The 54861-nt window shown below is 72.9% G+C and carries 58 protein-coding genes (2 of these 58 running past the window's edge); 39 read left to right on the top strand and 19 right to left on the bottom strand.

Going from position 1 to position 54861, the window contains the following annotated elements; translation table 11 throughout:
• Positions 1-583 carry the 3' end of a glutamate-cysteine ligase family protein gene (locus tag DEJ43_RS04685; protein WP_015032165.1) on the top strand. Its footprint begins 917 nt before the window's first position, so 583 of the gene's 1500 nt are visible here — the last part of the coding sequence; its start codon lies beyond the left edge, outside the window; it ends in the stop codon at positions 581-583.
• Positions 584-703: 120 nt separating this feature from the next.
• Positions 704-1486, top strand: a complete 783-nt coding sequence (locus tag DEJ43_RS04680) for a CPBP family intramembrane glutamic endopeptidase (RefSeq protein WP_015032164.1) — start codon at positions 704-706, stop codon at positions 1484-1486.
• 66 nt (positions 1487-1552) lie between these two features.
• Here the strand turns inward: DEJ43_RS04680 and DEJ43_RS04675 are convergent, their stop codons facing one another.
• Positions 1553-2362, bottom strand: coding sequence for a PhzF family phenazine biosynthesis protein (locus DEJ43_RS04675; RefSeq protein WP_015032163.1), 810 nt, complete (start codon positions 2360-2362; stop codon positions 1553-1555).
• 275 nt (positions 2363-2637) lie between these two features.
• Here DEJ43_RS04675 and DEJ43_RS04670 point away from each other — a divergent pair, with 275 nt between their 5' ends.
• Together DEJ43_RS04670 and DEJ43_RS04665 are read left to right on the top strand one after the other, a co-directional pair.
• Positions 2638-3384: a sulfite exporter TauE/SafE family protein gene (locus tag DEJ43_RS04670; protein ID WP_051026016.1), complete on the top strand. Its 747-nt coding sequence runs from the start codon at positions 2638-2640 to the stop codon at positions 3382-3384.
• Positions 3385-3579: 195 nt separating this feature from the next.
• Positions 3580-4206, top strand: a complete 627-nt coding sequence (locus tag DEJ43_RS04665; RefSeq protein WP_015032161.1) for a PadR family transcriptional regulator — start codon at positions 3580-3582, stop codon at positions 4204-4206.
• An 87-nt stretch (positions 4207-4293) separates the two neighbouring features.
• Here the strand turns inward: DEJ43_RS04665 and DEJ43_RS04660 are convergent, their stop codons facing one another.
• Both DEJ43_RS04660 and DEJ43_RS04655 read right to left on the bottom strand, forming a co-directional pair.
• A complete protein-coding gene (locus DEJ43_RS04660; protein WP_015032160.1) occupies positions 4294-4722 on the bottom strand; it encodes a type II toxin-antitoxin system Rv0910 family toxin in 429 nt (142 codons plus the stop codon).
• 127 nt (positions 4723-4849) lie between these two features.
• Positions 4850-5074, bottom strand: coding sequence for a hypothetical protein (locus DEJ43_RS04655; protein WP_041662102.1), 225 nt, complete (start codon positions 5072-5074; stop codon positions 4850-4852).
• Positions 5075-5270: 196 nt separating this feature from the next.
• Here DEJ43_RS04655 and DEJ43_RS04650 point away from each other — a divergent pair, with 196 nt between their 5' ends.
• The 3 genes from DEJ43_RS04650 to DEJ43_RS04640 all read left to right on the top strand — a co-directional run bounded on the left by DEJ43_RS04650 (position 5271) and on the right by DEJ43_RS04640 (position 8138).
• Positions 5271-5894: a Clp protease N-terminal domain-containing protein gene (locus tag DEJ43_RS04650; RefSeq protein ID WP_015032158.1), complete on the top strand. Its 624-nt coding sequence runs from the start codon at positions 5271-5273 to the stop codon at positions 5892-5894.
• A gap of 41 nt (positions 5895-5935) precedes the next feature.
• Positions 5936-6970 carry an EamA family transporter gene (locus DEJ43_RS04645; RefSeq protein ID WP_015032157.1) on the top strand — a complete coding sequence of 345 codons (1035 nt, stop codon included), beginning with the start codon at positions 5936-5938 and terminating at the stop codon, positions 6968-6970.
• Between the two features lie 178 nt (positions 6971-7148).
• Positions 7149-8138, top strand: coding sequence for a DMT family transporter (locus DEJ43_RS04640; protein ID WP_015032156.1), 990 nt, complete (start codon positions 7149-7151; stop codon positions 8136-8138).
• Between the two features lie 301 nt (positions 8139-8439).
• Here the strand turns inward: DEJ43_RS04640 and DEJ43_RS04635 are convergent, their stop codons facing one another.
• Both DEJ43_RS04635 and DEJ43_RS04630 read right to left on the bottom strand, forming a co-directional pair.
• Positions 8440-9087, bottom strand: coding sequence for an FMN-binding negative transcriptional regulator (locus tag DEJ43_RS04635; protein ID WP_015032155.1), 648 nt, complete (start codon positions 9085-9087; stop codon positions 8440-8442).
• Between the two features lie 43 nt (positions 9088-9130).
• Positions 9131-9802 (bottom strand): pyridoxamine 5'-phosphate oxidase family protein, encoded by a 672-nt coding sequence (locus DEJ43_RS04630; RefSeq protein WP_015032154.1) that lies wholly within the window; start codon positions 9800-9802, stop codon positions 9131-9133.
• Positions 9803-9837: 35 nt separating this feature from the next.
• Between DEJ43_RS04630 and DEJ43_RS04625 the strand changes: the two genes are divergently transcribed.
• Positions 9838-11172, top strand: a complete 1335-nt coding sequence (locus DEJ43_RS04625) for an aminotransferase class I/II-fold pyridoxal phosphate-dependent enzyme (protein WP_071891147.1) — start codon at positions 9838-9840, stop codon at positions 11170-11172.
• Between the two features lie 121 nt (positions 11173-11293).
• Here the strand turns inward: DEJ43_RS04625 and DEJ43_RS04620 are convergent, their stop codons facing one another.
• Positions 11294-12376, bottom strand: a complete 1083-nt coding sequence (locus DEJ43_RS04620; protein ID WP_411572202.1) for a DMT family transporter — start codon at positions 12374-12376, stop codon at positions 11294-11296.
• Positions 12377-12450: 74 nt separating this feature from the next.
• Between DEJ43_RS04620 and DEJ43_RS04615 the strand changes: the two genes are divergently transcribed.
• Complete coding sequence (locus DEJ43_RS04615; protein WP_015032151.1) at positions 12451-13353, top strand: LysR family transcriptional regulator; 903 nt, start codon at positions 12451-12453, stop codon at positions 13351-13353.
• Between the two features lie 89 nt (positions 13354-13442).
• On the opposite strand, the gene DEJ43_RS04610 is transcribed toward DEJ43_RS04615, so the two are convergent.
• Entirely contained in the window at positions 13443-13910 is a 468-nt protein-coding gene (locus DEJ43_RS04610; protein WP_015032150.1) for a pyridoxamine 5'-phosphate oxidase family protein, read from the bottom strand.
• A gap of 78 nt (positions 13911-13988) precedes the next feature.
• Between DEJ43_RS04610 and DEJ43_RS04605 the strand changes: the two genes are divergently transcribed.
• Positions 13989-14669 carry a cysteine hydrolase family protein gene (locus tag DEJ43_RS04605; RefSeq protein WP_015032149.1) on the top strand — a complete coding sequence of 227 codons (681 nt, stop codon included), beginning with the start codon at positions 13989-13991 and terminating at the stop codon, positions 14667-14669.
• Here DEJ43_RS04605 and DEJ43_RS04600 read toward each other — a convergent pair.
• A complete protein-coding gene (locus DEJ43_RS04600; RefSeq protein WP_015032148.1) occupies positions 14656-15114 on the bottom strand; it encodes a Rieske (2Fe-2S) protein in 459 nt (152 codons plus the stop codon). The genes DEJ43_RS04605 and DEJ43_RS04600 overlap by 14 nt on opposite strands.
• Positions 15115-15310: 196 nt before the next feature.
• On the opposite strand from DEJ43_RS04600, the gene DEJ43_RS04595 reads away from it, so the two are divergent.
• On the top strand, positions 15311-16414 hold the full coding sequence (locus tag DEJ43_RS04595; protein ID WP_233447923.1) for an AraC family transcriptional regulator: 1104 nt from the start codon (positions 15311-15313) through the stop codon (positions 16412-16414).
• A gap of 103 nt (positions 16415-16517) precedes the next feature.
• Positions 16518-17126: a signal peptidase I gene (gene lepB / locus DEJ43_RS04590; protein WP_015032146.1), complete on the top strand. Its 609-nt coding sequence runs from the start codon at positions 16518-16520 to the stop codon at positions 17124-17126.
• 16 nt (positions 17127-17142) lie between these two features.
• On the opposite strand, the gene DEJ43_RS04585 is transcribed toward lepB, so the two are convergent.
• On the bottom strand, positions 17143-17805 hold the full coding sequence (locus tag DEJ43_RS04585; protein ID WP_015032145.1) for a TetR/AcrR family transcriptional regulator: 663 nt from the start codon (positions 17803-17805) through the stop codon (positions 17143-17145).
• Between the two features lie 126 nt (positions 17806-17931).
• On the opposite strand from DEJ43_RS04585, the gene DEJ43_RS04580 reads away from it, so the two are divergent.
• The 7 genes from DEJ43_RS04580 (at position 17932) to DEJ43_RS04550 (ending at position 22746) form a co-directional block, all read left to right on the top strand.
• Positions 17932-18672, top strand: a complete 741-nt coding sequence (locus DEJ43_RS04580; RefSeq protein ID WP_015032144.1) for a DUF6230 family protein — start codon at positions 17932-17934, stop codon at positions 18670-18672.
• A 113-nt stretch (positions 18673-18785) separates the two neighbouring features.
• The gene (locus DEJ43_RS04575) at positions 18786-19307 is read left to right on the top strand and encodes a DUF6114 domain-containing protein (protein WP_015032143.1); all 522 of its coding nucleotides are present in this window, start codon (positions 18786-18788) and stop codon (positions 19305-19307) included.
• Positions 19304-20089 (top strand): DUF6230 family protein, encoded by a 786-nt coding sequence (locus tag DEJ43_RS04570; RefSeq protein WP_015032142.1) that lies wholly within the window; start codon positions 19304-19306, stop codon positions 20087-20089. Before DEJ43_RS04575 ends, DEJ43_RS04570 begins: the two co-directional genes overlap by 4 nt.
• Positions 20083-20472 carry a DUF6114 domain-containing protein gene (locus tag DEJ43_RS04565; protein WP_015032141.1) on the top strand — a complete coding sequence of 130 codons (390 nt, stop codon included), beginning with the start codon at positions 20083-20085 and terminating at the stop codon, positions 20470-20472. The genes DEJ43_RS04570 and DEJ43_RS04565 overlap by 7 nt, the downstream gene beginning before the upstream one ends.
• On the top strand, positions 20469-21074 hold the full coding sequence (locus DEJ43_RS04560; RefSeq protein ID WP_015032140.1) for a hypothetical protein: 606 nt from the start codon (positions 20469-20471) through the stop codon (positions 21072-21074). The genes DEJ43_RS04565 and DEJ43_RS04560 overlap by 4 nt, the downstream gene beginning before the upstream one ends.
• Positions 21071-21814, top strand: coding sequence for a DUF6230 family protein (locus DEJ43_RS04555; protein ID WP_015032139.1), 744 nt, complete (start codon positions 21071-21073; stop codon positions 21812-21814). Before DEJ43_RS04560 ends, DEJ43_RS04555 begins: the two co-directional genes overlap by 4 nt.
• A 284-nt stretch (positions 21815-22098) precedes the next feature.
• On the top strand, positions 22099-22746 hold the full coding sequence (locus tag DEJ43_RS04550; RefSeq protein ID WP_107499052.1) for an alpha/beta fold hydrolase: 648 nt from the start codon (positions 22099-22101) through the stop codon (positions 22744-22746).
• Positions 22747-22766: 20 nt separating this feature from the next.
• Here DEJ43_RS04550 and DEJ43_RS04545 read toward each other — a convergent pair whose 3' ends face one another.
• The 7 genes from DEJ43_RS04545 to DEJ43_RS04515 form a co-directional block, all read right to left on the bottom strand.
• Positions 22767-23447: an adenosylcobinamide amidohydrolase gene (locus DEJ43_RS04545; protein ID WP_015032137.1), complete on the bottom strand. Its 681-nt coding sequence runs from the start codon at positions 23445-23447 to the stop codon at positions 22767-22769.
• A gap of 28 nt (positions 23448-23475) precedes the next feature.
• The gene (locus DEJ43_RS04540; protein WP_015032136.1) at positions 23476-23934 is read right to left on the bottom strand and encodes a group II truncated hemoglobin; all 459 of its coding nucleotides are present in this window, start codon (positions 23932-23934) and stop codon (positions 23476-23478) included.
• A gap of 102 nt (positions 23935-24036) precedes the next feature.
• Entirely contained in the window at positions 24037-25017 is a 981-nt protein-coding gene (locus DEJ43_RS04535) for an aldo/keto reductase (RefSeq protein WP_015032135.1), read from the bottom strand.
• Between the two features lie 229 nt (positions 25018-25246).
• Positions 25247-26962: a chloramphenicol-biosynthetic FADH2-dependent halogenase CmlS gene (gene cmlS, locus DEJ43_RS04530; RefSeq protein ID WP_015032134.1), complete on the bottom strand. Its 1716-nt coding sequence runs from the start codon at positions 26960-26962 to the stop codon at positions 25247-25249.
• A gap of 103 nt (positions 26963-27065) precedes the next feature.
• Positions 27066-28511 (bottom strand): ANL family adenylate-forming protein, encoded by a 1446-nt coding sequence (locus tag DEJ43_RS04525; protein WP_015032133.1) that lies wholly within the window; start codon positions 28509-28511, stop codon positions 27066-27068.
• A 1-nt stretch (position 28512) separates the two neighbouring features.
• Complete coding sequence (locus tag DEJ43_RS04520; RefSeq protein WP_015032132.1) at positions 28513-29211, bottom strand: SDR family NAD(P)-dependent oxidoreductase; 699 nt, start codon at positions 29209-29211, stop codon at positions 28513-28515.
• A gap of 17 nt (positions 29212-29228) precedes the next feature.
• On the bottom strand, positions 29229-29534 hold the full coding sequence (locus DEJ43_RS04515) for a hypothetical protein (protein WP_106433679.1): 306 nt from the start codon (positions 29532-29534) through the stop codon (positions 29229-29231).
• A gap of 294 nt (positions 29535-29828) precedes the next feature.
• On the opposite strand from DEJ43_RS04515, the gene DEJ43_RS04510 reads away from it, so the two are divergent.
• The 8 genes from DEJ43_RS04510 (at position 29829) to DEJ43_RS04475 (ending at position 41274) form a co-directional block, all read left to right on the top strand.
• Positions 29829-30848: an AurF N-oxygenase family protein gene (locus tag DEJ43_RS04510; RefSeq protein WP_015032130.1), complete on the top strand. Its 1020-nt coding sequence runs from the start codon at positions 29829-29831 to the stop codon at positions 30846-30848.
• Positions 30845-32023 (top strand): hypothetical protein, encoded by a 1179-nt coding sequence (locus tag DEJ43_RS04505; RefSeq protein ID WP_015032129.1) that lies wholly within the window; start codon positions 30845-30847, stop codon positions 32021-32023. Before DEJ43_RS04510 ends, DEJ43_RS04505 begins: the two co-directional genes overlap by 4 nt.
• Positions 32010-34898, top strand: coding sequence for an amino acid adenylation domain-containing protein (locus DEJ43_RS04500; protein ID WP_106433678.1), 2889 nt, complete (start codon positions 32010-32012; stop codon positions 34896-34898). The genes DEJ43_RS04505 and DEJ43_RS04500 overlap by 14 nt, the downstream gene beginning before the upstream one ends.
• 23 nt (positions 34899-34921) lie before the next feature.
• A complete protein-coding gene (locus DEJ43_RS04495; RefSeq protein ID WP_015032127.1) occupies positions 34922-36520 on the top strand; it encodes an MBL fold metallo-hydrolase in 1599 nt (532 codons plus the stop codon).
• 143 nt (positions 36521-36663) lie between these two features.
• On the top strand, positions 36664-38724 hold the full coding sequence (pabB, locus tag DEJ43_RS04490; RefSeq protein WP_015032126.1) for an aminodeoxychorismate synthase component I: 2061 nt from the start codon (positions 36664-36666) through the stop codon (positions 38722-38724).
• The gene (gene cmlC, locus DEJ43_RS04485) at positions 38721-39707 is read left to right on the top strand and encodes a 4-amino-4-deoxyprephenate dehydrogenase CmlC (RefSeq protein WP_015032125.1); all 987 of its coding nucleotides are present in this window, start codon (positions 38721-38723) and stop codon (positions 39705-39707) included. The genes pabB and cmlC overlap by 4 nt, the downstream gene beginning before the upstream one ends.
• Complete coding sequence (gene cmlD / locus DEJ43_RS04480) at positions 39704-40015, top strand: 4-amino-4-deoxychorismate mutase CmlD (RefSeq protein ID WP_015032124.1); 312 nt, start codon at positions 39704-39706, stop codon at positions 40013-40015. Before cmlC ends, cmlD begins: the two co-directional genes overlap by 4 nt.
• 80 nt (positions 40016-40095) lie before the next feature.
• Positions 40096-41274 carry a 3-deoxy-7-phosphoheptulonate synthase gene (locus DEJ43_RS04475; RefSeq protein ID WP_041663644.1) on the top strand — a complete coding sequence of 393 codons (1179 nt, stop codon included), beginning with the start codon at positions 40096-40098 and terminating at the stop codon, positions 41272-41274.
• Positions 41275-41377: 103 nt separating this feature from the next.
• On the opposite strand, the gene DEJ43_RS04470 is transcribed toward DEJ43_RS04475, so the two are convergent.
• Positions 41378-42589, bottom strand: coding sequence for a Cmx/CmrA family chloramphenicol efflux MFS transporter (locus DEJ43_RS04470; protein WP_015032122.1), 1212 nt, complete (start codon positions 42587-42589; stop codon positions 41378-41380).
• 312 nt (positions 42590-42901) lie between these two features.
• Between DEJ43_RS04470 and DEJ43_RS04465 the strand changes: the two genes are divergently transcribed.
• Positions 42902-44320 carry a cation:proton antiporter gene (locus DEJ43_RS04465; RefSeq protein ID WP_015032121.1) on the top strand — a complete coding sequence of 473 codons (1419 nt, stop codon included), beginning with the start codon at positions 42902-42904 and terminating at the stop codon, positions 44318-44320.
• Positions 44317-45036 (top strand): 4'-phosphopantetheinyl transferase family protein, encoded by a 720-nt coding sequence (locus DEJ43_RS04460; RefSeq protein WP_015032120.1) that lies wholly within the window; start codon positions 44317-44319, stop codon positions 45034-45036. The genes DEJ43_RS04465 and DEJ43_RS04460 overlap by 4 nt, the downstream gene beginning before the upstream one ends.
• A gap of 4 nt (positions 45037-45040) precedes the next feature.
• Here DEJ43_RS04460 and DEJ43_RS04455 read toward each other — a convergent pair whose 3' ends face one another.
• Both DEJ43_RS04455 and DEJ43_RS37305 read right to left on the bottom strand, forming a co-directional pair.
• On the bottom strand, positions 45041-46075 hold the full coding sequence (locus DEJ43_RS04455; protein ID WP_015032119.1) for a ParB/RepB/Spo0J family partition protein: 1035 nt from the start codon (positions 46073-46075) through the stop codon (positions 45041-45043).
• 230 nt (positions 46076-46305) lie between these two features.
• A complete protein-coding gene (locus DEJ43_RS37305) occupies positions 46306-46461 on the bottom strand; it encodes a hypothetical protein (RefSeq protein WP_158506248.1) in 156 nt (51 codons plus the stop codon).
• Positions 46462-46677: 216 nt separating this feature from the next.
• Here DEJ43_RS37305 and DEJ43_RS04450 point away from each other — a divergent pair, with 216 nt between their 5' ends.
• The 10 genes from DEJ43_RS04450 to DEJ43_RS04405 all read left to right on the top strand — a co-directional run.
• Positions 46678-47214, top strand: a complete 537-nt coding sequence (locus tag DEJ43_RS04450; protein WP_015032117.1) for a hypothetical protein — start codon at positions 46678-46680, stop codon at positions 47212-47214.
• A complete protein-coding gene (locus DEJ43_RS04445) occupies positions 47215-47736 on the top strand; it encodes a zinc metalloprotease (RefSeq protein ID WP_015032116.1) in 522 nt (173 codons plus the stop codon).
• Complete coding sequence (locus DEJ43_RS04440; RefSeq protein ID WP_015032115.1) at positions 47730-48956, top strand: MAB_1171c family putative transporter; 1227 nt, start codon at positions 47730-47732, stop codon at positions 48954-48956. Before DEJ43_RS04445 ends, DEJ43_RS04440 begins: the two co-directional genes overlap by 7 nt.
• 83 nt (positions 48957-49039) lie before the next feature.
• Positions 49040-49885: a HipA family kinase gene (locus DEJ43_RS04435; RefSeq protein ID WP_041662096.1), complete on the top strand. Its 846-nt coding sequence runs from the start codon at positions 49040-49042 to the stop codon at positions 49883-49885.
• Positions 49882-50265: a DUF3037 domain-containing protein gene (locus DEJ43_RS04430; RefSeq protein WP_015032113.1), complete on the top strand. Its 384-nt coding sequence runs from the start codon at positions 49882-49884 to the stop codon at positions 50263-50265. Before DEJ43_RS04435 ends, DEJ43_RS04430 begins: the two co-directional genes overlap by 4 nt.
• Positions 50266-50470: 205 nt before the next feature.
• The gene (gene fabG, locus DEJ43_RS04425; RefSeq protein ID WP_015032112.1) at positions 50471-51232 is read left to right on the top strand and encodes a 3-oxoacyl-ACP reductase FabG; all 762 of its coding nucleotides are present in this window, start codon (positions 50471-50473) and stop codon (positions 51230-51232) included.
• A gap of 29 nt (positions 51233-51261) precedes the next feature.
• Positions 51262-52029: an SDR family oxidoreductase gene (locus DEJ43_RS04420; protein ID WP_015032111.1), complete on the top strand. Its 768-nt coding sequence runs from the start codon at positions 51262-51264 to the stop codon at positions 52027-52029.
• A gap of 148 nt (positions 52030-52177) precedes the next feature.
• Positions 52178-53755, top strand: a complete 1578-nt coding sequence (locus DEJ43_RS04415; RefSeq protein WP_015032110.1) for an ABC transporter substrate-binding protein — start codon at positions 52178-52180, stop codon at positions 53753-53755.
• A gap of 116 nt (positions 53756-53871) precedes the next feature.
• Positions 53872-54555, top strand: coding sequence for a uracil-DNA glycosylase (gene ung, locus DEJ43_RS04410; RefSeq protein WP_015032109.1), 684 nt, complete (start codon positions 53872-53874; stop codon positions 54553-54555).
• A gap of 69 nt (positions 54556-54624) precedes the next feature.
• Positions 54625-54861: the beginning of a tetratricopeptide repeat protein gene (locus DEJ43_RS04405; RefSeq protein ID WP_015032108.1), read on the top strand. The gene runs 237 nt beyond the window's last position; only the first 237 of its 474 coding nucleotides appear in the window; the start codon lies at positions 54625-54627; its stop codon lies beyond the right edge, outside the window.

Genomic DNA, 54861 nt, shown 5'->3' with positions numbered 1-54861 from the left:
ACTCGTCCTGCACAACGGCACGGTCTACCGCTGGAACCGTCCCGTGTACGGCTGGGTGGACGGCGTCCCGCACCTGCGCGTCGAGAACCGGGTGCTGCCGGCCGGGCCGACCGTCACCGACGTGATCGCCAACGCGGCCTTCTACTACGGGCTCGTCCGCTCGCTCGCCGACGACCCGCGACCGGTCTGGAAGCGGATGTCCTTCGAGGACGCCGAGGCCAACTTCGACACCGCCTGCCGCCACGGAATCGAGGCCGAGCTGCGCTGGCCCCGGGCCGGCCGGGCGGGCGGGGTCGCGACCCTCCCCGCCGTACGGCTCGTCCTCGACGAACTGCTGCCGCTGGCCGCGGCCGGGCTCGACGCCTGGCACATCGAGCCGGCCGACCGGGACTTCTACCTCGGAGTGATCGAACAGCGCTGTCTGAAGCGGGTGAACGGGGCCTCCTGGCAGGCCGACACCTTCCACCGGGCCCTGGCGTCGGGCCTGGACCGCGAGGCGGCGCTCGCGGCGACGACCCGCCGCTACCGAACCCTCATGCACGCCGGGGAGCCGGTGCACACCTGGCCGGTCGGGATCGACTGAGCACACCGCCCGGGGCGCGGGCGGCCCGGCGGCCGATCATGACAAAGTGGTCGGGGCGCCGCCGGAGCGGAGCCCGTCCGCGACCGGGAAGTGGAGACAGGTGTGGTGTCGGTGGAACGAGTGAGTGACGCTTCCCTGCCTCCCGACGGGCTGCCGCGCCGGGTCCTGCGCTCCGAGACGCTCATCGTCCTCGCGCTCTCGCTCGGGGCGAGCGCGGTGTCGTCCCTCATCAGCTTCATCGGCTCGCTCACCAAGTCCGGGGCGCTCAAGGAGCAGGCGGCGACGCTCAACGGCTCCTACGCCCCCGGGCGGCCGTGGCTCGACCTGTCCTGGCAGCTCTTCGGCATCGCCACCGCCCTCGTGCCCGTCCTCCTCGTGGCGCATCTGCTGATGCGGGAGGGCTCCGGGCTGCGGGCCATCGGCTTCGACCGGACGCGGCCCTGGCCCGACCTCGGGCGCGGGACGCTCGTCGCGGCCGGCATCGGGAGCGCGGGCCTCGCCTTCTACCTGGTGGCGCGGGCGACGGGGTTCAACCTCACCGTGGTGCCCGAGTCGCTGCCCGACGTCTGGTGGAAGTACCCCGTCCTCATCCTCTCGGCGATCCAGAACTCCGTCCTGGAGGAGGTCATCGTCGTCGGCTATCTGCTGCGTCGGCTTGGGCAGTTGGGGTGGACGCCGATGGCCGCGCTGGTCGCGAGCTCGGTGCTGCGCGGCTCGTACCACCTCTACCAGGGGATCGGCGGGTTCGTCGGCAACGTGGTCATGGGCGTGGTCTTCGTCCTGCTGTACCGGCGCTGGGGGCGGGTGGGGCCGCTGGTCGTGGCGCACGCGCTGCTCGACATCGTGGCCTTCGTCGGGTACGGGCTGCTGGCCGGGAAGGTGGACTGGCTGCCCACCGTGTGACGCGGAGGTGCCGAAGGGGCGTACGGAGAATCCGTACGCCCCTTCGCGCGCTCCGGGACCGGGCGGTCAGGCGTGCAGTTCGCCCTCGACGACCGTGACCGCGTGGCCGTTCAGGAGGGTCCGGTCGCCGCGCAGCCGGGTGCGGACGACGCCGGTGCGGGCGCCGCCCTGGAAGCCGACGAGGTCGTCCCGGCCGAACCGCGGCGACCAGTAGGGGGCCAGCGCGGTGTGGGCGCTGCCGGTCACCGGGTCCTCGTCGATGCCGACGGCGGGGAAGAAGCCCCGGGAGACGAAGTCGTAGCCGCTGTCGGGGCGCTCGGCGGCGGCGGTGGCGATGACGCCGCGCGAGGAGAGCACCTTCAGGGCGGCGAAGTCGGGCGCGAGCCCGCGCACCGCGGTCTCGTCCCGCAGCTCGACCACCAGGTCGCCGATGTGGTCGGCCGTGTCGTGAACGGCGACGGCCTCGGCGCCGAGCGCCTTCTCCAGGCCGGCGGGGACGGGGACCGGGGTGAGGGAGGAGGTCGGGAAGTCCATCGTGATCGTGCCGTCGGCCTCGGCGGTGGCGCCGAGGATCCCGCAGCGGGCCGCGAAGCGGATGCTGCCGGTCGCCGCGCCGGTGGAGTGCAGGACGTGCGCGGTGGCCAGGGTCGCGTGGCCGCACATGTCGACCTCGGTCGTGGGGGTGAACCAGCGCAGCGCCCAGTCCGCCTCGCCGCCGGCGGGCAGCGGGTGGGCGAAGGCCGTCTCGGAGAGGTTGACCTCCGCGGCGACCTTCTGGAGCCAGGTGTCGTCCGGGAAGGAGTCGAGGAGCAGGACTCCGGCCGGGTTGCCGGAGAAGGGCTGGTCGGTGAAGGCGTCGACGATTCGGATCCGCATGCCGCCGACCGTACCGGGGGCGGAACGCGGCGGACCAAGGCCAATCGCGGAGAACTGGACCGGGGGCCGCTCGCGGCGGGGGCACCTCGGGTGCGCGGTGCGCCGGGGAGGGCGGAGTCGGGGGCTTGTACCACCGAAGTCCGAGCGCGTGCCATCGGTCCCAGGTCGGGGCGCGAACGGACGGTCTACGCTGTCGCGCGGGACGACGGGGCCGATCACGGCGGTGGGAGCATCGGGTGGGGTGGGAGCTGGGGGCGGCCGGCCTCGCGGTCGGGATGCTGATCGCCACGCTGACCGCGCCGGTCGGAGTGTCCGGGGCGGTGTTCCTGCTCCCCGTGCAGCTCAGCGTCTTCGCCGTGCCCAACCCGGCCGTCACCCCCACCAACCTGCTCTACAACGTGGTGGCGGGACCCGGCGCCCTGCTGCGCTACCGGCGCGACGGCGCTCTCACCGGCCCGCTCGTGCGCCGCCTCGTGCTGGGCACGCTGCCCGGCGTCGTCCTCGGCGCGGTCATCCGCGTGTTCGCCCTGCCCGGCCCGCAGGTCTTCCGCCTCCTGGTCGCCGCGCTGATGCTGCCCCTCGGCATCTGGCTCATCACCCGGACCCTGCGCCCGGTGGCTCCGGAGAACCGACGCCCCGAGCCCCGCCCCCGGACCGTGACAGGCCTGGCGCTCGTGGTCGGCGTCGTCGGCGGCATCTACGGCATCGGCGGCGGCTCGATCCTCGGCCCGATCCTGGTCGGACGCGGCGTCCCCGTCGCCAAGGTCGCCCCGGCCGCGCTCGCCTCCACCTTCGCCACGTCCCTGGTCGGCGCCGCCACCTACGCCCTGCTGGCCCTGGCCCACCCCGGCAGCATCGCCCCGGACTGGCTGCTCGGCCTGGCCTGCGGCCTCGGCGGCCTCGTCGGCGGCTACCTCGGCGCCCGCCTCCAGCCGCGCCTCCCCGAGGCGTTCCTCCGTCTCCTCCTCGGCACTCTCGCCACCGCCCTCGGCGCTCTCTACGCGATCAACGCACTGCGCTGACCGCACGGTCGCCCTCCGCTGTCACGAATCGAGCGGTCGTCGCACATCGACGGCCTGCGCTCGACCTTCAATGGCACAGGACAGCCGGCGGTGCAGTGGCGGTGCAGTCGGCCCCTTGCTCGGTGAACAGTTCCGATATATCGTTGAGGCATCGCGACAGTTCAGCGAATGAATCCCGATGGAAGGAGCGTTGCGATGCGTTCACATGGACACGAGTACGGAAACGGACACGGAGCCGGTCGTGGAGGCTGCGGCCCCGGGCCTCGCGGTGACTTCGAGGGACGGCGCGCGGCTTTCGGGCCCTTCGGTCCCGGCTTCGGCGGTGGCCCCTTCAGGGGCGGGCCCTTCGGCGGCGGCCCCGGTCGCGGAGGCGGCCGGGGCCGGGCGCGGCGCGGTGACGTGCGGGCCTCGATCCTGGCGCTCCTCAAGGACCGCCCGATGCACGGCTACGAGATGATCCGCGAGATCGGCGAGCGGAGCGACGGGGCCTGGAAGCCCAGCCCCGGCTCGGTGTACCCCACCCTCCAGATGCTGGAGGACGAGGGGCTGATCACCAGCGAGAGCGAGGGCGGCAAGAAGCTGTTCACGCTCACCGACACCGGGCGGGCCGAGGCCGAGAGCGGCCCCGACGCTCCCTGGGAGGAGGCCGGGCGCGGGGTCGACTGGGAGGCCCTGAACGAGATCCGGCAGGCCGGCTTCGGCCTGATGGAGGCGTTCGGGCAGGTCTGGAAGACCGGCAGCGCCGAGCAGCGGCAGAAGGCGGTCGGCGTGATCAACGAAGCCCGCAAGAAGCTGTACCTGATCCTGGCCGACGAGGACTGATCCACGATGCCCGGACCGGCCGAGGTTCTGCGAAAGGGCCCCGCGGCACGCGCCGCGGGGCCCTTTCCGTGCGCCGGAGCCGGGTCGTCAGGCCACCAGACCCGAGAGCTTGCGCAGGGACTCGTTCAGCGCCGCCGTCGCCGAGTCCTTCAGCTTGCCCGCCATCAGCGAGACCGCCGCGCCCGTGAACTCCCCGTCGATCCGCACCGTCGTGGCGTCCCCGTCCGGGGCCAGGGAGTAGCGGGTCGTGACGAGCACGCCCATCGGACCCTTGCCCTTGATCGCGAGGGCGCGCTCGGACTCCAGCTCCTCGACCGTCCAGAGGACCTCGGCGGGGAAGCCCATCAGCTTCATGTTCTCGGTGAAGGTCGCGCCGGTCTCCAGGGACTCCGGACCGCCGTTCGGGAAGTTGGTGTGGGTGGCGTTCCACTCGCCGTACGAGGGGAAGTCCATGAGCTGGGCCCAGACCTTTCCGGCCGGTGCCTCGATCCGTGCCTCCGCGCTGACTTCGGCCATGAGACCACCCCTTCACGCGTGCCAACTGGGTCCGGTGTCGTTCCGGTGCCGAGTCCGATGTCGAATCCGGTGTCGAATCCGGTGTCGAATCCGGTGTCGCGGAACGTAGCCGGGCGGCCGTGAACATTCAATACTGATGAACCGTCAGTTCTGCGGCCGCCGGCCCCGCCCCGTCGCCGATCCACCAGATCTCGGCCGCGTCGAAGCTGTCGGAGGCGCGCGGCCCCCCGTCCTCCTCGTGGCAGTGGAAGGCCGCCCAGAACAGATCGGCCGGCAACGCCTCCCGGGGCGCGTACACCCGGTAGACGTACTGCCGCCCGTCGATCGCGAGCAGGGCCACCATCCAGAACACGACCGGACGACGCCCGGGAGAGGGCCTGTGGTTGCATCGGGGGCGCAAAGCAAGGCGGCGCGCGCCCCGGGTGGGCAACGCGCGCGATCTCATCCATAAGGAGGAGGAACCGCGCGCGCGTGCCCAACTCCGGTGGGATGCGGACATGCTTCTCCCCGGCGATGTCCTGGCCGCCCCGGCCTGATGAGGTGGGAGGGTGCACCATCCCGTCCCGTACTCCCCGCAGCCACTCGGGCAGCCCGCCACCCCGCGCGCCGAGCTCGCACCCTTCCTCACGCCGAACCTCATGACCGTCGTGACGGGCGCGCGCCGCAGAGCCCTCCGGGACGGGGACCGGCAGATCGACACCGCACACCTCCTGCACGCGCTCGTCGAGTCCGACCCCGAGGCCGGCGCTGCCTTCGACGGCGGCCCCCAGCTCGCCCGCGTCCTCGGCTACCTCGTCCAGCGGTCCATCGGCTACGGGCTCCGCTGGCAGCGCTCCGAGGAGGACTCGGGCGCCGGGCGTCTGCTCCCCGCCCCGCGCGGGGCCACGTCCCAGGACGGCCGGAGCTCCGGCTGGTCGCCCGCCGCGGCCGCCGCCCTGGAGGCGGCGTTCCGCCGGGCCGCGGAGCGGGGCGAGCCCCAGGCGCGCGGCCTCGACCTGCTGGCCGTCCTCGCCGCCGACCCCGAGAGCCGGGCCGTCGAGGTGCTGCGCCGCGCCGGGGTCGATCCGGTCGCGCTGAACTCCCGTATCGCCGCACGGATCTCCGCCGCCACCGCGGGCCGGGAGGAACGACACGTTCCGTGGGGCGAGGGCGAGCCGTCTCAACAGGTGTAACGGGGGTTACGCCCCTGACCGCGTCCTGTCATCATGGCCCGATGCACGCGTCTCAGGGGAGAAGCGCCGGCCTGGGACTCGCCCTGGCCTCGGCCTTCGCATTCGGTGGTTCAGGAGTGGCGGCGAAGCCGCTCATCGAGGCGGGCCTCGACCCGCTCCACGTCGTGTGGCTCCGGGTCGCCGGCGCCGCACTCGTCATGCTCCCGGTGGCCTGGCGCCACCGGGACCTCCTGCGCCGCAAACCGGCCCTCCTCGTGGGCTTCGGCCTGCTCGCCGTCGCCGGTGTCCAGGCCTTCTACTTCGCCTCGATCTCCCGCATCCCCGTCGGCGTGGCCCTCCTCATCGAGTACCTCGCCCCGGCGCTGGTCCTCGGCTGGGTCCGCTTCGTCCAGCGCCGGCCCGTCACCCGCGCCGCCGCCCTCGGCGTCGTCCTGGCCGTCGGCGGACTCGCCTGCGTCGTCCAGGTCTGGGCCGGCCTCACCTTCGACCTCGTCGGCCTGCTCCTGGCCCTCGCCGCCGCCTGCTGCCAGGTCGGCTACTTCGTCCTGTCCGACCAGGGAGCCGACGAGGCCGAACAGGCCGATCCGCTCGGCGTCATCGCGTACGGACTCCTCATCGGCGCGCTCGTCCTCACCGTCGTCGCCCGCCCCTGGGGCATGGACTGGGCGCTCCTCGGCGGCAGCGCCGACATGAACGGCAACGGCGTGCCCGCGTGGCTGCTGCTCGGCTGGATCGTGCTGATCGCCACCGTCCTCGCGTACGTCACCGGCGTCGTCTCGGTGCGGCGGCTCTCGCCGCAGGTGGCCGGCGTCGTGGCCTGCCTGGAGGCGGTCATCGCGACGGTGCTCGCCTGGGTGCTGCTCGGGCAGCACCTCGACGCGCCGCAGATCATCGGCGGCGCGGTGGTCCTGATCGGGGCCTTCATCGCGCAGTCGTCGACGCCGAAGGCCGCCCAGCCGGAGCCGGTGGCGGGCTCGGCGGCGGACGTGGCGGCGGCCGTGGCCGTGGGTGGGGCCGCGGCCGGGGGCGGGGCGGGCCGGGAATCGGAGTTGTCCGGCGGTCGGGGCGCCCCCTAAGGTGCCGATCATGCATTCGACCGTGCTTCCGCCTCCCGCCGCCTAGCGCGCGCGGAGCGACCCTCCTCGACGAAGACCGGGCTCGGCCGGGCGGTTCCCCGCCCCCGAGCGGTTCGTCGCTGCCCGCGCGCGGAGCTGAGCGACCACCCTTCCCTCCTGTCTTCCACGGAGAAGTCACGTGTCGAACTCTTCGGAACCCGCCCTGTCCGTCGGGCGGAGCCTGCTCTATCTGATCGTCGCCGGGATCGCCTGGGGCACGGCCGGCGCCGCCGCCTCACTGATCTTCCGGATCAGCGACATGGGCCCGCTGGCCCTGTCCTTCTGGCGCTGCGTCGGCGGCCTCGTGCTGCTGCTCGGAGCCCTCGCCCTGCGGCGCCGTCGCCGGGACCGCTCGGCGGGGGAGTCCGGCGGCCGGCGTGCGGTCGGGGAGTCGCGTGGCCGGCGGACGGCCCGCATCCTCGGGACGGGCATCGGCCTCACCGTCTTCCAGAGCGCCTACTTCGCCGCCGTCGAGGCCACCGGCCTCGCCGTCGGCACCGTCGTCACCCTGGGCGCGGGACCCGTCCTCATCGCGGTCGGCGCCCGGCTGACGATGGGCGAGCGGCTCGGCCGGGGCGGCGTCGCCGCCGTCGCCGGGGCGCTCGCCGGGCTCTGCGTCCTCGTCCTCGGCGGCGGGACCGCGGAGGTCAGGCCGCTGGGCGTCGTCCTCGCGGTCGTCTCGGCCGCCGGGTACGCGGCGATCACCCTGCTCACCCGGTGGCTGGGACGCTCCGGCGGGACCACGGACGCCCTGGCCACCACCACCTGGGCGTTCGCGATCGGGGCGGTCGGACTGCTGCCCGCGGCGCTCGCGGAGGGGCTCGTCCCGCACACCGACGCGCCGGGCGCCGTGCTGCTCCTGCTCGGGTACGTGGCGGCCGTCCCGACCGCGCTCGCGTACGCGCTGTACTTCGCGGGGGCGGCCGTCGTCCGGGCCGCCACGGTCTCCGTGATCATGCTCCTGGAGCCGGTGAGCGCGGCCGCGATCGCCGTGTCGGTCCTCGGGGAGCGGATCACCGCCGCCGTCGTGCTCGGCACGCTGCTGCTGCTCGCCGCCGTCACGGGCCTCGCCTTCGCCGAGGCGCGGACGGCCGCGGCGCAGCGGCGGCGGGTGGCCGTCGCGGTGTAGGGGCGCGGTTCCTTCGGGCCCGTCTTTCCGGACGCGGGTCCGCCTGCTCGGGTACGGGCCCCCTGCTCGGGTACGGGTCCGCCTGCTCGGATACGAGTTCCGCCCGCCCGCGATGGGACCGCCTGCTCGGATACGGGCCTGGCTTCCCGGGTACGGGCCTGGCTTCCCGGACATGGGCCTGGCTTCCCAGGTACGGGTCTGGTTTCCCGGCGGCCGGGAGGCGGGCCCGGTCGCTCCCGGCCGCCGGTCCGACCGGGGCCGGGCCGCCGCTGTCGGTCCGGCGCGGTGCGGCCGGCCGCCGTCAGTCCGTCGCGCGGCGGCGGCGCAGCTGGTGGGCTCCGGCCGCGCGGTCGCGGGGGCCGTCGCGCTCCGCGAGCCGGCCCATGACGCGGTCCTGGACCTCGGGGGGTTTGTTGCCCGCGTACTTGAACTTGGCCCGCACCTCGGTCACCTCGAGGCGCAGCACCCGGATTCCGCTGAGCAGGCGGCCGAACGGCGCCTCGCCGGGAACGGCCGGCGCCGTGCCGCCGTCCGGCTGGAAGTGGGCGACCTGGCGGTTGAGGAGCTCCGCCTTCTCCGCCGGGTCGTCGACCACGTGCGCGGTGCAGCGCAGCTGGACGGCGGCGTAGTACGAGGTGGGGGTGCCGTGCGCGGCGGGGGTTCCCTCGGGAGCCGTCCAGGTGCCCGGCACGAAGACGTAGTCGTCGACGACGCTCAGCAGCACCGTCGGGTCCGCCTCCAGGGCGCGCCACAGCGGGTTCGGGCGGGCCAGGTGGGTGACGGCCTGGCCGTACGGGCCGGGCTCGGGCTCGTACCGGAAGTGCGCCGGCTGTACCCAGGGCGGCTCTCCGGGCAGCCCGTTGACGGCGAGCTGCCCGAAGTCGTGCAGGGCGAGCCAGTCGCGCCATTCGCCCTCGTCGTGGGCGGCGTCCCAGGGGTGGATCAGCATCGCGGGTCCGTCCCTCCTACCCTCTCCGTCGTCCGTGCGTCCGTCAGAGCGCGGTCAGATAGGCGGGCAGGGCGATCGCCGGGTCCAGGTCGTCGGCCGGGACCGGGGTGCCGTAGCCGCCGCGCACCGGGACCACGCCGGACCAGTGGGGGAGTCCGAGGTCCTCGGCGTCGTCGTTGGGGCCGCCGGTACGGACCTTGGCCGAGACCTCGTCGAGGTCGAGCCGGATGACGGCCGTGGCGGCGAGTTCCTTGGCGTTGGCCGGGCGCGAGTCCGCGGAGCGGCCGGGGACCACGTGGTCGACCAGGGCGTCCAGGGCGATGCGCAGTTCCACGGGGTCGGTGACCTGGTGGGCGGTGCCGAGGACCACGACCGAGCGGTAGTTGAGGGAGTGGTGGAAGGCGGAACGGGCGAGCACGAGTCCGTCGACGTGGGTGACGGTGAGGCAGACCGGCAGACCCGGGGCGGCCACGCCGTCGCCGGCCGCGCGCAGCGGCCGCGAGCCGGTCGAGCCGTGCACGTAAAGGGAGTCGCCGACCCGGGCGAAGAGCGTCGGGAGCACGACCGGCGCGCCGTCCCGGACGAAGCCGAGGTGGCAGACGTAGGCCTCGTCGAGTATCGAGTGGACCAGCGCCTTGTCGTACGAGGCGCGGTTGCGGGAACGGGTGGGCACGGTCCGGTCGGTCGGCGTGTACGTGTCGGCGGCGGTGCTCATTGCGTACTCCATTGCACTAGTGCATACTTGGCTTTGTGCTAGGAGAGTATCGGATCGAAGGTCGTCGCGCATCGGACATTGCCGCGAGCGTGGAGCGGGGCGTGGGGCTCGGGGCCCTGGAGCCAGGCCAACTCCTGCCACCCATGCGGGAGTTGGCGGCCGTGCTCGGCGTCAACCCGAACACCGTCGCCGCCGCCTACCGCACCCTGCGCGAGCGCGGGGTCATCGAGACCGACGGGCGGCGCGGCAGCCGGGTGCGCCCGCGGCCCGCCACGACCACGCGCGGCTCGATCGGGGTGGCGGCGTCGGAGGGCGTGCGGGACGTCAGCAACGGCAGCCCCGACCCCACGCTGCTGCCCGCGCTCGGCGAGGCCTTCGCCGAGGTCTCCCGGCGGTACGCCGAGCGGCCCGGCATGTACGGGGAGGCTCCCGTCGACGAGGAGTTCGGGCGGCTCGCGCGGGCCGCGTTCGACGCGGACGGAGTGCCGGACGGGCCCGTCGGCGTCACGTCGGGGTCCCTCGACGCCGTCGAGCGCGTCCTCGCCGTCCACCTCAGGCCCGGCGACGCCGTCGCCGTCGAGGACCCCGGCTGGGGCAGCCTCCTCGACCTGGTGCCCGCGCTCGGGCTGCGCCCCGTGCCGATCGCCGTCGACGACGAGGGGCCGCTGCCGGAGGAGGTCGAGCGGGCGATCCGGAAGGACGGGGCGCGGGCGGTCATCGTGACCGACCGGGCGCAGAACCCGACCGGGGCGTGTGTGACCGCGACCCGGGCGGAGGCGCTCCGGCGGGTCCTCGCCGCCCACCCCGGTGTCCTGCTCGTCGAGGACGACCACGGGCACGGCATCGTCGCGCAGCCGCTGCACCCGCTGGCCGGCGGCACCGACCACTGGGTCCTGATCCGGTCCGTCGCCAAGGCCTACGGGCCCGACCTGCGGATCGCCGCCTTCACCGGCGACCCCGAGACCGTCGACCGGGTCCTCGGGCGGCAGCGCCTCGGCCCCGGCTGGGTCAGCCGCCTCCTCCAGCAGGCCGTCGCGCACCTGTGGGCCACGGGGGCGGTCGACCCGGCGGTCGTCGCCCGCTCCTACTCGCAGCGGCGCGACGGACTCGTGCGGGCCCTGGCCCGCCGTGGGGTGGTGGCCCACGGGCGCGGCGGCATGAACGTGTGGATCCCCGTGGCCGACGAGACCGGGGCGGTGGCGCGGCTCGTCGCGGCGGGGTGGGCGGTGGCGCCGGGGGCGCGGTTCCGGATGAACACCGGGCCGGCGGTGCGGGTCACGGTCTCGGGCCTCACCGCCGCGGAGGTGGAGGGCCTGGCGGAGGCGGTGGCGGGGGCGGTGGCGCCGGGGGCGGCGCGGAGCTACGGGTGAGGCGGGCGCACGGACCGGTGTGGCGGGCGCACGGACCGGCTCCCTTGGTGTCTCCGCCCGGCGTGGCTGGACCCGCACCCCGTGCGCGAAGCGCTTCGGGTGCGGGTCCAGGGGCGGAAGCCTAGGCCGGGCAACGGGCGTCGTCCGTGGTGCCCGCCGCTTGAGCCGGGGTGACCCCCGTCGCCCCGGCGGAGCCGACGACCACGACGGGCGGGGCGAGGGCGGGTTCCGGTGCGGCGGAGCGCACGGCCACGGTGGGGCGGCCGAGGGCGGGTGCCGGTCCGGCGGAACCCCTGGCCGGGACGGGGGCGGGGCGGCGGGACTGGGTGAGGGCCGCTCCGGCCAGGACGATCGCGGCGCCCACCGGGGTGTTCCAGGTGAGTTGTTCGTTCAGGAGGGCGACCCCCGCCGCCGTCGCGATCACCGGGATGAAGTACGTGACCATCGCCGCCGTCGTCGGGCCGACCTCCGCCACCACCCCGTACTGGAGCAGCATCGCGTACCCCGTCCCCAGCGCGCCGAGGGCGATCACCGCGAGCAGCGGCACGACCTCCACCGAGTCGGGGAGGGTCGTGAACAGAGGCGTGACCACGGCCAGTTGGAGGGTCGCGACGCCCAGCTGGGAGCCCGCGAGGGCGAGGTTCGAGGCGCCGGTGCCGCTCAGCGTCCGGCGGACGTAGATCCAGCCGACCGCGTAGCTGAGCGAGGCGAGGAGGGCAAGGGCCGTGCCGGTCATGTCGAGCCCCGAGAAGCCCTGCCACGCGCCGAGGACCGTCAGCACCCCCACGAAACCGATGCCCAGGCCCGCCGCGCGCACCCGCGTCGGCCGGTCCTCCGAGAGCGCCACGAGCGACAGCAGCATGCCCCACAGCGGGGTCGTCGCGTTGCAGATGCCCGCGAGCGTCGACGGGATCGTGAGCTCGGCGTACGCGAAGAGCGAGAACGGCAGCGCGTTGAGGAGGAAGGCGGCGACCGTCAGATGCCCCCAGACGCGAGCGCCGCGCGGCAACCGGTCGCGCTTCACGACCAGGGCGACGGCGAGCACCGCCGTACCGAACAGGAGACGGCCGAAGGTGACCTGGAAGGGCGCGAAGCCCTCCGTGCCCACCTTGATGAACAGGAAGCTGAAGCCCCAGATCAGGGCCAGTACGCCGAAGCGGACGCGCCAGTCGAGGAGACGTCGTGGAGTGGTTGCGGGGCTCATGTGCTCAGGGTGGGCGCCCCCCATGTCTTAGGACAAGCGAGAATTCCTCGACCCCTTCCCTTAGGATTGCTTACATGTTGAATCTGGAGCGCCTGCGCACCCTCGACGCCGTCGCCCGGCACGGCTCGGTGAGCGGCGCGGCCGACGGGCTGCACGTCACCACCTCCGCCGTCTCCCAGCAGCTGTCCAAGCTGGAGCGCGAGGTGGGGCAGCAGCTGCTCGCCAAGAACGGCCGGGGCGTGCGGCTCACGGACGCGGGCCAGCTGCTCGCCGAGCACGCCGCCCGGATCCTCTCCCAGGTCCAGCTGGCCCAGGCCGACATCGAGGCCCAGCGCGGCCAGGTGGTGGGCGAGGTGCGCGTCGCGGCCTTCCCGACGGCGGCCCGGGGGCTGTTCCCGGCGGCGCTCGCGTCGCTGCGCGGGGGGCACCCCGACCTCCGGGTCCGTACGACGGAACTGGAGCCCGAGCGGGGGGTACGGGCGGTGCTGCGCGGCGACGCCGACCTCGCACTCGTCCTGGACTGGAGCAACAAGCGGGCTCCGGTGCCCGGCGGCCTGGAGCGCGCCCATCTCCTCGACGACACCGCCGACGTGGCCCTGCCCCTCGGTCATCCGCTGGCCGGGAGCGAGACCGTGGACCTGGTGGACTTCGCCGACGAGGAGTGGGTGTCCTGGCCCGAGGGCGAGTTCTGCCACGACTGGCTGATGTTCACGCTGCGCTCACAGGGCATCGAGCCGCGCATCGGGCACCTGGCGGGGGAGCACCACACCCAGCTGGCGCTCGTCGCGGCCGGGCTCGGGGTGTGTGTCACGCCCCGGCTGGGCCGTCCCGTGCCGGACGGCGTCGTCTTCGTGCCGGTACGCCAGCAGGTGCGGCGGCACATCTACGCCACCTGGCGCGCCGACGCCGGCCGCCGCCCCTCCGTACGGGCGGTCGTCGGCGCGCTGCGGGCGGCGGCCGAGCCGCTGGCGAGCTGAGCGACGGCCGCCGGCGGGCCGAGCTCCGGCGGGTCACGGCCGCGATGGCCGGTGCTCTCGGTGCTCTCTGTGCTCGGCTATCGGGCCCGTCAGAGGCCCGCCAGCTTCCGGAAGTCCCAGGACGCTACGGCGTCCGGGGTCAGCCGCATCCAGGCGTGCCGGCCGTCGTGCGGCATCGCGTCGAGGCCGAAGTTCTTGGCGGCGAAGAGCTGTTCGGGCACGTCGAGTTCGGGGCACGGCTCGCCCGTACGCGGGGCCTCGCCGATGAACGTGACGCGGCCCGACAGCTCCACGCCGCGCAGTTCGCCGTACTCCTCGCCGTCGTCCACGACGACCGCGACCCTCGGATCGGCCCGCAGTTCCGCCCAGCGGCGGCTGCGGGTCAGCGAGTACAGCCACAGTGAGGAGCCGTCCCAGACGAACCAGAGCGCGCTCACGTGCGGGCGGCCGTCGGCGGAGACGGTCGCGACCCGGCAGGTGCGCTGTTCGGCGAGGAAGGAGTCGAGCTCCGCCGGGGTCATCATGATCCGGCGTCCACGGCGCTGTGCGACGGTCATCGTCCGCACCCTTCTGGATTTCTGATGAGACGTCAGAAAGCATGGGGGGCCATTCGCGCGCGTGCAAGGGGAGGGACCATGGACCAGAGGGCGAGAGAGCGGCTCGGGGAGCGGATCCGGCCGGACGGCGGGGTCGTGCTGCTCACCGTCGAGTGTCAGCGGGGGGTCGTAGGACCGGAGAGCGCACTGCCCGAACTCGCCGCGGTCGCCCGCGCGTCGGGGGCGCTGCGGAACGTCGCCCGGCTGGTGGCCGCCGCGCACCAGGCGGACGTCCAGGTCGTCCACGCCGTCGCCGAACGGCGCCCCGACGGACGGGGGGCCAACAGCAACGCCCGGCTCTTCCGGGCCGCCGCCCGGCTGCCGGTGCAGCAGCACAGCGGCAGCGCCGCGGTGCGGATCGCCGAACCGATCGAGGTCGCGGCGGAGGACCTGGTCGTCCGGCGGCTGCACGGGCTGTCGCCGCTCGCCGGGACCGACGTCGACCCGCTGCTGCGCAACCTCGGCTGCCGGACGCTGATCGTCACCGGCGTCTCCGCCAACGTGGCCGTGCCCAACGCGGTCTTCGACGCGGTGAACCTCGGCTACACGGTGGTCGTGCCCGGGGACGCCATCGCGGGGGTGCCGGCCGACTACACCCCCGCGATGATCCGTCACACCCTCGCGCTGGTCGCCACGATCACCACGACCGACGAGGTGCTCGCCTGCTGGAAGCTGCCCCGGCGACCGGGGGCCGCGGGGGGTGCGATCAGCCGAGGCTGATCGCGTCGCCCACCACCTGGATCGGCGTCGGCGGCAGCGGCGAGCGCGCCGGCCCCGACTTCACGCTGCCGTCCGACACGTCGAAGTGGCTCTGGTGGCACGGGCAGACGATGACCCCGTCCGCGATGCTGCTCACGGCGCAGCCCGCGTGGGTGCACTTCGAGGAGAAGGCCTTGAACTCGCCGGCCTTGGGCTGGGTGATCACCAGGCCCTTGTCGGCGAGGATCTTCCCGCCGCCCACCGGGATGTCCGCGGTCCTGGCGAGGGTGGCCGGTTCGGGCGTGGGGCCGCCCTCGTCCGTTCCGCCGCTCGCGCCCCCGTCGGAGCCCCCCGTGGCGCCGTCGCCCTTGTCGTTCGTGCCGCCGCCCCCGCAGGCGGCGAGTGCCGCGACGAGCCCGGTGCCGCCGGCTGCCGCGACGACCGTCCGGCGTGCCACTCCGCTCATGTGCTGCCCCTCTTCCCTCGTGCGTCCCGTGGGTCCGGTCCGCAGCTGCTCCTGCCCGACGGTACGGCGGTGAGCTGTGTCCGGTTCACAGGATCGGGCGTTCCCCTCCTTACAGTTCTTAGTAGAGTGTCGGAACCTGGACATCTTGCGAGGGAAGTGTCCAGCGAAGGGGGTGACGCGCATGCCGGTGCGGTCGGTGAGTGCCCATCACGTACGGGCGGCGCTGTTCGGCGCCGAGCGGCGCGGGATCGCCACCGGGCCGCTGCTCGCCCGGGCCGGACTGTCCCCGGCGCTGATCGAGGACTCTCCGGACCCCGGCCCGGCGGCCCGGGTGCCGGCCGAGCGGTTCGGACAGCTCGTCCGCATGCTCTGGGCCACCCTCGACGACGAACTCATCGGCTTCGGCGGCGCGCCCAGCAAGGTCGGGACCTTCGCGATGATGGCGCATGTCGCCGTGCACGGCAGCCGTGACCTGCGCGAGGCGCTCCGGCGGGCCGGCACCTTCTACTCCCTCTTCCCCGCCGGACCCCGCTTCCGGCTGGTGGAGCCCGCGGCGGACGCCACCCGGCCCGCCGGCCTCGACGAGGCCCGGATCGAGTTCGACGTCTCCGGGTACGACGACCCCCTGCACTTCGGCGCCGAGTCCACCGTCCTCGTCGCGCACCGCTTCGCCGGCTGGCTCGTCCGGCGCCGGATCGGCCTGCGCCGGGTCGAGTTCGTCCACCCCGAGCCCCCGCACGCCCGGGAGTACGCCCTCCTGTTCGGGGCGCCCTGCGTCTTCGGCGCCGCACGGACGGCGGCCGTCTTCGACCGGGCGGACCTCGACGAACCCGTCCTGCGGGACGCGGTCGCGCTCAAGGCGTTCCTCCGGCGCGCCCCCGTCGACGTGCTCGTCCGCGCCGACTACGGCAGCACGGTGACCGGCAGGGTGCGGCACCTGATCGGGCGCGCGCTGCCCACGGGGCCGGTACCGGCGCCCGAGGAACTCGCGGAGCGGCTCTCGGTCAGCCCGCAGACGCTGCGCCGTCAACTGGCCGCCGAGGGAACGACGTACCAGCGGCTGCGTGACCAGGTGCGGCGCGACCACGCCATCGCGGTGCTGACCGGCGGCCGGATCTCGATCGAGCGCTTGTCGCGGCAGCTGGGGTTCTCCGAACCCAGCGCGTTCCACCGGGCGTTCCGCCGCTGGACCGGTGAGACGCCCCGGGCCTACCAGGCGCGGGCGCGGCTCCGTGCGCTGCCCGACGGCCCGGCCCGCCCGCCGTCGCCGTCGACGGGCGCGGACGGTCAACAACCCTGAGCGGTACGGTCACAGCCGCCGCCCGCTCCCCGTCCTACCGTCCCGCCATGACCGAAATCGACCCGTCCGGCGGCCTGGAGCCCCCGGGCCCCCACCGCGTCCGATGACCGTGCGCCGGGCGGCCGGCGCCGTCGCGGGGACCGCCGTCGTGCTCTGTCTCGTCGCGGCGGTGGCCGTCACGACCCTCGGCGTACGGGTCGACGGGACGAGCATGGCGCCGACCCTGCGCGCCGGGGACCGCGTGCTCGTGGCGCCGGGCTCCGCGGGGCGGGCGCGCCGCTTCGACGTGGTGCTCCTGCGGGTCGAAGGGAAGGACGCCCTGCTGGTCAAGCGGGTGATCGGACTGCCAGGCGACCGGGTCGCGATCGTCTCGACGCCGGAGGAGCCCTTCCAGGTCCTCCTCCAGGAGCGGGGGAGGGGCCCCGTCCGCCGGGTGGTGGCGCCCACCTGGGCGGCCCAGGCCCGCCGTACCGGAGCGTGCTGCGGCCCGGAGGGGAACCGGTCGGGGCGGGCCGAGCTGCGGACCGTCCCCGAGGGTTCGTTCTTCTACCTGGGCGACAACCCCGACCTGTCGGACGACTCGCGGGCGTACGGCTGGGGCGAGATCGCCCGGATCGAGGGCCGGGTCGGCGCCCGGGCGTTCCCGCTCTCCGCGCCCTGGGGCATCGGCAACCGGCCCGCCCTGGAGGGGTATCAGGGGCCGGGTCCCTAGGGCGGGGCGCGGGTCCCTAAGGCCGGTGCGCCGGTGCGGGGCCGGGGGCCGGGTCCTGAAGCGGGTGCGGTCCCGCGGGCGGGGCGGTCGTCTCGTGGCCCGTGCTCAGCGCGATCCGGACCACGGTGTCCGCGATCCGCCGGGCCGATCCCTCGGGCGAGGCGGTGGACTGGACGATGTGACTCGCGGTCAGCCGGACGGCCGCGTCCACCGCGAGCTCGCGCGCCACCGGGTCGATCGTCGGCCAGGCTTCCGTGACGTACGCGTCGGCCATCGCCGTCGCCAGGTCGAACGCGGCGGCCGACCTGGTCGTCAGGTACGAGAGGAGTCCGTCCTCGCCGGTGCTGGTCAGCATGGCCTTGATCAGCGGATTCCGGCCGGCCAGCGTCAGCGTGAAGCCGACGGCCGCCTCCACGGCCGCGCGCAGGTCGTCCGGGTGCGCGTCCAGGCCCTGCTGGATGCCGACGAGGCAGCGCTCCAGCTCGCGCTGGAAGAGCGCCTCGCCGACGGCCTCCTTGGAGGGGAACTCCGAGTACAGCGTCTGGCGGCTGACGCCGACCGCGCCGGCCAGGTGCGCCATGCGCAGCTTGTCGAACCCGCGGTCCGCGACCGCCTCGTACGCGGCGTCCAGCAGGCGCTCGCGCAGCAGCGTCCGGACCGTCTCCCTGAACCGTGGCATCGGCCAAGCCTAGTCCAGCGGGAATTCTTCCCAGGATTGTCCGAAGTGTTGACACTCCTGCAAAGAGTGTCCAATTCTCGAACAACGAGCAGCAAAGTGCCATCCAGCGGTCGGATCGGAGATCACATGCAGCACGAGACCGGAAACGTCGAGACCGGAAACGTCGAGACCAGAAGCGTCGAGACCCGGGGCGTCGAGACCAGAGGCGTCACCCGCTGGCGCAGATCGGCGTTCCTCGCCGTTCCCGCCACGGCCGCGGTCGCCGCCATGGCCACCGCCATGGTGCAGGGCGCCCTTGCCGCGAACCTCTCGCTGACCAGCGTCCCCTTCACCCTCAGCTCCAGGACGGTGGCCGCGCCGCAGGGCATCGGCGCCGTCATGCACACCATCGACGCGGGCGGCGCCAAGGGGGCCGCCGAGGTCGGCATCGCCAAGGCGGGGCTCGACGGCATCTGCGTCCACGCCGTCCAGACCGTCAACCTCCCCGTGATCGGCAGCCTCGGCACCTGGTCGCTGAACATCTCCTCGCCCGCGGCGGCCACCCCGCTCACCAGTGACCAACTGGTCGCCGGCGCCGGACTCCAAGCCAACAAGCTGGTCCTGGACGCCCAGTCGCTCAAGGCGGCCACGGCCACCCTCCACGCGAGCGACACCACCCCGAACGTCATCGGGGCGGCCGCCGACGGCGCCGGGATCAAGGGCGCCGGCATCACCGACGGCACCCCGGGCCAGTTCGGTCTGGACGCCACCGGAGGCCGTACCGACATCAAGAACCTCAACGCCGACGCCAACGGCGCCACGATCTCCGGCGCGATCACCCTGCCGGACCTCGCCATCGGCATCGCCCACGGCGACAAGGGCTGCTGAGCCGCCCGGAACCGTACGGCTCCGGTGCACCACGGGCCCGGCGCCCGTGCCCCCTTGCGAAGGGCACGGGCCCCGGCCCACCGTCCGCCCCGACCCCCAGCTGCGAGGCCCCCATGACCACCGATCCGCCGCCCGAGCGCCTCGAACCACCGGACCCGGCCGACCCCGGCCCGAGCCCTTCCTCCCCGCCCGCCCGGGCCGGCGCCCGTGCGGCCTTCCGGCGCTGGCGCCGGACCCGGCCGTTCTGGGCGACCGTCTGGACCGCGCTCGGCGGATTCGTCATCTTCTTCCTGCCCATGGCACCGCTCGGCAAGATCCTCCAGGTCGGCGTCGGAGGGATCGCGGGCATGGCGGGCGGCGTCGTGCTCATGGCGATGGCGCTGCTCATGCTGCTGCTGCCCGGCCAGCGCCACACCGCCGGCGTCATCGCGGTGATCGCCGGGGTCGCCTCGTTTCCCCTGTCCAACCTCGGCGGCCTGTTCATCGGCATGACGCTCTCGGTCCTCGGCGGATCCATGGCCTTCGCCTGGCTCCCCGAGAAGCCCGCCAAGCGCTCCGGCCGCAGCCTCCGCCGCTCGCGGCCGGCCGCCGGAAACCCCGTACCGCCGGCGTCCCTCGGAGGCGCGTCCCTATGACACGGCACTCGTTCGGCCCGCACCGCATCGGCCCGTCGCTCGCCCGGATGCGCACCGGCGGCACCCGAGCCGCCGCCGACTGGAACGCCCGGATGCTCGCCGAGGCGGCCGACGGCACCCGGCGTGGCACCCGCTGGGGGCGCGGCGCCCTCGCGTTCGTCCCCTCCGCGCTCGCCGTCGCGGCGCTCGGCACCGCGCTGGCCCAAGGCGCGCTCGCCGCCAACTTCAGTGTCACCGGGCAGCCGTTCACCCTGACGTCCAACGGGGTCGAGGGCAGCGGCTTCGGCGCCATCGTCAACACCCCGCCCGTCGGGCGCCCCGACGGCACCACGACCACCCACACCGCCATGGCCCGCGTCGGTTTCGCCAGTGCCGGGCTCGCCGGACTCTGCGGCATCGTCCACCAGAGCATCGCCGGAGTCCCGTACTCGCTGCTCCTGACGGGCGGCCAGAAGGTCACGGCCACCCCGCCCGCGACCTTCACCACCGACATCGACGCCTCGAACCTCTACATCCAGGCGACCGAACTCCAGGCGTATGGACCGACCACCCTCCAGAACGCGGTGCTCGGCCAGTCGGCCGACCAGGTCACCGTCGCCGGGAAACCCCTCACCGGCGCCCTGCCCGGCGGGTTCGGGCTGGGCTCGGCGGGCGGGGAGGGCGGCAGTTCGATCACCCTCCACGGGCTCGACGCCACCGCCTACGACGCCGAGATGGCGGGTGCGCTCGTCCTCCCCGACCTGCGGATCAGGGTCGTCGCGGGAACGGCCACCACGTGCTGAGCCGGCTGAGGTCCGCGTACACGTGGTTCCGCGCCTTCCGCCGCACGCGGCCGTTCTGGGGCGGGGTGTGGCTGGTCGCCGGAGGCTGGACCGTCCTCAAGTTCTCCCTGAGCTCCCTGCAGTTGATCGTGAGCACCGGCTTCGGGGGAGTGGCCGGCTACCTGGTGGGCGGCGGGATGATCCTGTGCGGGCTCATCCCGCTGGCACTGCCCTCGCAGCGGTACACCTTCGGGCTCATCGGCGCCGTCCTCGCGGTCGTCTCCCTGGTCGTCTCCAACCTCGGCGGATTCCTCCTCGGCATGGCACTCGGCGTCCTCGGCGGCTCCATGACGGTCGGCTGGGGCGTCAAACGCCCGCGCCGCCGGACGGTGGTGGAGGGATGAGGGCGCACCGGTCCGTCGCCGTGACCGCCGCCCTCCTCCTCGCCGTCGGCACCGCCGTCTGGTCCGGACAGCCGAGCCGCGCGGCGGGCGCGGCCGCCGCCGTCGAGCCGCTGGGCGCGCCCTTCCTGCCGTCCCCGGACCCGCTGCACGTCACCATCGCGAGCATGGTCGCCGTCTCCATGACCGTCCAGAAGAACGTCACCATCCGGCTCTCCGACGGCACGACCCGCGTCACCAACCAGTACACGTTCACCAAGCTCACCATCCGCTCGCACATGAACGTGACCCAGCGGGCGGCCGGGCACACCGTCACCATCGACGTGCCGGGCGAAGGGTCGCTCGGCGGCTACGACAGGGCGGGGAAGCCCGAGACGACCACCATGTGGGGCACCATCTCCCACGTCTGCGTCCGCGTCCTCGTCAAGATCTGCGGGGTGCAGGGCCTGCTCGACTTCTTCGGCTCCCTCATCCCGCTCACCGCCGGAGCCGAGGACTTCACCGGTGACATCTACGCGATCCGCACGGTCGACGACCACGCGGCCCTCGACTCCACCGACAACCCCGTCCACCTGCCGGGAACCATCACGGTGACCACCCCATGAGCGCCGGACCCAGCACCCGACCCGGCCCGGGCCCCGGCCTCCGCTCCCGCCCCCGTCCGCCGGAGGGGCGCACCCACTGGCGCCGCTCGCTCGCCGTCGCCCTGCCCGCGCTGCTCGCCGCCGGCGGCCTCGGCTCGGCCATGGCGAGCGGCGCACTCGCAGTCGGCCTGCACATCCAGGACCGGCCCGTCGACTTCACGACCAGCAGCCTGTACGGGACGCAGTACGGCGCCGCCGTCGTCGACCAGACCGTCGTACGGCCCGACGGCACCACCACCACGGTGCGGGTGCTGCGGATGGGATTCGCCGACGGCGTGATCAACGGCCTCTGCCTGAGCCGGCGGGAGCAGATCGCGGGAGCCACGTACACCCTGCTCCTCACCCTCGGCGACGACGACCCCGGCTCCTGGGAGATCAGGACGAAGAACACCGTCCTCGACCTGCGCGACGCCACCGGAGTCCTCGACATGGACGGCGTCGTCGACCTCAACACCAACGGCGCCGACGTGAAGACCGTCAAGGACGCGACCGGGGCGTACGTCGTCAACCCGCTCGACAGCCCCCAGCACCGCTTCGGCATCCAGGCCCGGTACGCCAAGTTCGACCGGATCGTCGGCACCGCCCAGGACTTCCAGATCCCGGGCCTCCTCACCACCCCGAAGCTCAAGCTCTCCGTACGGCCCGGCACGGTCGCGTGCCCCGCCCCCGCCGCGCCCACCGGGACCCCCGGCACCCCGTGAACCGGCCGCCGCCGCCCGTCCGCCGGGGGCGGTGCCCGGCGGACCCCGCGACCTGGCAGACTGCGGGCCTCACGGTCGTCTCCCCCCGCGCTGTGAGCGGACCGCTCCACCGGGGATGCGGCAAGTGACTCCAGGAGGCCCCCCATGGCGCAGCAGCCCGGCCCCGCGGCCCGCACGAGCGGGACGTGCGAGCGATTCCGGTACGCGAGCGGGACGTGCGAGCGACTCCGGTACGCGAGCGGGACGTGCGAGCGACTCCGGTACGCGAGCGGGGCGTGCGCGCGATGACGCTCTGCCCGACCCGGCGCGCCGCACCCCGCACCCTGCTCGTCCGCAGCGCGCCCGCCGCACCCACGGCCGCCGTGCTCCTGCTGCACGGGGGACGCGAAGACGGCCCCGAGCCGCCGCCCGCACTCAACCTCCCGGCGCTGCGCATGCGTCCCTTCGCCACCGCCGTGACCCGCGCCGTCCGGGGCCGCGACGTGCTGATCGCCGAGGTGCGCTACCGCCACCGCGGCTGGAACGGACCGAACGCCGACGCCGCCCGGGACGCCGAGACCGCCCTCGTACTCCTCCGGGAGCAGGTCGGGCCCGTCCCCGTCGTCCTCCTCGGCCACTCCATGGGAGGCCGCGCCGCACTGGCCGCCGCAGGCGACCCCGCGGTCCGGGGCGTCGTCGCCCTCGCGCCCTGGTGCCCCACCGGCGAGCCCGTCGACCACCTCGGCGGCCGGCGGCTCTATCTCCTCCACGACGAGTCCGACCGCGTGACCTCGGCCCGCGCGTCCTGGGACTTCGTCCGCAGGGCCCGGGCGGCGGGCGCCGACGCGGCCGGCATCCCGATGCCGACCGGCGGCCACGCGATGCTGCGCGGGGCCCAGCTGTGGCACCGCCGCGCGGCCGAACTCACGGCGGCGCTCCTCTCACACGGCTGAACCGCGCCCCTGAACCCCGCCTAGGGCTTCACCAGGTCCGCGCAGGCCGCCCTGGTCGCCGCGTGGACCGCCCGGGCCAGGCGGGCGCCCCACCGGGAGCGCGGGCCCGCGAAGGGTTCGGCTTCGGTGCCTTCGGGCGTCGGGGCCGCCACGCAGACCGCGTCCGTGGGGGTGCCGGAGGCGTCCGCGCCCAGTTCCACCAGGGCCTGCACCTTCGCCTCGGTGGCCGTGGCCACCGCGTTGACCAGCGCCGCGTCCGTCAGGGGGACGGGCACGGAGACGATGATGTTGATCGTCCCGGGGCGGGGCGCCGTGACGCCGCCGTCCCCCGGCGCGGCCGCCCAGCCGCGTACCCCTATCCCGGCGGTGACCACCGCCCGTACCCCGCCGTCCGCCGCGCGGCGCAGGTCCGCTACCGGGGCCGCCGTCATGAGCCCCACGCCCGGGCCGGCGAGCCCCGCCCCGGCGGCCAGCTCGCGGAGGTGGTCGACGGGATCGAGCCGGTCGTAGCCGGGCGGGACCTGGGCGTTGAGCACCCAGCCCCGCTCGCCGATGCCGCCGCCGAGCACCGCGCTCGACACCATGCGGACGCCCGGCCCCGGTGCCCACACCAGGAGCGGCCACTCGCGGCCCTGCTCGGTGTGCGTGAGGAGGGCCGCGTCGGCGAGAGAGGCGCTGGTGAGGAGGGTTCGCGAAGGCACCCCCGCACCCTAGGGGGCGCCCTCTCGGTCAGGCGAGGCCGCCCCAGCCCCAGCGCGGCGTGGGGCCGGGCTCGCCGAGGTCCGTGCCCGGAGCGGAGGCCGAGACGTCCTTGGCGATCCGGGTGCCCCAGTCGAAGTACTCCACCACCCGCCGCCGCAGCAGTTCGTCGTCCGGCAGTTCCTTCTCCACGGCCGCCGTCATCAGCTCCATCCAGCGCAGCCGCTGTTCCTCGGTGATGCCGAGCCCGAGATGGGCCCTGAGCAGTGCCTGGTGCCCGCCGAGCTCCGCGGTGAAGTCGGCGGGCCCCGAGAACACCTCCGCCAGCCACACGGCGACGTGCTCCACGTGGGCGGCGGTGAAGTCGGCGAAGACGGGGGCGAGGAGGGGGTCGGCGAGGACCCCCTGGTAGAAGGTCTCGGAGAGCCTGCGCAGCGCGTCGGCGCCGCCCACGGCCTCGTACAGGGTGTTCGCGTGCTCGGCGGTCATGGAACGCCTCCAGGATGCGGGATGTGACCCCCACAGCCTTGCCGCAACTCGCCCCGTGGCCAAGGATGTTCGCTCTCGGCGGGGCGAGCGCCCGGGCAGCCGCTACACGCGGTCCATCATCGCCATCTGCTCCTCAGTGTGGTGCTCGCCCGCGGCGGGGGGCAGGGCGTCGAGGCGGGCGAGTTGCCCCGCGCTCAGGCGGACCTCGGCGGCCGTCGTGTTCTCCTCGACGCGGGCGGCCCGCCGGCTGCCGGGAATCGGCACGACGTCGTCCCCCCGGGTGAGCAGCCAGGCGAGGGCGACCTGCGCCGGGGTGGCGTCCGCCTCGGCGGCGACGGCGGCGATCTCGTCGGCGATGCGCAGGTTCCGGGGCAGGTTCTCCGCGGTGAAGCGGGGGTTGTCCGCCCGGAGGTCCGAGGCGTCGAAGCGGCCGGCCGCGCGGACCGTGCCGGTGAGGAAGCCGTGGCCGAGCGGGGAGTACGCCACGAAGCCGATGCCCAGTTCGCGCAGGACCGGCAGGACCGCCTCCTCGGGGTCGCGGGTCCACAGGGAGTACTCGGACTGGACCGCGGTGACCGGGTGGACGGCGTGCGCGCGGCGGATCGTGGCGGGGCCCGCCTCGGAGAGGCCGATGTGGCGGATCTTGCCCTCGGCGACCAGCTCGGCGAGGGCGCCGACGGTGTCCTCGATGGGGGTGCCGGGGTCGACGCGGTGCTGGTAGCAGAGGTCGATGTGGTCGGTCCCGAGCCGCCGCAGCGAACCCTCCACGGCGGTACGGACGTTCGCGGGGCTGCTGTCGAGCTGTCCGGGGCCGCCGCCCGCGTGCGAGACGAGGCCGAACTTCGTGGCGAGCACCACCTGGTCGCGGCGGGCGCCGAGCGCTCGGCCGACGAGCCGTTCGTTGGTGTAGGGCCCGTAGATCTCGGCGGTGTCGAGGAAGGTGACGCCGAGGTCGAGGGCGCGGTGCAGGGCGCGGACGGAGCCCGCGTCGTCCGAGCCGGAGCCCGTGTAGCCGAAGGACATGCCCATGGTCCCCAGGCCGATCCGGGAGACCTCCAGGTCCCGCAATCTCGTGTGCCGCATCGGACCGCCTCCTTCGGGGCGCGAGGGTGGATGAGGGGTGGGGTGTGGAAGGGGCGTGGGGGGTGGGAGGGGTGTGGGGTGTGGGGGGTGTTCGGGGGCCGGTGGCCGGTGGGCGGTGGCCGGTGGGTGGTGGCCGGTGGGTGCACCGGCCCCCGAGCCCGCCGGGGCCCGTCCCGTCCGCTCCCGTGAACGGGACGGGGCTGCCCGGCGGGTGGTCGTGCGGCGGCGGTCAGACCTCGTACTCGACCCCGACGCCGCCGAAGTGGAGCCGGCCCTGGACGAAGACCTTCTCGCCCTGCGCGTCGTAGCCGGTGAGGAGGCCCGCCTCCATCAGCCGGACGACGATCTGGGTGCTCAGCTCCTGCCGGCCGACCGCGCCGAGGCGCTTGACCAGCGTCTTGTAGCCGAACTCCTCCTCGGCGAGGTCCTGGAAGATCTGCCGGGCCTCGTCGTCCATCGGGTACTGGGCCATGTCGAGCCCTTCCCCGTTGGCGAGGACCTCGCGCTGTTCCAGCCGGAAGCCGATCGGCTCGACGCGGTAGTGCTGCTTGAGCACGGCCTTGCCGCCGGTCCACTTGAAGCGGGTGATGCTGTTCAGCCGCTTGGTGAGGTCGCTGATCCAGCGGACCCGGGCCGGGTTCAGCTCGGCCTCGCTGAAGTCGTCGCTGAGTTCCGGACGCTGGTGGCGGCCGATCGCGATCATCGTGGATGCCCGGTCGCGGAAGGACGCCACGGTCCCGGAGGGGTCCTCCGGGCCGTTGCCCGCCAGGCTCTCGAACCACTTCTTTCGGGTCAGCCGGTCGTCGTCGGACTCCGTGATGCGCCGCTTCCGCCAGAACTCGGAGTCGGGCTCCGTGAAGGAGGCGAAGGTGTAGAAGGAGGCGAGGAACTGGTGGTACTGCTCGTAGGCCTCGCGGTAGGTGCGGTTGTACCAGGCGTGCACCGCGTCCTTCTCGTCCCCGTGCCGGGTGATGCGGTCGATGGCCGCGGCGGCCGAGACCGCCGACTGCGAGGCCAGGTGCACGCCCTGGGAGAACAGCGGGTCGGTGAAGCAGGCGGCGTCTCCGCAGAGGAAGAAGCGGTCGGCGGAGAAGACCTCGGTGTCGTAGGACCAGTCCTGCACGATCCGGACCTCGTCGACCTGCTCGGCGCCGCCGAGGATGTCCATGGCCTTGGCGCACTTGGCGAGGGTGGACGAGTAGAAGGCGTCGGCGCCCTGCTCGCGCACCTCGGCGGACTTCGAGCGGTCGACGACGAGGCCGACGCTGTACAGGTCGTCCTTGATGGGGATCATCCAGACCCAGCCGTCCTCGAAGGTGATCGAGTACGTGGTGCCCTTGAGGTCCCCCTCGAAGGGGTCCTTCAGCTTGAAGTACGACCAGACCGCGAAGTTCCGGTAGAACTCGTCGTACTGGCGCACGCCGAGCTTGCGGGAGATCGGACCGCCCGAGCCGCCCGCGTCGATGACGAAGTCGCTCTCGACGGTGACGCTCTCGCCGCCCCGGCGCACGGTCAGGACGACGCGGTCGGGGTCGGACAGGTCCACGTCGGTGACCGGGGTCTCCTCGTGGACGGTTATCCCGCGGCTCCGGGCCTCGTCGAGGAGGAGCTTGTCGAATTCCTCGCGCTTCACCTGGACGGCGTGGTCGAAGACCCAGGGCGCGACCTTGGGGGCCGCGAAGGAGAACGTCCACGGGGCCTGGTCCTGGCCCCAGAGGAAGGTCGCCGAGGGCTTCTTGACGTAGTTCTGCGCGTCGATCTTCTCCTGCAGCCCGAGGCGGTTGAGGATCGACATCGTGCCGGGCAGCAGGGACTCGCCGACGCGGTACCGGGGGAAGGCGGACCGCTCGTAGATCGTGACGTCGTGGCCCAGCTTGTGCAGGGTGAGGCCCGCGACACTACCGGCCGGCCCTCCGCCGATGATCGCCACCTTCGATCGTGTCATCACGTACTCCTTGGGACGGGGACAGGCTGACGGGACTCCGCGCCGGGGCGGCGAGGAGGAAGCGCTGTGAAAGGGGTGCGGGGTACGGGCGGGAGGAGGCCGTTCACTCCTCGTCGGCGCCCGGCCGGGACCGCAGCTTCTTCATGCGGTCCGACATCGCGATCGTGTCGACCACGTTGATCTTCGAGGGGACCTTGAACGGCTCGACCCGGCCGGCGAGGAACTCCGTCACGTGCTTGCGGAGGGCCGCGCGGGTGAGTTCGCCTGTGGGCTTGATGTCGACGCACACGGACTGGCCGGTGATCGCGTTCGGCCTGCCGTACACGACGCAGTCCTCGACGAGGGGGCTGCCCATGAGGACCGATTCGAGTTCCAGCGGGAGGAGCTTCTCGCCGCCGACGTTGATGACCTCCTTGGCCCGGCCCTTGATCCGGAGGTAGCCGTGGGCCGCCTCCTCGACCAGGTCCCCGGTCCGGAACCAGCGGTCCTCGGTCAGCGAGTCGTCGTCGTAGTTCAGATAGCCGAGGAACTGGGTCCGGCTCCTGAGCTGGAGTTCGCCGTCGACGATGCGGTACTCCACACCGGCGTCGGAGATCTTGAAGTACGTGCTGGTCGACGATTCGCTGGTGGTGGTGGCGATGCCGGTCTCGCTCGTCCCGAAGGTCTGGAGCAGCCGGACCCCCGGGAAGGTCTTGCGGACCCGCAGGAGGAGTTCCTCGGACATCGGCTCGGTGCCGTACGTGATCAGGCGCAGGCTGCTGAGGTCGTGTGTGCGGTGGTAGTCGCCGACCATGATCAGGTTGAGATAGGTCGGGCTGGTGGGGAGGACGAGGATCCGGTGGCGCTCGATCAGCGCGCAGATCTCGTCCGGGGTGCGCTGGCGGGGGAGGACCGCGGTGCCCCCGACCAGGAGGGTGCTGAGCAGGGAGTTGATGCCCCCGATGTGATCGAACATCAGCACCATGAGGATGTTGAGGGCGTTCTCCCGGCGGCGCGGCCGCTTCTCCAGCTTCTCGCCGACGAGCACGTCGAGACTGTGCAGGATGACCTTGGGCGCGCCGGTGCTGCCGCTGCTGAGCAGCACGAGTCCGGCCGCGTCAGGGTCGCCGAGCCGGCCGTGCACGGCCTCGGCCCCGTCGGTGGGTTCCTCGGCGCCGGCGAGCTGGGCCGGTCCGGCGGGTTCGGCCCGTGCGGCGGGTTCGGCCCGTGCGGCGAGGTCCTCGACCTCCGTACCCGCCCCGGTCGTCCTGATCAGATGGCCCGGCCGGCAGTGCTCGACGAGGGTGTCGAGGGTGGTGTCGGTGAGCGTGACCACCGGCACCACGACGTTCCGGTCGAGGAAGAGGGCGAAAAGGGCCGCCACCGAGTCCAGCGAGTAGTCGCCGTGGACGACCACGGTCTCCCGCGGCTTCACGCCGTGGAGCGCCAGCAGCTGCCGGGTCTCGCCGATCCGCTTCAGGAGTTCCGCGTACGTGACGGCGGTCCCGCGGTCGTAGAGCGCCGTACGGGCGCCGAAGTCCTCGAACCTTCGCAGCAGTTCGTCGCGCATGTCAGTGCACACCCCCTAGAAAGAGCGTCTCGCCCGTGATGAACTCCGACTGCCGGCCGATCAGGAACTCCACGGGGCCGACGATGTCCGCCGTCGTGCACTGACGGGATATCGCCTGGCGTGCGATCAGAGCGTCGATCTTTGGCCGGGGAACGGTCCTCGTCAATACGGTGTGAACGGGCGGAAGTCCGATTCCGTTCACCCTGATCCCGAACGTGGACAACTCCTTGCTCATCACGCGGACGAGTTGTTCGACCGCGCTCTTGCTGGCCGAATAGGCGAGCTGTCCTTCGATGGCCCAGGGCACCGCGACCGTGGAGACGTTCAGGATCGCGGAACTCTGCTCAGTGGATTTCCGCAGCAGTTTGACCGCTTCCCGGCAGCAGTTCAGCACGGCGAAGAAATTGATGTCGAATATCTTCCGGGAAACCTCGTCCGGGGTCGTCATGAAATGGTTCATCGACGAGGTGCCGGCGTTGTTCACCAGGGCGTCGAGCTTTCCGTACTCCGCCCGGACGCTCCGGAACATGCGTTTCGTCTGACCGGGGTCCGCGAGATCCGCCTCGTGGTGCCGGTAGCGCGGGTGGTCGATGGTCGGGGGCCTTCTGCTGCACCCGACGACGTCGTGCCCGGCCTCCAGGAAATGCTCCGCGAGGGCCTTGCCGATGCCGGTCCGGGTGCCGGTGATCATGAGGATCATGGCGGCGGTGACCTGCGCTAACCGCGCACGCCGACGAGTTCCAGCTCTTCCTCGATGAAGCCGATCAGCCTGCGCACGCTGCTGAACGGACTCACCCGGCGGGACACCGCCTTCTCGGACGTGAGCGACACCTCGGTGCCGAACTCGTCCTCGATGTTCTCCTCGACCAGGGAGAGGAAGGCCACCAGGTACATGGACTCGAACACGCCGGAGTCACCGTAGAGACACAGGTCGAGGACCTGGTCGGTCGGAATCTTCTCCTCACGCGTCAGATTGATTTCTTCGAGCGCCGCCACGACGACACCCTGGATTCGCTCCGTCACCTTAAGGCCTCCGTCCAGCACGAAAGACAGAACAGATCGCGTCGCCGGCCGAGTCGTGCTCCGGGCCGACGCCTGGATTTTTATGTCATACGCCCCCGGCCCACGCAAGGTCGTTCAGTCCGCGCGGTTCACCGCCCTGTTCAACTGTCCGGTTCCTTCAGTTGCACGGGGTGGTGATCTGCACACCCTTGCGGCCCGCGACCGATATCCACAGACTTCGAGACGCCGGACCCGGGAAGGGCCGAGCCCGCAAAGGGAAGAGCCCGCAAAGGGAAGTGAAGGAAGGGGTGGGCCATGCGTGACCACACGGACGAGAAATCCGAAGCCGCCGGGAACGACGACGGGCACGTCCGGATCGGCGGACTGCCGGCATTCGACCCGGACGACCCCGCCGAGAACGCGGTCATCAACCGGCTCGTCGGGAACTGGCACCGGCGCGCCGCCGTGAAGCGCGAGGAACCGGACGTCTACGCGCTGTTCGATCCCGGCCGCCCGGACTTCCGGGAGGACATGATCCCCTTCCGGGGCCACCCGATCTGGGAGCGCCTCTCCGACGAGACCCGTTCCCGGCTGCTGAGCTGGGGCTGGGTCGCCTACAACCGCAACACGGTGCTGATCGAGCAGCGGATCGCCAACCCGGCCTTCGAACTGGTCATCGGCGGCGCGTACCCCGGTCTCGGCGGCCAGCAGCTGGAGCTCGCCGTCGCACAGGCCATGGTGGACGAGCAGTACCACACGCTCATGCACATCAACGGCAGCGCGGTGACCCGGCGGATGCGCCGGAGCGACTTCTCCGACCGCGTGCTGCCGGACTCGCACATCACCACGATCCACCAGGAACACCTGGACCGCTGCGAGGAACCGTGGCAGCGGAGCCTCACCACCCTGGGCTTCGCGACGGTCGCCGAGATCTCCATCAACGCCTACCTCGACCTCCTCGCCGACGACCAGGAGATCCAGGTCGTCAACTCCACCACGGTGAAGCTGCACAACCGCGACGAGTACTGCCACGCCTCGATCTCCGGCGAGATGATGAAGCAGGTCTACGAGGCCCTTCCGGCCGACCGGCGCCGATTCCTCCTGGAGAAGGTCGTGGCCGGCCTGGAGGCCTTCGTCGCCCCCGACTTCACGACCTGGGAGTCGATCGTCGCGTTCGAGGGCGTCCCCGGCTGGGAGAAGGCCGCCGCCGAGGTGCGCGAGGCCCAGGGCGGCACCCACCTCGTGCAGGACCACTCGGGCATCCACACCCTCCTCACCGAGATGGACGTCCTCGACCAGGTCGAGTTCGGCTGGGGCACGACGGTGACCCGATGACCGCGGGCAGCCCCGGGCCGGCCGGCCGCACTCCGCTGCGCCCCCGCGCGCTCGCCGTGCGCGACATCCACAGCTTCCTCGCCGACCTCGGCATGGACTGCGACGTCAACCCGTGCACGGCCTTCGTGGGCACCGTCGAACCCGGCCGGGTCGAGGACCCGGCCGCGTGGCGGGAGTTCGTGGCCCGGCTCGGCCTCACCCGGGCCCTGGCCGACCTGGTCGAGGTGGCGGAGGAGGACGTGGTCGTCACCCTCGACCCGCGGCCGGGCCCCGTCGAGGGCGGCCCCGCCGAGCTGGCGGACCTCGTCACCGCGTACCACAACAGCCGGCCGCTGCGGATCGACGAGGCCGTGCGCCTCGCGTACTGGCGGCACACGGACGGCGAGTACCTCGTCTTCGTCAAGTTCAGTCATCTGATCGTCGACCTCGCCGACGTCGTCGACCTGCTCCGGCAGATCAGGGCCCATCTGCGCGGCGACACCCCGCCCGGCCGGATCGGCTCCCGCTACCGCCACCACGCACGGACCGTCGAGCAGTACACGGCCCTGCCGGCGGCCGACCCCGCGGAGGTCACCCGCGCCCTCGGCGAGCTGCCCGTGCCGGGCCGCAAGGGCATCCCGACGATCTCCGCGTCCGTGGAGGAGTGGCTGCCGCTGCGCGAGGGCGTCACCTTCGACGAACTGCTCAGCGCCGTCACCGGCGTCCTGCTGCCCGCCCTCGGCGGCGGCCTGGTCCTGCAGTACCCCTACTCCCGCTGGGAGTTCGCGACGAAGGGCGGCTACTACGTCGAGATCAAGCCCCTCGTCGTACGGCCCGGGCTGCCGTCCGACTACACCCCCGAGTACTTCGCCAAGACCCGGCACGCCCAGGAGTCCCTCGGCCGGTTCACGATGTCCGACCTCGACGCCTTCGCGCGGGCGTTCACCAGCGGCCGGATGCCCCGTGTCGTCGTCTCCGACACGACGTTCATGCGTCCGGAGCCGGACCGGTGGCGCTGGGTCCCGGTGCGCAGCGCCCGGGTCTTCGAGGACCTCAAGTTCCTCGCCGACCGGTCCTGGCCGGGCCCGCCGCTGTTGCGGATGCAGTACAAGCGCGGCTTCCTCTCCCCCGGGGCCGCGGCCGACGTCCTCGACGGACTCAAGCAGCGAATTGGAGCAAGTGGTGGAACTCCCTGACCTGTTGACCGACCTCTTCCGGCGCCACCGCGGACGGACCGCGCTGCGGACCGCCGGACGGACCTGGACCTACGAGGAGCTCGACCGGGTCACCAGCGCGCTCGCCCGCCGGATCGACGCCGAGTGCCCCGCGGGCCGCCGCGTCCTGGTCGCCGGGGAGCACACGGCGGAAGCCGTGGTCTGGGCCCTCGCGGCGATGCGCAGCCACGCCGTGCACACCCCGATGAACCCGGGCCTGCCCGCCGACCGGTTCGAGGAGTTCGCGCGGGTCGCGGACGCGGCGCTGCTCGTCTGCTTCGAGCGCGAGGCGCTGGTGCGCGGCGAGAAGGCCGGCCTGCGCGCCCTGTACGCCGGTGATGTCGGCTGGCCCACCGACCCGGCCCCGGCGCCGGCGGACGGCACGGCCGACGAGCCGGCCCGTTCCCGCGTCGCGTACTCCATCTTCACCTCGGGTTCGACCGGCGACCCCAAGCTCGTCGACGTCGGGCACGGCGGCCTGCTCAACCTCTGCCGCTCCCTGCGGAGGCTGCTCGACATCACCCCCGACGACCAGGTCCTGCACTTCGCGTCGCTGTCGTTCGACGCCTCCGTCAGCGAGATCCTCGGCACCCTGTACGCCGGGGCGACCCTCGTCGTCCCCGTGCGCGACCAGGCCTCCTGGCTGGGGTCCGTCTCGCGGCACCTCGCCGCCCACGGCTGTGACCTCGCCATGCTGTCGCCGTCCGTCTACGCCCGGCTCGACGAGGCGGCCCGCAGCCGCATCCGGAAGGTGGAGTTCTGCGGCGAGGCCCTCGGCGAGGGCGAGTACGACAAGGCCGCCCGGTACAGCAGGGTGTTCAACGCGTACGGCCCGACCGAAGCCACCGTCTGCTTCTCCCTGGCCGAGCTGACCTCGTACACGCCGAGCATCGGCACCCCCGTCGACGGCTTCCGGGCCTACGTCCGCGACCCCGACTCCGGTGACCACGCCACGGCGGGCACCGGCGAACTCGTCATCGTCGGCGACGGCGTGGCACTCGGCTACGCCGGCGGCAGCCCGGCCGAGAACGAGGTGTTCGGTACGGTCGACGGCTCCCCGGCCTACGCCACCGGGGACGTCGTCTCCCTCTCCGACGACGGCGAACTCACCTACCTCGGACGGATCGACGAGCAGATCAAACGCCTCGGCCACCGGGTGAACCTCGCCCACGTCGGCTCCACGCTCTCCCGCCACCTGGGGCGCGAGGTGGCACTCGTCCGCCAGGACGCCACGATCCTGCTCGTCACGGCCGCGGACGGCGAGGCCACCGAGGAGTCGCTGATGGCCCGGATCAGGGACCTGGTGCCCGTCTGGGAGGCACCCGACCGGTTGGTCCTGGTCGACGCGCTCCCGCTCACCTCCGGCGGGAAGGTGGACCGGAGCGCCCTGCGCGAGCTGCTCGCCTCCCCGGCCGGCGCCCCGCACGGCGGGACGGACGGCGAGGACGCCGCGGAACTGCGGCGCGTGCTCGACGTCGTGACCGCCGTCCTCGGCCAGGAGATCGGCCCCGAGACGTCCATCTTCGACGCCGGCGGCAGCTCCCTCGCCATGATCCAGATCCAGGTCAAACTCTCCGACGCGTACGGCGAGGAGGCCGTCGAGGCCGCGTTCGCCGCCATGGACTACGACTTCGCCCCGGCCGCCTTCCTGCGCCACCTGCGCGGCGAGGCCGTCGCCCCGGCGGAGTCCGCCGTCGACACGCTGCTGCGCCGGGTGGAGACCGAGCGCGACGCCCTGCGCGCCGAGCTGCCGCTGCTGCGCCGCGACACCCGCCACGAGCCGGTGCCCGGCGCCGCGGACGGCGACCGCGAGGTGCTCCTCACCGGCGCGTCCGGCTTCATCGGCGGGCACGTCCTCGACCGGCTGCTCGCCGCCGGCCGCCCCGTCCTCGTCGTCAGCACCGGCGACCCCGACGGGGTCCTCACCGGCCACGCGACCCGGTTCGGACGGCAGGCCGCCGACTACGCCCGGGTCCGGGCCATCTCGTACGCGGAGCTCGAGCGCTGGGTCGACCGGCGGCGCGGCCCCGTCGTCGACGCGGTGGTCCACTGCGGCTACCAGGTCAACCACCTGCTGCCGCTCGACAGCCACCTGAGCGGCAGCGTGCGCAACACGGCCCTGGTCGTCCGCGCGGCGGCGGCCCTCGGCGCCCGGTCCTTCGCGTTCCTGTCGGCCGCCTCGGCCGGGGCGGACTTCCTGCCCCTGTCGGCCGCGACCCTCACGGCGGTCGGCGACCCGTACTCGCGGTCGAAGCTGATCAGCGAGGAGTACGTGAACACCCTCGCCGTGCTGGGCTGCGCCGTCTCCCACTACCGGCCGGGTCTTGTCTACGGGCACCGGCCCGAGGACCGCCACCACCTCAAGGACGACTGGTTCACCGCCCTCCTGGAGACCGCGCGCCGGGTGGGCGCGATGCCCCGGCTCAGCGGCCACGTGCCCGTCTGCGACGTCGGCACCCTGGCCGACACCCTCCTCGGCCGGCCGGACGCGAACCCGGGCACGGCCGACGGCGCCTCCCGGACTCCGGACTCCCGTTCGGCGGTCGTCGTCCACCGTACGTACGCGCTCGACGAGCTGCTGCGCCACACCGGCCTCACCGAGGCGGACGTCCTGGCGCCCGCCGCATGGTTCGAGCGGGTACGCGACGGCGGCGAGGTCCCCGCCCCGCTCCTGGCCGCCATGCAGGCGGCCCTGAGCGGACCGGGCTGGCCCTCCGCCCACCGCGAGGTCGACCACGACATCCTCGGCCGGCTGCTCGGCACCCCGCCGGACACCCCGGCCGGCGACCGGCCGGAGCGGACCGGGACCACCGCAGAGGCCCAGAACGGCGCCGCCCACGCGCCGACACCGCGCTGACAGGAACGGAGCCGTAGTCCCCCATGCGCTACTCGTTACGCCAGGACATCGCGGTCGAGCCGGTCATCGCCGGCTGGTACGGCTGGTCGTACCTGCTGCCGCCGCAGACCCTCGCCCGCTTCGTCCACAACCGCTTCAACCGCATCGTCGAGAGCTACCTCGACGACCCGCAGGTCCACGCGGCGGCCGTCCGGCAGCGCCGGATGCACGGCGGCCCCTGGATCCACGCCCACGAGCACCGCGACGCCATCGAGGCCTGGTACCGGGAGACCGCTCCACGGCGCGAGCGGCTCGACGAACTCTTCGAGGCCGTCCGGCGCCTGGAGGAGGACATCCTGCCCCGCCACCACGGCGAGTGCCTCGACCCCGTCTACCAGGAGCTGCCGGCGGCCCTGGCCGGCCGGGTGGAGGTGTTCTACGGCAGGGACAACCGCACGGCCGACTACCGCTTCGTCGAGCCGCTGATGTACGCCTCCGAGTACTACGACGAGTCCTGGCAGCAGGTCCGCTTCCGCCCCGTCACGGAGGACGCCCGCGAGTTCGCCCTCACCACGCCGATGCTGGAGTACGGCCCGGAGCAGCTCCTGGTCGACGTCCCGCTGAACTCCCCGCTGCTCGACGCGGTCTTCCGCGGCGGCCTGACCGGGACCGAACTCGACGACCTGGCGGCGCGGTTCGGCCTCGACGGCGAGCGGGCCGCCCGGTTCGCCTCGTACTTCGAGCCCACCCCGGCGGCGTCGGAAGCTCCCGCCCCCGCCTCCTCCTCCGAGGAGGACGTCCTCGAATACGTCGGCCACGCCTGCGTGTTCGCCCGCCACCGGGGCACCACCTTCCTCGTGGACCCGGTGCTGAGCTACAGCGGATACCCCGGGGGAGCGGAGAACCGGTTCACCTTCGCCGACCTGCCCGAGCGCATCGACCACCTGCTCATCACCCACAACCACCAGGACCACATGCTGTTCGAGACCCTGCTGCGGATCCGGCACCGGGTCGGCAGGGTCCTGGTCCCCAAATCCACCAACGCAAGCCTGGTGGACCCCGGACTCGGCGGCATCCTGCGCCGGCTCGGCTTCACCGACGTCGTCGAGGTCGACGACCTGGAGACGCTGTCCTGCGGATCCGCCGAGGTCGTCGCCCTGCCCTTCCTCGGCGAACACGGCGACCTGCGCATCCGCAGCAAGACCGGATGGCTGATCCGCTTCGGGGAGCGCTCCGTGCTGTTCGCCGCCGACTCCACCAACATCTCCCCGACGATGTACACCAAGGTGGCCGAGGTGATCGGCCCCGTCGACACCGTCTTCATCGGCATGGAGAGCATCGGCGCGGCGGCCAGCTGGATCTACGGTCCGCTCTACGGCGAGCCGCTCGACCGCAGGACCGACCAGAGCCGACGGCTCAACGGCTCCAACTTCCCCCAGGCGAGGGAGATCGTCGACGCCCTGGAGCCCGACGAGGTCTATGTGTACGCGATGGGCCTCGAACCCTGGATGGGCGTCGTGATGGCCGTCGACTACGACGAGAGCCACCCCGCCATCGTCGACAGCGACCTCCTCGTCCGGCACGTCCAGGACAAGGGCGGGACCGCCGAACGGCTGCACCTCCGGCGGACGCTGCGCCTCTGAGCGACGCGACGCCCGCGGCCGGGGCGCGGCGATCCGCCGCCCCCGGCCCCCGGCCCCTCCGGCACGGCCCCTCCGGCCCGTCCCCGTGGCCCGCCGCCGCCCCCGCGCCCTCCGGCGAGCCCTTCGAGACAAGGTGCCCCATCATGCGCACGCTTCTGATCGACAACTACGACTCGTTCACCCACAACCTGTTCCAGTACATCGGCGAGGCCACCGGGCAGCCCCCCGTCGTCGTGCCCAACGACGCCGACTGGTCGCGGCTGCCCCTCGAGGACTTCGACGCGATCGTCGTGTCCCCGGGCCCCGGCAGCCCCGACCGGGAACGGGACTTCGGGATCAGCCGCCGGGCGATCACCGACAGCGGCCTGCCCGTCCTCGGCGTCTGCCTCGGCCACCAGGGCATCGCCCAGCTCTTCGGCGGAACCGTCGGCCTCGCCCCGGAACCCATGCACGGCCGGGTCTCCGAGGTGCGGCACACCGGCGAGGACGTCTTCCGGGGCCTCCCCTCGCCGTTCACCGCCGTGCGCTACCACTCCCTGGCCGCCACCGACCTCCCCGACGAGCTCGAACCCCTCGCCTGGAGCGACGACGGCGTCGTCATGGGCCTGCGGCACCGCGAGAAGCCGCTGTGGGGCGTCCAGTTCCACCCGGAGTCCATCGGCAGCGACTTCGGCCGGGAGATCATGGCCAACTTCCGCGACCTCGCCCTCGCCCACCACCGGGCACGTCGCGACGCGGCCGACTCCCCGTACGAACTCCACGTGCGCCGCGTCGACGTGCTGCCGGACGCCGAAGAGGTACGCCGCGGCTGCCTGCCCGGCGAGGGCGCCACGTTCTGGCTGGACAGCAGCTCCGTCCTCGAAGGCGCCTCGCGCTTCTCCTTCCTCGGCGACGACCGCGGCCCGCTCGCCGAGTACCTCACCTACCGCGTCGCCGACGGCGTCGTCTCCGTCCGCGGCTCCGACGGCACCACGACCCGGACGCGGCGACCCTTCTTCAGCTACCTGGAGGAGCAGCTCGAACGCCGGCGGGTCCCCGTCGCCCCCGACCTGCCCTTCGAGTTCAACCTCGGCTACGTCGGCTACCTCGGCTACGAGCTGAAGGCGGAGACCACCGGCGACCCCGCGCACCGGTCCCCGCACCCCGACGCCGCGTTCCTCTTCGCCGACCGCGCCATCGCCCTCGACCACCAGGAAGGCTGCTGCTACCTGCTGGCCCTCGACCGCCGGGGCCACGACGACGGCGCCCGCGCCTGGCTGCGGGAGACGGCCGAGACCCTCACCGGCCTGGCCGTCCGCGTCCCGGCCGAGCCGACCCCCGCCATGGTCTTCGGGGTCCCCGAGGCGGCGGCCGGCTTCGGCCCCCTGGCCCGCGCACGCCACGACAAGGACGCCTACCTCAAGCGCATCGACGAGTGCCTCAAGGAGATCCGCAACGGCGAGTCGTACGAGATCTGCCTGACCAACATGGTCACCGCGCCGACCGAGGCGACGGCCCTGCCGCTCTACTCCGCGCTGCGCGCCATCAGCCCCGTCCCGTACGGCGCCCTGCTCGAGTTCCCCGAGCTGTCGGTGCTCAGCGCCTCGCCCGAGCGGTTCCTCACGATCGGCGCCGACGGCGGCGTCGAGTCCAAGCCCATCAAGGGGACCCGCCCCCGGGGCGGCACCGCGGAGGAGGACGAGCGGCTCCGCGCCGACCTGGCCGGCCGGGAGAAGGACCGGGCCGAGAACCTGATGATCGTCGACCTGGTCCGCAACGACCTCAACAGCGTCTGCGCGATCGGCTCCGTCCACGTGCCCCGGCTCTTCGAGGTGGAGACCTACGCGCCCGTGCACCAGCTGGTGTCGACCATCCGGGGACGGCTGCGGCCCGGCACCAGCACCGCCGCCTGCGTACGCGCCGCCTTCCCCGGCGGCTCCATGACCGGCGCGCCCAAGAAGCGCACCATGGAGATCATCGACCGCCTGGAGGAAGGCCCCCGGGGCGTCTACTCCGGGGCGCTCGGATGGTTCGCCCTCAGCGGCGCCGCCGACCTCAGCATCGTCATCCGCACCATCGTGCTGGCCGACGGCCGGGCCGAGTTCGGCGTCGGCGGGGCGATCGTGTCCCTCTCCGACCAGGAGGAGGAGTTCACCGAGACCGTGGTCAAGGCCCGCGCCATGGTCACCGCCCTCGACGGCAGCGCAGTGGCGGGCGCCCGATGAGCGGCTTCCCCCGGAGCGTCGTCGTCGGCGGCAGCGGAGCGGTGGGCGGCATGTTCGCCGGGCTGCTGCGGGAGGCGGGCAGCCGCACGCTCGTCGTCGACCTCGTACCGCCGCCGGGACGGCCGGACGCCTGCCTGGTGGGCGACGTCACCGCGCCGGGGCCCGAGCTCGCGGCCGCCCTCCGGGACGCGGACCTCGTCCTGCTCGCCGTACACGAGGACGTGGCCCTCAAGGCCGTGGCGCCCGTGACCCGGCTCATGCGACCGGGCGCGCTGCTCGCCGACACCCTGTCCGTCCGGACGGGCATGGCCGCGGAGCTCGCGGCCCACGCCCCCGGCGTCCAGCACGTGGGCCTCAACCCGATGTTCGCCCCCGCCGCCGGCATGACCGGCCGGCCCGTGGCCGCCGTGGTCACCAGGGACGGGCCGGGCGTCACGGCCCTGCTGCGGCTCGTCGAGGGCGGCGGCGGCAGGCCCGTACGGCTCACGGCGGAGGAGCACGACCGGACGACGGCGGCGACCCAGGCCCTGACGCACGCCGTGATCCTCTCCTTCGGGCTCGCCCTCGCCCGCCTCGGCGTCGACGTCCGGGCCCTGGCGGCGACGGCACCGCCGCCCCACCAGGTGCTGCTCGCCCTCCTGGCCCGTGTGCTCGGCGGCAGCCCCGAGGTGTACGGGGACATCCAGCGGTCCAACCCCCGGGCGGCGTCCGCGCGCCGGGCGCTCGCCGAGGCCCTGCGCTCCTTCGCCGCGCTGATCGGCGACGACCCGGACCGCGCCGAGGACCCGGACCGCGCCGACGACCCCGACCGCACCGACAACCCCGGCCATCCCGGGGGATGCGACGGCGCCGGGAACCTCGACGGCGTCTTCGAGGAACTCCGCCGGCTCATGGGACCGGAGCTCGCGGCGGGCCAGGACCACTGCCAGGAGCTGTTCCGCACCCTCCACCGCACCGACGACGAAGGCGAGAAGGACCGATGACCGAGCAGAACGAGCTGCAGCGGCTGCGCGCGGAGCTCGACGCCCTCGACGGGACGCTTCTGGACACGGTGCGGCGCCGCATCGACCTCGGTGTCCGCATCGCGCGGTACAAGTCCCGGCACGGCGTCCCGATGATGCAGCCCGGCCGGGTCAGCCTGGTCAAGGACAGGGCCGCCCGCTACGCCGCCGACCACGGCCTCGACGAATCGTTCCTGGTGAACCTCTACGACGTGATCATCACGGAGATGTGCCGCGTCGAGGACCTGGTGATGAGCCGGGAGAGCCTGACGGCCGAGGACCGGCGGTGACCCCGCCGGTCCGGACCACTCCGTACGACCCCCACCACAGCCCCGCCGGCGGTGTTCCGACGAGGGCGGAGGAGACCACGATGCACGCGACCACGACGCTCGCGGCCCTGACCGGGCGGACGGCGGCACAACAGCCCTACTGGCCCGACCCGGACGCCGTCGACACGGTGGAGCGGGAGCTGGCCGGACTGCCCGTCCTCACCCCCGAGGACGAGGTCGTCGACCTGATGAACGGGATGGCGCTGGTCGCCCGCGGCGCGGCGCTCCTCGTCCAGGGCGGCGACTGCGCCGAACGCTTCCACGAGGCCGTGCCCGACCTGGTCCGGCGCAAGGTCGACAACCTCCAGGGCCTCGCCGCGATCATGCGGGCCGGCAGCGGGCTGCCCGCGGTGGCCCTCGGCCGGATCGCCGGCCAGTACGGGAAGCCGCGCTCCTCGCCGTTCGAGACCGAGGAGTCGGGCGCGGGCCGGAAGATGCCCAGCTACTGCGGCGACGCCGTCAACGAGCCCGAGTTCGAACCGGCCGCCAGGACCCCGGAACCCCGCAGGCTCCTCACCGCGTACACCTGCTCGCAGATCGTCCTCGACGAGATCCGGCGCTCCTGGTCGGGCCGGCCCGTCCTGGAACGGGTCTACACCTCGCACGAGTTGCTGCTGCTGCCGTACGAGCGGCCGCTGGTGCGCGAGGGCGCCCACGGTACGTACAGCGGTTCCGCGCATTTCGGCTGGATCGGCGAGCGCACCCGCCGGGAGGACGGCGCCCACGTCGCCCTCGCCCAGGCCGTACACAACCCCGTAGGCGTCAAGCTGGGGCCGACGGTGTCGCCGGAGGACGCGGTCGCCCTGAGCCGGTCGCTGAACCCGGAGGGCGTACCGGGACGGCTGACGTTCATCGTGCGCTTCGGCGCCAAGGAGGTGGACGAGCTCCTGCCGCCGGTCGTCCGTGCGGTCGCCCGGCACGGCGCACCGGTCGTCTGGCTCTGCGACCCGATGCACGGCAACGGGCTGAAACTGGCCGGTCACAAGACCCGGCTGATCGAGCCGATGCGCGCCGAGACCGCCGCCTTCGTACGGACGCTCCGGGAGCACGGGCAGTGGCCCGCGGGCCTCCACCTGGAGCTCACCCCGGACCCGGTCACCGAATGCGTGTCGGAGCTCGACCGGCCGCCGCGGTTCACGGACTACCGGTCCACCTGCGACCCCCGGCTGAACCCCGAGCAGTCGGCGGACATGGTCACCCATTTCCTCTCCCTGCTCTGACCGGCTCCCGTGCCGTCCACCCCGGACGGCCGGTGGCCCGCCCCCACGAGGGGGACGGGCCACCGGAGACGGGACGGACGGGAAGGACCGACCGTACGGACAGTCAGGAACGGGCCTCCACCGGACGCCCGGTGGGCGGGTTCTCCGTGGCGGCGGCGTCGGCCTTGGCGCCGGTGACACCGGCGGCCCGGGCCACGCCCGCCAGGACGAGCGCGGTCGCGACGAGCACGGCGCTCACCACCAGCGGCGAGCGGTAACCGAACTCGGCGCCCAGGGCGAGACCGCCCAGGGCGGGCCCGGCGGCGGCGCCGACGTTCAGCGCGGCGGTGGCGAAGCCACCGGCGAGCGTGGGGGCGTCCGACGCCGTGTAGAGGGCCTGCGCGATCAGCGTGGAGCCCACGCCGAACGACAGCGCGCCCTGGACGAAGACGAGGACGAGCGCCACGACCGGGTTCCCGGCCGTGAGGGCGAACACCAGCCAGCCGGCGAGGAGGGCCGCACCACCGACCGCGAGGACCTGGCCGGGACGGGTGTCCGCGAGCCGGCCGCCGACGTTGACCCCGACGAAGGAACCAATGCCGAACAGCGCGAGCGTGGCCGGCACCCAACCGGAGCTCAGCTCCGTCACGTTGGTGATGACCGGCGCGAGGTACGTGAACGAGCAGAACGTCGCGCCGTTGACCAGCGCCCCGAGCAGCAGCGTCACGCCCACCTTGGGCGTGCGGAGCGCCCGCAGTTCGTGGCGGACGCTGGGAGCCGAGGGGTCGACGGGCGTCGCCGGCACGGACCACAGCACCGCGAAGACCGCGGGGGCGGAGATGATCGCGACCCCCCAGAACGCCGAGCGCCAGCCCCAGACCTCGCTGAGGACGGCGCCGAGCGGGACACCGGCGATGCAGGCGAGGGTGACGCCGCTGAGCAGGATCGACGTCGCCCGGCCCTTCGCCTGCGGCCCGGCCATGCTCGCCGCGGTGGCGAGGCCGACGGCGAGGAAGCCCGCGTTGGCCAGTGCGGCGATCACCCGCGTGACGAAGAGGACTTCGAAGCTGTTGGTGAGAGCGCCGACGACGTGCGCGAGGAGGAACGTGATGAGGAACGCGAGCAGCGCCCGGCGGCGCGGCCAGCGCAGGCTCAGCATCGCGACCAGCGGTGCGCCGATGATCATTCCGACCGCGAAGGCCGAGGTGAGTGAGCCGACGGCCTGGAGGGACACGCCGAAATCGGCGGCCATGTCCTCCACGAGCCCGGACAGCATGAATTCCGACGTTCCCTGGGCGAATACGGCCAGCCCGAGAACGTAGATGGCGAATGGCATGAAAAAGCTCCAACTACATCGCAGAAAGGGGAGACGCGACGCAGGACGAAAGGCCGTGCGTGGCGTGGGAGACGTCCCGGAGAGATCCGGACGTGATCCCGCGATGCGGTTGATCCGTGGCGAATGCGCGACGCGCTGCTCGGCGGCAGAGGCCGGGGGAAGCAGGGTCGTCAGAGGGTTACGCGATCAGCCACCGGATCACCGGTGGCTCGCTTCTTTCCGCCTCAGGACTCGACATACCTCTCAACATAGCAACGCCCGGAACGCCGTGTCTAACGACTTGGACACCCCCGGCGCGGAGAAGGAGTGTTCATGACGACCCACCAGACAGCCATGATCATGATGGGGCTCGCGGTGGTCCTCGCACTGGCGCACGTGCTCGGGCGCCTCGCACGGCGATGCGGCCAGCCGGCCGTCCTCGGCGAGATCCTCGCCGGCATCCTGCTCGGTCCGACGCTGTTCCACGGCGCCCTCTCGGACGCCGTTTTCCCCACGGACGTCCGGCCAATGCTCAGCACCCTGGGAAACCTCGGCGTCGCGCTGTTCATGTTCCTCGTCGGCCTCGAACTCGACCACCGGCTGCTGCGCGGGAACAAGCGCGCCGCGGTCGGGGTGTCCGTGGGATCGATCGTCTGCTCGTTCGGACTCGGCGCCGTGCTGGCGGTGTGGCTGTGGAACGCCCACCCGGTCGGCGACCGGCTCGGCTTCGTGCTGTTCCTCGGCGCGGCCATGTCCATCACGGCCTTCCCGGTCCTCGCCCGCATCCTCACCGACCGGGGCATTCAGCACACGCGGGTCGGCGCGCTGGCCATGGCGAGCGCGGCCGCCGGTGACGTCGTCGCCTGGCTGCTGCTCGCGGCCGTCCTCACCTTCACGGGCAGCCAGAGCTCCTGGCAGGTGCTCCTCGTCCTGCCGTACGCCGTGGCCATGGTCGCGGTGGTACGGCCGCTCCTCGGCAGGTACCTGACCGCCCGCGAGCCGGGCGGAACGGGTGCGGGCGGGCACGGGCGGGGCGTGGCCGGGGGAGAACGGGGCGTGGCCGGGCGCGGGCAGGGCGTGGCCGGGGGTGAGCAGGGCACGGACCGGCCGGGGGCGGGCGAGCGCGGGCCGGGGGCCGGGCCGCTCGGGGTTCTCACGGTGCTGCTGCTCGTCTCCGGCGCGCTGAGCGAGTGGTTCGGACTGCACTTCATCTTCGGCGCGTTCCTCGCGGGCGCGATCGTGCCGCGCCAGGGCACCGAGCGGCTGCGCGCGGCGGTCGCCGACCGGTTCGAGGCGGTCACCTGGATGCTGCTGCCCGCCTACTTCACCGTCGCCGGGCTGAAGGTGGACCTGAGCACGGTCGACGCGGACGGACTCGGCGAGCTCGGCCTGATCCTCCTCGTGGCGGTCGGCGGCAAGTTCGGCGGCGCCTACCTGGGAGCGCGGGCCGCGGGCAGGCCCGGACGGTCGGCGACGACACTGGGCATCCTCATGAACACCCGCGGTCTCACCGAACTCATCATCCTCGGCGTCGGCCTGCAACTGGGGCTCCTCGACACGGACCTGTACTCCCTGATGGTCGTCATGGCCCTCGTCACCACCGCCATGACCGCGCCCCTGCTGCGCTGGGCGTACCCGCGCCAGATGGTCGACGCGGACCTGCGGGAGCTGGCCGCCGAATGGGAGGCCGCGGTGCCGCGCCCCCAGGCCGCCCGCGCCGGCGGCGGGAAGCCGTCGGGGGCGAAGCGGTGACGCCGACGCTCCTGACCGGGCTCGTACCGGAAGCGGCGCTGACCGCCGAGGAGTTCGGGGACGTCCCGGACGCCTGGATCTTCCCGGAGGAGGCGGCCGTGCTGCACCGGGCGGCGGACCGCCGGCGCCGGGAGTTCGCCACCGTACGGCACTGCGCACGGCTCGCCCTGACCTCCCTCGGCCGGCCCGCCGGGCCGATGGTGCCGGGCGAGCGGGGCGCGCCGAGCTGGCCGGAGGGCGTGGTGGGTTCGATGACCCACTGCGACGGCTACCGCGCGGCCGCTGTGTCCCGCAGGATCGACGTCGCCGCCCTCGGCATCGACGCCGAACCCCACGCACCGCTGCCGCCGGGCCTGCTCCGGCGGATCGCGTCACCCACCGAGCGGGCCCACCTGACCGAACTGTCCCGGGCCCTGCCCGCGCTCCACTGGGACCGGCTGTTCTTCAGCGCCAAGGAGTCGGTGTACAAGGCGTGGTTCCCGCTGACCGGGACCTGGCTGGACTTCCGCGAGGCCGAGCTGGTCCTCGACCCGTACCGGCAGACCTTCCGCGCCCGTCTCCTCCGCACCGGCCACGACGACGAGGGGCGACCACTCCACACCCTCCACGGCCGATGGCGGGTCGGCCGCCGCCTGGTCGTCACCGCCGTGGCCCACCGGGTGGCGGCCGCCGCCTTGGGGGGAGCGGGCGCCGCCGCTACGGCGGGGCGGCGGTAGGGGATCAGGCCGGGCCCGCGTCCGGCCGCCGCTCGCTTCCGGACGCGGCGTGGTCGGTCAGGGAGTCCTCGACGCACCGCAGTTCCCTGGCCATCCCCTTGAGGTCGTCCGCGCAGGCGGACAGGATGTCGGCCACCGCGCTCCGGCCGTGCAGGGGGATGGTCGGGGCGAGGCGCTTCCACTCCTCGGTGGTCCGCAGCTGCGCGTGCAGGCGCTGCAGGACCAGCCGTCCGCTCTCGCTGAGCCGGAGCGAGGGATCGTTGCGGAGCCCGTCGAAGAGGGTGATGCGGCGGGCGAGGTCGGGCGCGCCCCCTCGCCCCGTACGGTCCTCGTCCGGCCCCGGCCCCGGCGGCGCGGCGACGGGATCGGCGGGGGGAGCGTCGGCACGGCGACCGTCGGGAACCGCCGGCCGCCCCTCGGCCAGCCGGTGGCGCACGTCGCGGGCGGTGCCCACGGAGATCCCGGCCTGCCGGGCGATCTCCCGCAGAGAGGCGTCCGGATTCCGCCGGATCACCTCGGCCGCCACCCGGCGGCCCTCGGCCGTGGTGGACGGGCGGACCCGGCCGTCCCGCCCCACCCGCGCCTCCGGCCGCGCGTCCGGGTCGGCGATGTCCCGGCGCAGGGCGCCGACGCCGGTGGCGCTCCAGCCGGTCCGCTCGGCGATGCTGCGGTCGGACCAGTGGGGGTGGGTACGTAATATCCGCAGCGCCGCCTGTTTCCGCTCGTCGCTGGAGAGCGGGAGCCCGTGCCGCGTGTTGGACTCCACGGCGAGCAGGAAGGCCGCCTGCTCGTCGCCCTCGAACCAGCGCGCGCCGATGGTGTCCCTGTTGCGCAGCTTCGCGGCCCGCACCCGGTGCATGCCGTCGATGACCCGCAGGGTCGCCCGGTGCACCAGGATCGGGGGGAACTCGGTCTCGCTCTCCGCGAGCGCCCGTACGTGCGCCTGGTCGAGCGCGAAGCGCGGCGAGTCGGCCGGCAGCAGGGTGTGGATGTCGATGTCGAAGGTCGACGCCTGTCGTAGATCCGAAATCGTGGACATCAATGCCTCCAGGAACGCACGTCATCGATGACAGGAAAGGTGGTACGGCTCCGCCGGCGCGGGCGCGACGGAGCGGCGCGCGAAGGCGGGGCGGCGGCGCGGGGGAGGGGAACCACCGCGGGGGAGCGCGCGGGGATCACGAGTGAGGGGTGGGGGGTGAGGGTGTGGGGGTGGGATTGGGGGGAGGGCAACGGGGAAACGGGGAAACGGGGCCGGAAGGCGGCGCCGGGTCAGTGCACGACGGCTGGCTCCGGAGCCGTACGGGGCACGGCGGCGTCGGCCGCGACGCCGGCGGAGCCGGTTCTCCGCGGGGCCACCGCGACCCGTCGGCGGTCGGCGCTCGACCGGTGCACCCACCGGTCCTGCGTGTCACGCGGCTGCACCATGCGTTCGCGATCCTTTCGAGGGATGGGCGACGCCTCGTCGGCGACCGTAGCCGAAATGTGACGCTAAGCCAGCGCATGATCAGGCGTCAACGTGTCCGCTGACGTGGACAGCCTCGTCCGCCCCGGCACGTGTCCTGAATCGTTCTTGTCCGCTCCTGCGGACGGAGATACACATGGTCCGAGCCCTCTGCGGGGTCTTCGGGAGGGATGGTTCGCATGACGGAGGAACCGGCGCACGACGACGGAGTGCGGCCGCTGCTGCGGAAGTTCGACCAGCGGCTCACCGAACTGATCCACGCGGTCTACCCCGACGAGCAGCAGCGGCCCGGATACGCCCGCCTCGCCAGGGAGATCAGCGCGGCGACGGGCGGCTCCATCTCGGGGACGTACCTGTGGGAACTCGCCACGGGCAAGAAGCGCAACATCACGCTCGAACAGCTCGACGTCCTCGCCCAGTTCTTCGGGGTGCCGCCGGAGTACTTCCTCAACGAGGAGGTGTCGCAGCGGGTGCAGGCCCAGCTGGCGCTCGCCACCGCCCTGAGGGACGCCAAGGTGCGCAGCCTGGCGATGCGTGCCTCGGGGCTCTCGCCCGCGAGTCTCGACTCCCTGCTGACCATCGTGAACGAGACGCGGAAGGTGCAGAACCTCCCCGAGGTCGACCCCCAGGGCGGCGGGCGGCGGCGCCGGAGCAGACGCGGAGACGACGGCCAGGCGGTGGAGGACGCCCTGTTACCCGAGAACGAGGAGCGGTAGGTGCTGCGATCCCTCACCCTGCATCGGCGCTGCCGGAAGCTCGCCGAACAGGTGCGGCTTCCCGCGCCGTTCTCCATCGCGAGCTTCCGCGACCACGTCGCGGAGCAGCGGGGGCGGCCGCTGCACCTCCACCCGTTACCGCTCGAAGCCGCGTCCGCCGGTACCTGCGGCGTCTGGCTGGCGACCGCCGCGGACGACCACATCTTCTACGAGCAGCACACCTCCGCGCTCCACCAGGAACACATCGTGCTCCACGAGTTCGGCCACATGCTCTTCGACCACCGTCCGGCGGCAGGCAAGCCGGCCGAGGACGCCGCCCTGCGCGCGGTCCTGCCGGACCTCGATCCGCGGCTGATCGGACGCCTCTTCGGGCGGACCAACTACACCACCCTCCAGGAGCGCGAGGCCGAACTGCTCGCGAGCCTCCTGCGCACCGGGGCGGACCAGCCGCCGCGCCGCGAACCAGAAGGCCCGCTCGCCAGCCTGAGCGCGGCCCTCGGGGTCGAGCACCCGGGGTGCTGAGCTCGTATCTGACCGGGTTCGGCACCTGGCTCGCGTACCCCGGCTGCCTCTGTATCTGTCTCGCCGCGCTCCTCCGCGCGGCGCCGTCCCTGCGCTCCGCCGACCAGCGCGGGCTGTGGCTTGCGGTGGCCACGGCGGGCGTGGCGATGGTCCTCGACCTGCCCGTCGTCACCGGGACGGCACGGGATCTGACCGGCACCGGCCACGCCGTCGACCTGGTGCGGAACCTCACTGGCGTCGTCTCGGCGGGCGCCGTCCTGTTCTTCGTCTCGGCCCCCGTCGGGAGCAGACGACTACGGGCCGGACTCTTCGGCGCCACCGGCACGGTGATGGTCGTCCTGACGGTCCTCGACCTCACCGCCCCGGCGCATCCCGCCCACTCGGTGATCGCGGCCGGCGGCCCGGCGCCGTCCTTCGCCTACTGGCTGACGCTGATCGGGACGCACATGGTGGCCAACACGGTGTGCCTGATCGTCTGTTGCTGGTACGGGCTGCGCACCGACGACCGGCTGCTGGCGACGGCCCTCTGGCTCTTCGCCGCGGGCACCGCGTTCGCCGGGCTTTTCTGGACCGGACGGCTGCTGCGGCTCGTCCTCGACGTGGAATGGGTCTGGCCGTACCTCCCGCTCATGATCAACCTGCACGCGGTGCTGCGCGCGACGGCCATCCTCGTCCCGACCTTCGTCGCACTGGCCCGCGCGGTGACCGACGCCCGCACGGTGTGGCGCCTCTGGCCCCTCTGGCACGCCCTGGTGGGTGCCGTCCCCCACGTCGTCCTGACCGGGCGCCGCACGAGACTGCTCGAACTCCTCTGGCCGCCGATCCCGCGGCGACTGCTCGCCTACCGCAAGCTCATCGAGATCCGGGACGCCATGCTGGAGCTCGACCACTATGTGCCCTCGGGGCTCACGCCGCTGGCTCGTGACCACGTCCGGCGCCACGGCCTCACCCCCGCCCAGGCCGACGCGGCGGTCCTGGCCTGTGTCATGAAGGAGGCCCGCCGGGCGAAACTCGCAGGCGTCCCGCGCTGCGCCATGGAAGAAGAACCGTTTCCGCGCGGAGCGGCCCCCCTGCTCCTCACCCGCCAGGACCACCCGACGACCCTCACGGCCGAAAAAACCCACCTGATGGACCTGGCCCGCGCCTACACCTCACCCCCGGCCCGCTCCTTCACCCCCACCCCGACCGCCCACGCGGCAGCCACGGCCCGAGGCGACTGAAGAACCCGCCCGAGCCGGACGAAGAGGGGAACTCCCGACCTTCCCCGCAGGCCTGCCCGTGGGGGCAGGTGAGAATAGACGTCATGCTTACCGAAGTGACAGCGACCCGCTACGTCACGCCCTTGCGCGAGGGCGGCTCGCTCCCCGGGATCGTCGAGGCCGACGATCTCGGCACGTACGTCATGAAGTTCACCGGCGCCGGGCAGGGGCGGAAGACCCTGGTCGCCGAGGTCGTCTGCGGGCAGCTCGCGCGGCGGCTCGGGTTGCGGGTGCCTGAGCTCGTCACCATTCAGCTCGACCCGGTCATCGGGCTCTCCGAGCCCGATCAGGAGGTGCAGGAGCTGCTCAAGGCGAGTGGCGGGCTCAATCTGGGCATGGACTTCCTGCCCGGCTCGCTGGGCTTCGACCCGCTCGCGTACGAGGTCGACCCGAAGGAGGCCGGGAAGGTCGTCTGGTTCGACGCGGTGATCAACAACGTCGACCGGTCGTGGCGCAACCCGAACATGCTCGTCTGGCACGGCGACCTGTGGCTCATCGACCACGGCGCCACCATGATCTGGCACCACAACTGGCCCGGTGCGCAGGCCTCCGCCGCCAAGCCGTACGACGCCTCGGACCACGCGCTCGCCCCGTTCGGGCCGGACGTCGCCGCCGCGGCCGCCGAGCTGGCGCCGCTTGTCACCCGCGAGCTGCTCGAGGAGGTCGCCGCCGACGTCCCCGACGAGTGGCTGGTCGACGAGCCCGGTTTCGACAGCACGGACGAGGTGCGCGCCGCGTACGTCTCCGCGCTGCTGCCGCGCGCCGCCACCATCCACGAGCGGATCACCCTCGGTCCGCGCAGCGAGCGCCGGCCGCAGCAGCCTCCCGGCTGGCTCGCCGAGCGCCTCGCTCCCCGGACGCACTCCACCGAGAAGGACAGCACCACGTGACCGACCGCGATGTCTTCGAGTACGCGCTGCTGCGGGTCGTGCCCCGGGTGGAGCGCGGCGAGTTCTTCAACGCCGGTGTGGTCGTCTACTGCCGCGCCCGGTCGTTCGTGGCCGCGCGGACGCACCTGGACGAGACCAAGCTGACGGCGCTGGACCCGTCCGCCGACGTGACGGGCGTACGGGCCGCGCTGCGGGCCGTCGAGGGGGTCTGTCTGGGCGGGGACGCGGCGGGACAGGCCGCCCGCGACGACGCGGGCCGGCGCTTCCGCTGGCTGATCGCGCCGCGTTCCACCGTCGTCCAGCCGGGCCCCGTCCACACGGGCCTCACCGCCGACCCGGAGGCCGAGGTGGAGCGGCTGCTCGACCTGCTGGTGCGCTGAGTCCTTCCGCCGTACGGCCGCCCGTTCCCCCGCTCGGCGACGGGGAGTGACCGGGTGCACCCGGTGGGCCGTTGACACCGGGTGCCAGGGCTTCTAGCGTCTCGTTCTGCGGACGATACTAAGCGGTCGCTCATGTGCGGGACGCAGGAGCGGACGGCGGGTTCGACCGCGACCAGGGACGATCCAAGGGCGAGGAGAACCAAGCATGTCCACCACCGAGCAGCGCGTAGCCGTCGTCACGGGTGCCGCACGGGGCATCGGGGCCGCCACGGCGCTCCGCCTCGCGGCCGAGGGCCGCGCCGTCGCCGTTCTCGACCTCGACGAGGCGGCCTGCAAGGACACCGTCGAGAAGATCACCGCGGCGGGCGGCCGGGCCCTCGCGGTCGGCTGCGACGTCTCCGACAGCGCCCAGGTGGAGGCCGCCGTCGTGCGGGTCGCCGCCGAGCTCGGCGCGCCGACGATCCTCGTCAACAACGCGGGCGTGCTCCGCGACAACCTGCTCTTCAAGATGTCCGAGTCGGACTGGGACCTCGTCATGAACGTGCACCTCAAGGGTGCCTTCCTGATGGCGAAGGCCTGCCAGAAGCACATGGTCGACGCGGGCTTCGGCCGGATCGTCTCGCTGTCCTCCTCCTCGGCGCTCGGCAACCGAGGCCAGGCCAACTACGCGGCCGTGAAGGCCGGACTGCAGGGCTTCACCAAGACCCTGGCCAAGGAGCTCGGCAAGTTCGGCATCACCGCCAACGCCGTCGCCCCCGGCTTCATCGTGACCGAGATGACCGCGCAGACCGCCGAGCGCGTCGGCATGGGCTTCGAGGACTTCCAGGCCGCCGCCGCGTCCATGATCCCGGTGCAGCGGGTCGGCCGCCCCGAGGACGTCGCCAACGCCATCGCCTTCTTCGCGGGCGACGACGCCGGCTTCGTCTCCGGCCAGGTCATGTACGTGGCCGGCGGCCCGCTCAACTGACGACCGGCAGCGAGAGGAGCACGGTACCCATGACCACACAGGAACGGCCGGAGCTGTCCGGCAAGGTCGCCCTCATCACCGGCGCGAGCCGGGGCATCGGCTACGGCATCGCCGAGGCGCTCGTCGCCCGCGGCGACCGGGTCGTCATCACCGGACGCGGCGAGGAGGCCCTCAAGGAGGCCGTGGAGCGCCTCGGGGCCGACCGGGCGATCGGCGTCCCCGGCAAGGCACACGACGAGGCCCACCAGGCCGCCGCCGTCGAGGCCGCGATGGACGGCTTCGGCCGGGTGGACTTCCTGATCAACAACGCCGGTACGAACCCGGTCTTCGGCCCGATTGCCGACCTGGACCTCGGGGTGGCCCGCAAGGTCTTCGAGACCAACGTGGTCTCGGCGCTCGGCTTCGCGCAGCGGACCTGGCACGCCTGGCAGAAGGACAACGGCGGGGCGATCGTGAACATCGCCTCGGTCGCCGGCGTGTCCGCCTCGCCTTTCATCGGCGCGTACGGAATCAGCAAGGCCGCGATGATCAACCTGACCATTCAGCTGGCCCATGAATTCGCGCCCGTCGTGCGGGTCAACGCCATCGCCCCGGCGGTCGTGAAGACGAAGTTCGCGCAGGCGCTGTACGAGGGCCGTGAGGCGGAGGCGGCGGCCGCCTATCCGCTCGGCCGGCTCGGCGAGCCGGCGGACATCGGAGGCGCGGCGGCCTTCCTGACCTCCTCGCAGTCGGAGTGGATCACCGGTCAGACGCTCGTCGTCGACGGCGGGATTTTCCTGAACGCCGGAGTCGGGTGACCGATAACCGGACACTTTCCGGATTTCGTGTCCGGATTGAGCCCGGTTATACGTCGAATGCCTCAAGTGCCCCGTCAGGCTCGAACATTGACCTGGCGGGGTGCTGCGGTATCGTCGGCCGACCCGTGGCTGAACGAGGAGCGTGCACGTGTTCAACCGGACCAGTCTGCAGGCCGCTGCAGCCCTTGTGTCCATATCCCTTGTGACCGGATGCAGTGTCTTCTCGGACAGTGATTCCGCCGGGGACCAGCGAATCGTCGTCGGTACGACGAGTTCTCCCACCACGCTTGATCCCGCTGCGGCCTGGGACAATTCATGGGAGCTCTTCCGGAACGTCTTCCAGACCCTGGTGAGTTTCCCGACGGGCAGTACGACTCCGGATTCGGACGCCGCCGACTGCAAGTTCTCGGACACGTCGAGCCGGGTCTTCGAGTGCAAGCTCGTGGAGGGCCTCACCTTCTCCAACGGGCACAAACTGGACGCCAAGGCCGTGCAGTACTCGATCGAGCGCATCCGCACGATCAACCACAAGGGCGGCCCCAACGGCATGCTCGGCTCGCTCGACAAGATCGAGACCGTCGGCGACCGGACCGTCGTCTTCCGGCTCAACAAGTCGGACGCGACCTTCCCGTTCGTCCTCGCCACCCCCGCGATGTCGCTGGTGGACCCCGCCGAGTATCCGGCGGACCGGCTCCGCACCGACGGCAAGGTCACCGGCTCCGGGCCGTACGTCCTCGACAAGTACACCGAGCGCGAGACGGCCGAGCTGACCAAGAACCCCACCTACAAGGGCTTCGCGGACCGCAAGAACGGCGGAGTCACCATCCGCTACTTCGACGAGTCCGACGCCATGGTCGCCGCGCTCAAGAAGCAGGAGATCGACGCCACCTACCGCGGCCTCACCGCCGAGGAGGTCGTCGCACTCCAGGACGACAAGCCCGAGAACAAGGGCCTCCAGATCGTCGAGTCGACCGGCGCCGACATCCGCTACCTCGTCTTCAACGCCCAGGACCCGACCGTCGCCAAGCCGGCCGTCCGCCGGGCCGTCGCCCAGCTCGTCAACCGCGACGAACTGGTCAACAAGGTCTACCAGGGCACCGCCGAGCCCCTGTACTCGATGGTGCCCAAGGGCATCGCCGCCCACACCACCAAGTTCTTCGACCGCTACGGCTCGCCGAACGCCCAGAAGGCCAAGAAGATCCTCCGCGAGGCCGGCATCACCGACCCCGTCGAGCTGACCTTCTGGTACACCACGGACCGGTACGGCTCCTCCACCGCCGCCGAGTTCAAGGAGCTCAAGCGCCAGCTGGAGGAGTCCGGCCTGTTCAAGATCACCCTCCAGGGCAAGCCGTGGAAGGACTTCCAGGCGGGCTACCAGAAGGGCGAGTACCCGGTCTTCGGCCGCGGCTGGTTCCCCGACTTCCCGGACCCGGACAACTTCGTCGCCCCCTTCCTGGGCAAGGAGAACGTCCTCGGCACGCCCTACGTGAGCCCCCGGATCACCGGCGAGCTGCTCCCGAAGTCCCGCCGCGAGAGCGACCGCGGAGCCGTCACGGACGAGTTCGTGGAGGCCCAGGAGATCATGGTCCAGGACGTCCGGCTGCTGCCGCTGTGGCAGGGCAAGCTGTACATCGCGGCCGCCGACGACATCGGCGGCGGCGAGCGCGCCCTCGACCCGCAGACGGTCATGCAGGTCTGGGAGCTCTACCGCCGGGCCAGCTGGTAGCAGGACCTCCCGGCACCGGCCGTTTCGGCCGGTGCGGGGACCGCGGGGGCCACTGTCAGTGGCCCCCGGTAGGTTCTGGGACGTAGATCAGGAACGTCCACCGGAGGTTGTTCACCGTGACCGACATCAGCGTGCTGCCCGAGTCCTGGCGGGATGTTCTCGGCGGGGAACTGGCGAAGCCGTACTTCGCCGAGCTCGCCGAGTTCGTCGAGGGGGAGCGCACCAGGGGGCCGGTCTTCCCGCCGAAGGACGAGGTCTTCGCCGCGCTCGACGCCACCCCGTACGACAAGGTCAAGGTCCTGATCCTGGGGCAGGACCCGTACCACGGCGAGGGGCAGGGCCACGGGCTCTGCTTCTCCGTCCGGCCCGGGGTCAAGACACCGCCCTCCCTGCGCAACATCTACAAGGAGATGCAGGCCGAGCTCGGCCACCCGATCCCGGACAACGGCTATCTGATGCCGTGGGCCCAGCAGGGCGTCCTCCTGCTCAACGCGGTGCTGACGGTCCGCTCCGGCGAGGCGAACTCGCACAAGAGCAAGGGCTGGGAGAAGTTCACCGACGCGGTGATCACCGCCGTCGCCTCGCGCCCCGACCCGGCCGTCTTCGTCCTCTGGGGCAACTACGCGCAGAAGAAGCTGCCGCTCATCGACGAGGAGCGGCACGTGGTCGTGAAGGGCGCCCACCCCTCGCCCCTCTCGGCGAAGAAGTTCTTCGGATCGAATCCGTTCACCCAGATCAACGCGGCCGTCGCGGCCCAGGGCCACGAGCCGATCGACTGGCGCATCCCGGACCTCGGCTGAGCCTCGGCCGGATCCGGGCCGCGTGCGGCTAGCGTCGGCTCTCCCAGTGGTGAGCGGGTGGAGGTCGCGGTGACCGAGCAGCAGCAGGTGTCGGACGACGGGGTCATGACCAGGATCGGGCAGGCCATGATGCTGCTCCACGGCGGCGACCGCGAGGAGGCCCGCAACCGCTTCGGGATCCTGTGGCAGCAGATCGGCCCCGACGGGGACCCGCTGCACCGGTGCACCCTCGCGCACTACATGGCGGACGCCCAGGACGACCCCGACACCGAGCTCGCCTGGGACCTGCGGGCCCTGAGCGCGGCG

The organism is Streptomyces venezuelae ATCC 10712 (assembly GCF_008639165.1).
GTDB classification, from domain to species: domain Bacteria; phylum Actinomycetota; class Actinomycetes; order Streptomycetales; family Streptomycetaceae; genus Streptomyces; species Streptomyces venezuelae.
This window is presented reverse-complemented; position numbering and strand designations above follow the sequence as displayed.

Coding starts and splice junctions, on each gene's coding strand:
- pabB (WP_015032126.1), top strand. CDS start 36,664: ATGCGCACGCTTCTGATCGACAACTACGACTCGTTCACCCACAACCTG.
- DEJ43_RS04520 (WP_015032132.1), bottom strand. CDS start 29,211: ATGATCCTCATGATCACCGGCACCCGGACCGGCATCGGCAAGGCCCTC.
- DEJ43_RS04535 (WP_015032135.1), bottom strand. CDS start 25,017: ATGCGGCACACGAGATTGCGGGACCTGGAGGTCTCCCGGATCGGCCTG.
- DEJ43_RS04550 (WP_107499052.1), top strand. CDS start 22,099: ATGACGCTCTGCCCGACCCGGCGCGCCGCACCCCGCACCCTGCTCGTC.
- DEJ43_RS04470 (WP_015032122.1), bottom strand. CDS start 42,589: ATGCCATTCGCCATCTACGTTCTCGGGCTGGCCGTATTCGCCCAGGGA.
- cmlS (WP_015032134.1), bottom strand. CDS start 26,962: ATGACACGATCGAAGGTGGCGATCATCGGCGGAGGGCCGGCCGGTAGT.
- DEJ43_RS04575 (WP_015032143.1), top strand. CDS start 18,786: ATGACCACCGATCCGCCGCCCGAGCGCCTCGAACCACCGGACCCGGCC.
- DEJ43_RS04420 (WP_015032111.1), top strand. CDS start 51,262: ATGACCACACAGGAACGGCCGGAGCTGTCCGGCAAGGTCGCCCTCATC.
- DEJ43_RS04605 (WP_015032149.1), top strand. CDS start 13,989: ATGGACCAGAGGGCGAGAGAGCGGCTCGGGGAGCGGATCCGGCCGGAC.
- DEJ43_RS04555 (WP_015032139.1), top strand. CDS start 21,071: ATGAGCGCCGGACCCAGCACCCGACCCGGCCCGGGCCCCGGCCTCCGC.
- DEJ43_RS04455 (WP_015032119.1), bottom strand. CDS start 46,075: ATGTCCACGATTTCGGATCTACGACAGGCGTCGACCTTCGACATCGAC.
- DEJ43_RS04615 (WP_015032151.1), top strand. CDS start 12,451: ATGTTGAATCTGGAGCGCCTGCGCACCCTCGACGCCGTCGCCCGGCAC.
- DEJ43_RS04435 (WP_041662096.1), top strand. CDS start 49,040: ATGCTTACCGAAGTGACAGCGACCCGCTACGTCACGCCCTTGCGCGAG.
- DEJ43_RS37305 (WP_158506248.1), bottom strand. CDS start 46,461: ATGGTGCAGCCGCGTGACACGCAGGACCGGTGGGTGCACCGGTCGAGC.
- DEJ43_RS04620 (WP_411572202.1), bottom strand. CDS start 12,376: ATGAGCCCCGCAACCACTCCACGACGTCTCCTCGACTGGCGCGTCCGC.
- DEJ43_RS04510 (WP_015032130.1), top strand. CDS start 29,829: ATGCGTGACCACACGGACGAGAAATCCGAAGCCGCCGGGAACGACGAC.
- lepB (WP_015032146.1), top strand. CDS start 16,518: ATGACCGTGCGCCGGGCGGCCGGCGCCGTCGCGGGGACCGCCGTCGTG.
- cmlC (WP_015032125.1), top strand. CDS start 38,721: ATGAGCGGCTTCCCCCGGAGCGTCGTCGTCGGCGGCAGCGGAGCGGTG.
- DEJ43_RS04660 (WP_015032160.1), bottom strand. CDS start 4,722: ATGGCCGAAGTCAGCGCGGAGGCACGGATCGAGGCACCGGCCGGAAAG.
- DEJ43_RS04505 (WP_015032129.1), top strand. CDS start 30,845: ATGACCGCGGGCAGCCCCGGGCCGGCCGGCCGCACTCCGCTGCGCCCC.
- DEJ43_RS04585 (WP_015032145.1), bottom strand. CDS start 17,805: ATGCCACGGTTCAGGGAGACGGTCCGGACGCTGCTGCGCGAGCGCCTG.
- DEJ43_RS04635 (WP_015032155.1), bottom strand. CDS start 9,087: ATGCTGATCCACCCCTGGGACGCCGCCCACGACGAGGGCGAATGGCGC.
- cmlD (WP_015032124.1), top strand. CDS start 39,704: ATGACCGAGCAGAACGAGCTGCAGCGGCTGCGCGCGGAGCTCGACGCC.
- DEJ43_RS04560 (WP_015032140.1), top strand. CDS start 20,469: ATGAGGGCGCACCGGTCCGTCGCCGTGACCGCCGCCCTCCTCCTCGCC.
- DEJ43_RS04600 (WP_015032148.1), bottom strand. CDS start 15,114: ATGAGCGGAGTGGCACGCCGGACGGTCGTCGCGGCAGCCGGCGGCACC.
- DEJ43_RS04665 (WP_015032161.1), top strand. CDS start 3,580: ATGCGTTCACATGGACACGAGTACGGAAACGGACACGGAGCCGGTCGT.
- DEJ43_RS04475 (WP_041663644.1), top strand. CDS start 40,096: ATGCACGCGACCACGACGCTCGCGGCCCTGACCGGGCGGACGGCGGCA.
- fabG (WP_015032112.1), top strand. CDS start 50,471: ATGTCCACCACCGAGCAGCGCGTAGCCGTCGTCACGGGTGCCGCACGG.
- DEJ43_RS04525 (WP_015032133.1), bottom strand. CDS start 28,511: ATGCGCGACGAACTGCTGCGAAGGTTCGAGGACTTCGGCGCCCGTACG.
- DEJ43_RS04540 (WP_015032136.1), bottom strand. CDS start 23,934: ATGACCGCCGAGCACGCGAACACCCTGTACGAGGCCGTGGGCGGCGCC.
- DEJ43_RS04630 (WP_015032154.1), bottom strand. CDS start 9,802: ATGAGCACCGCCGCCGACACGTACACGCCGACCGACCGGACCGTGCCC.
- DEJ43_RS04675 (WP_015032163.1), bottom strand. CDS start 2,362: ATGCGGATCCGAATCGTCGACGCCTTCACCGACCAGCCCTTCTCCGGC.
- DEJ43_RS04495 (WP_015032127.1), top strand. CDS start 34,922: ATGCGCTACTCGTTACGCCAGGACATCGCGGTCGAGCCGGTCATCGCC.
- DEJ43_RS04450 (WP_015032117.1), top strand. CDS start 46,678: ATGACGGAGGAACCGGCGCACGACGACGGAGTGCGGCCGCTGCTGCGG.
- DEJ43_RS04570 (WP_015032142.1), top strand. CDS start 19,304: ATGACACGGCACTCGTTCGGCCCGCACCGCATCGGCCCGTCGCTCGCC.
- DEJ43_RS04465 (WP_015032121.1), top strand. CDS start 42,902: ATGACGACCCACCAGACAGCCATGATCATGATGGGGCTCGCGGTGGTC.
- DEJ43_RS04670 (WP_051026016.1), top strand. CDS start 2,638: ATGCTGATCGCCACGCTGACCGCGCCGGTCGGAGTGTCCGGGGCGGTG.
- DEJ43_RS04580 (WP_015032144.1), top strand. CDS start 17,932: ATGCAGCACGAGACCGGAAACGTCGAGACCGGAAACGTCGAGACCAGA.
- DEJ43_RS04645 (WP_015032157.1), top strand. CDS start 5,936: ATGCACGCGTCTCAGGGGAGAAGCGCCGGCCTGGGACTCGCCCTGGCC.
- DEJ43_RS04610 (WP_015032150.1), bottom strand. CDS start 13,910: ATGACCGTCGCACAGCGCCGTGGACGCCGGATCATGATGACCCCGGCG.